The following is a 54,423-nucleotide window of genomic DNA, read 5'->3' as shown; positions in this document are numbered from 1 at the left end:
CATCTCCGGCACCGACCTGATCGTCGGCGCGCGGTCGGGCTCGGTGAACCTGCTGCTCTACTCGGTGTTCCGCATCGGCAACGCCACCAACAACATCCGCTGGGAAAGCTACGAGACGGTCACCCACAGCCCGCTGGTGAAATGGGCGATCCCGATCTCCCTGGGCGACTCCCACCGCGGCTACCGGGTGATGGGCACCGACACCGGCTACTTCGAGCACTACCGCTTCGGCCGCGGGCAGACGCTGGAGCTGGCCGAAGGCCGGCCGTTCGGCCAGGACCTGTTCGACGTGGTACTCGGCGCCGAAGTGGCCGAAGCGCTGCATTACAAGCTGGGCGACAGGATCGTCCTCGCCCACGGCGTCAGCACCATCGCCCTGGTGCAGCACGACGACAAGCCCTTCACCGTGGTCGGCATCCTCAAGCGCACCGGCACGCCGGTGGACCGCACCCTGCACATCTCCCTGCAGGGCATGGAGGCGCTGCACGTCGACTGGAAGAACGGTGTCCCGGCGCGCGGCGCGGCGCGCATCAGCGAAGACCAGGCGCGCGGCATGGACCTGCAGCCCAAGGCCATCACGGCCTTCCTGCTGGGCCTGAAGAGCAAGGTCGCCACCTTCACCCTGCAGAGGCAGATCAACGAATACGACGGCGAGCCGCTGCTGGCGATCCTCCCCGGCGTGGCGTTGCAGGAGCTCTGGGGCCTGATGGGCACGGCGGAGAAGGCGCTGTTCGTGGTCTCGCTGTTCGTCGTGCTGACCGGCCTGATCGGCATGCTCACGGCGATCCTCACCAGCCTCAACGAGCGCCGCCGCGAGATGGCCATCCTGCGCTCGGTGGGCGCGCGGCCCTGGCACATCTTCAGCCTGCTGGTGGCCGAAGCCTTCGCCCTGGCGCTGGCGGGCGTGGCGCTGGGCGTCGGGCTGCTCTACGCCGGCATCGCCGGCAGCCAGGCATATGTACAGGCGAACTACGGCATCTTCCTGCCACTGGCGCTGCCCAGCGCCTATGAATGGACCCTGCTGGGCGGCATACTCCTGGCCGCGCTGCTGATCGGCTGTGTGCCGGCGTGGCGCGCCTATCGGCAGTCGCTGGCCGATGGTCTGTCGATCCGCCTCTGAGGAAGCCCCATGCGCCGCCTGCTGTTCCCCCTGCTGCTCGCCATCAGCGCCGCCGTGTGGGCGGCGCCGCGCGAGCTGACCTGGCCCGAGCTGATCCCCGAGGGCGCGCCGCCGCCCCCGCCGCCCGTTCCGCTGCACGACCTGTCCAAGCTCTCCGATGTACTCAATTCGGAGAGCGGCCCGGCGGTGAAGCAGCAGACGCCCAACGCCCCGGTGGTACAGGCGCTGGACGGTCAGGAAGTGAAGATGCCGGGCTATATCGTGCCGCTGGAAGTGGAGGAAGACGGCCAGACGGTGCGCGACTTCCTGCTGGTGCCCTACTACGGCGCCTGCATCCACGTGCCGCCGCCGCCATCCAACCAGATCGTATATGTTCGAGGCGGCAAGGGCGTTAAGGTGGACGAGCTGTACCAGCCGTTCTGGATCACCGGGAAACTGAGCGTGAAGGCCGTGGAGAGCGACCTGGCCGAGGCCGGCTACCAGATGCAGGCGAGCCTCATCGAGCCCTACGAATACACCGGAGAATAGGGCGCGACACTTCGCCGCACCCCGATATCCTGCGAAGCCTGCGGGCTTTATTGAGCCAAATCAAATTTGCGCTTTTAGCACTCTCTACCATTATGAGCACCAACACTTATACCAAAGAGATATGGAGCTCATCATGCGTAAGTCCTGGCTCACCACCTCGCTTCTTGCACTCGCCGTCGCGGCCCCCGTCGTGGCCCAGGCTGACACCATCCGCGGCCACAAGGCGGGCGACTTCCTCGTTCGCGGCGGTATCGCCACCGTAGCCCCGGACGACAGCAGTTCCGACATCAAGCTCGACGGCGCCAAGGTCAGCGGCACCAAGGCCACCGTCGACAGCGACACCCAGCTGGGCCTGACCTTCGCCTATCTGCTCACCGACAAGATCGGCGTCGAGCTGGTCGCCGCCACTCCGTTCAAGCACCAGGTCGACGTCAAGGGCCTGAACAAGGCTACCGGCCTCTCCGGCCTGGACGGCAAGCTGGCCGACATCAAGCAGCTGCCGCCGACCGTGCTGCTGCAGTACTACCCCATGGGCGGCACCAACTCCGCCTTCCAGCCCTACGGCGGCCTGGGCGTGAACTACACCACCTTCTTCGACGAAGACCTGGCCAGCAACCGCAAGGACCAGGGCTTCAGCAACCTGAAGCTGCAGGACTCCTGGGGTCTGGCCGCCGAACTGGGCATGGACTACATGCTCAACGAGCACGCCTTCGTCAACGCCGCGGTCTGGTACATGGACATCGACACCAAGGCCAGCGTCGACGGCCCGTCCGCTCTGGGCGTGAAGAAAACCAAGGTCGATGTCGACGTCGACCCCTGGGTTTACATGGTCGGTTTCGGCTACCGTTTCTGACGGAGCAAACATGAAAAAAGGCGCCCAAGGGCGCCTTTTTCGTCTTCCGGGAATCGCCATGTACCTCGAACTCAAAGCACTGCACGTCAGCCTTGCGATCATCAGCAGCCTGCTCTTCGTCCTGCGCCTGGGCTTGAGCTGGTGGGGCAAGCGCCCCTCGGGCTGGCAACGCGGCCTGCCGCACCTGATCGATACCCTGCTGCTGCTCAGCGCCCTGGGCCTGGTGCACCTGGCGATGCCCTGGCCGTTGCCGGTGTGGCTGCAGGCCAAGATCGGCCTGCTGGTGCTCTACATCGCGCTGGCGGCATTCGCCCTGCGCAGCGCATCGAAACCGCGCAAGGCAGCGCTCAGTGTCCTGGCGCTGGGTTCGCTGGCCGGCATCTTCCTGCTGGCGATCAACAAACCCTGGTGGTGATCAGCTGGGCGAGACCTTCCGCCAGCGGCGTGGGTTCGTCCAGCTGGAAGCGTCCACGCAGACGGCGGTTGTTCGCACGGGAATGGCGGATATCGCCGGCACGCGGAGCTGCGTAGGTGACCGGAGGCAAGCCACCGGTGAGCTTGCCGATCTCGGCCAGCAGCTGGTTCAGGCTGGTGGATTGATCCAGCCCGACGTTGATCGCCGACTCCGCCACATCATCGGCCAGCAGCGCCTGCACCAGCAGCTTGACCAGGTCGCCCACGTAGATGAAATCACGGGTCTGCTCGCCATCGCCGAACACGGTGATCGGCAGGCCCTGCTCGGCGCGCTGGGCGAAAATGCTGATCACCCCCGAATAGGGCGACGACGGGTCCTGGCGCGGCCCGTAGACGTTGAAGAAGCGGAAGATCGCTGGCTCCAGGCCATGCTGGCGGCGATAGAAGTCCAGATAGTACTCGCTGGCCAGCTTGTCCGAGGCGTAGGGCGTCAGCGGCGCCTTGGCGGTGTCCTCGTCGATGGCGGCGCCTTCGCCGTTCTGCCCGTAGACCGCGGCGCTGGAGGCGAACAGCACGCGCTGGATGCCTTCCAGGCGCATGGCCTCGCAGAGGTTCAGGGTGCCGATGAAATTGCTGCGGTGGGTCGCCACCGGATCGTCCACCGATGCTTGCACCGAGGCAACGGCCGCCAGATGCGCCACGGCCCGGCATCCGCTCACCGCGCGACGAAGCTGCGCCTCGTCGGCGACGTTGCCGACCACCAGTTCGACGCGCGCATCCAGGTTCTCACGCTTGCCGGTGGACAGGTCGTCCAGCACGCGCACGGCGAAGCCCCGCGCCAGCAGCGCGTCCGCCAGGTGGGAACCGATGAACCCCGCACCGCCGGTGATGAGGATCGGCTGCGCGGAAGGGGAAAGACGTTCAGACATGGCGATAGTAACGATCCAGCAGGGCCGGCAGGCCGGCGCGCCAGGCGCGCGGCTTGATGCCGAAGGTATGAAGAATCTTCTTGCAGGCGAGCACCGCGTGCTGCGGCTCATCGCTGGCGTCCGGGCGCGCGGCGTGGGCCTGCGGGCTCGGCTCCTGGACGGCCAGGGCATGGAAGGCGCGGGCCTCGCCGAGCACCACCTGGCCCAGGGACAGGGTGGTGGTGGCCTCCAGGCCACCGTAGTGGTAGGTCCCCCAAAGCGGCGCCTGGCAATCGAGCTGCTTGAGCACCGAGAGGATCACCCGGGCGGCGTCGTCCACCGGCGTCGGGTTGCCACGGCGGTCGTCGGCGAGGAACAGCACCTGTTCCTTTTCGGCGCGCTCGAGGAAGCGACCGAGCGAACCTTCGCGGCTATCGTCGATCAGCCAGCCGAAGCGCAGCAGTACGTGGCGCGGACAGGTCGCCCGCACCCACTGCTCCATGCGCCACAGCGCCTGGCCGCGCGGGCCCAGCGGCAGCGGCTCGTCCTTCTCGCTGTAGGCGGTGGCGCGTGCGCCATCGAATACGCGGTAGCTGGACGGCTGGATCAGCAGGATTTCGTGATGCTGGCAGAGTTCGGCCAGGCGCTCCACCGCGCGCTCCTGGCTGGCCAGGCGGGCATCGCTGACGCTTTCGGCCTGGAACCAGTCGAAGTAGTAGGCAAGGTTGATCACCGCGTCGGGGCGGGTTTCATCCAGCAGGACGGTGAGGCTGGAAGCGTCCCAGCCCCCTTCGGGCGGCCGGGGGGCGAGGAAGCCGATGTCCTCCTCGGCGCCAAGGCGGATCAGCGCCTGTCCAAGGGCATTACCGCCACCCAACAGCATCAGGCGCATGCGCATATTCTGGGGGTCACTCGAATCCGTGGGTTACCGCCGGCACGCACGGGCGCCGGAGGGTGATGCCCGCATTTTTCCTGTGCCCCGGCATAGCGTCAAGCGTGGCCGACCCGCTGCGCCCCGTCAGGAGCGGCGCCGGAACAGCGGGCGCGGCTCGATGACCGAGCGCCCGTAGAGGACGCTGAGGCCGGCAAGCCCCTTCAGGGCGTCCTCCACGGACTTGTCCTCACGCACGGCGAAGGCGTCGAAACCGCACTGGCGCATGTGTGCCAACTGGTCGCGCAGTACGTCGCCCACGGCACGTAGTTCGCCGCGCCAGCCCAGCCGGCTGCGCAGCAGATAGGCCAGGCTGTAGCCACGGCCATCGCGGAAGCTGGGGAAGTCGATGGCGATCAGCGCCGGTTCCTTCAGGCGCCAGATCAGTTCCTCGGGATCGTCGTCCGGCGCCAGCCACACGCCGTATTCCTGTAGGAGCGAGCCTGCTCGCGAGCCGCCCGGCTCCGGCGCACCAGTGGAACTCTGTTCGCGAGCAAGCTCGCTCCTACCAGAGCTGAGCGCCAGCCACTCCTTCAGCGGCAGGATGAAATTGCCATCAGGCAACTTCTCGGGCATTTCCCGCAACAAGGTCCAGGGATCATTCGGTGCCAGCTCGGCAATGCCGTCGCGCAAACGAATCAGATTCTTCATGCCGGCACCTCCGCCTGGCGGTAGACCCGCGCCTTGAACGGCTCCAGGCCGATGCGCTCCACCGTCTCGACGAAGCGCTCACCGGCACCGCGCTGCTCCACGTAGGTTTGCACCAGCGCCTCGATCACGTCCGGCACCTCCGCCGCGCTGAACGACGGGCCGATCACCTTGCCCAGTGCGCTGTTCACGCCCTGCGCGCCACCGAGGGTGATCTGGTACCACTCGCTGCCGTTCTTATCGACGCCGAGGATGCCGATGTTGCCGATATGGTGGTGTCCGCAGGCGTTCATGCAGCCGGAGATGTTCAGGCTGAGGTCGCCCAGATCGTGCAGGTAGTCGAGGTCCTCGAAGCGCTGCTGGATGCCCTGGGCGATGGGGATCGACTTGGCGTTGGCCAGTGCGCAGAAGTCGCCGCCGGGGCAGGCGATGATGTCGGTGAGCAGGCCCTGGTTCGGCGTGCCCAACCCGGCGTCGCAGGCCTCGCGCCAGAGTGCGTAAAGGTCTGCCTTGCGCACGTCCGGCAGCACCAGGTTCTGTTCGTGGGCGACGCGGATTTCGCCGAAGCCGAAGTGCTCGGCCCAGTCGGCCACGCGCTCCATCTGCGAGGAGGTGACATCCCCCGGCGGCGCCTCGGCGCCCGGTTTGGTGGACAGCACCACGCTGGCATAACCCGGCACGCGATGCGGGCGCACGTTGCGCGAAACCCAGCGGGCGAATGCGGCGTCGGCGGCCAGCGCCGTGCCGTAGGCAAGTTCGTCGGCAGGAGCGTAGACCGGCGGATCGAATGCGGCCGCCACACGCTCGTATTCGTCGAGGGTGAGTTGCGCCTCGCCGTCGCGCAGGTGCTGCCACTCCTCCTCCACTTCACGGGAGAACGCCTCGATGCCCAGCGCCTTCACCAGGATCTTGATCCGCGCCTTGTACTTGTTGTCGCGCCGGCCGTGGCGGTTGTACACGCGCAGGATGGCTTCGACGTAGGACAGCAGGTGCTGCCAGGGCAGGTCGTCGCGGATCACCTGGCCGAGCATCGGCGTACGTCCCAGGCCACCGCCCACCAGCACCTTCAGACGCAGCTCGCCGTCCTCTGCGCGGCGCAGGTAGAGGCCGATGTCATGCATCATCACCGCCGCGCGGTCCTCCTCGGCGGCGCAGATCGCGATCTTGAACTTGCGCGGCAGGAAGAGGAATTCGGGGTTCACCGTGGACCACTGGCGAAGGATTTCCGCCAGCGGGCGCGGATCGAGGAACTCGTCGGCGGCAACCCCGGCAAAAGCCTCGGTGGTGATGTTGCGCACACAGTTGCCGGAGGTCTGGATGGCATGCATCTCGACATCGGCGAGGCGTTCGAGGATGTCCGGCACACGCGCCAGTTCCACCCAGTTGAACTGGATGTTCTGCCGCGTGGTGAAGTGGCCATAGCCACGGTCGTGCTCGCGGGCGATCCAGGCCAGGGTACGCATCTGCTCGCTGGACAGAGTGCCGTAGGGAATCGCCACCCGCAGCATGTAGGCATGTTTCTGCAGGTACAGGCCGTTCTGCAAGCGCAGTGGCAGGAATTCCTCTTCGCTCAGCTCATCGCTCAGGCGCCGCTGCACCTGATCGCGGAACTGCGCCACCCGTTCGCGCACCAGGGCGCGGTCGTAATCGTCGTATCGGTACATCGCCAGGCCACCTTCGGATCGTTGCGTGGCGGCCTGCTTCTGTCGTCGGACGCGCCACTTTTCGGTTGACCGAACTATGGCCGGCGCCTGTTGTGCAAAACAGCGGCAGATCGCACGGGAAAAACCGGATCAGATGGGGGCGATGCCTACCCCGACGGGCCTGCGACCAGTTGCCGCAACAGGCCCGACCAGGCGTTTTATCACGTACGGCGCCAGCCCCGCAGCGACGCGGCACAGGGCGGATTCCGCCATCTGATATGGTTTTTTCCGGCGAACCTGAATCTGTTTCGGGTGCAGAACGGTTCGTACAGTCGCGGCGCCTCTTCTGCCTGATGGGCCACGACAATGAGCGAAAGAATCCCCGCGAAGGTCATCGAGATCGACGCACCGCAACGTTTCACCCCGCCGCCCAAACCTCTGTCGGCCGTCACCCCGACGGTCTACACCAAGCGCTTCGCCGGACGCTTCCGCGACCTGCGCCGGCTGGGCGGCGCGCTGCTGTTCCTGCTGTTCTTCGGCACCCTGTGGCTGCAATGGAACGGCCGCCAGGCGGTGCTCTGGAACCTGCCCGAGCGCAAGTTCTACATCTTCGGCGCGACCTTCTGGCCGCAGGACTTCATCCTGCTCTCGGCGATCCTGATCATCGCCGCCTTCGGCCTGTTCTTCATCACGGTGTTCGCCGGCCGCGTCTGGTGCGGCTACACCTGCCCGCAGAGCGTGTGGACCTGGATCTTCATGTGGGCCGAGCAGGTCACCGAGGGCGACCGCAACCAGCGCATGAAGCTCGACAAGGGTCCGGTCAGCGCCGAGAAGGTCCTGCGCAAGGGCGCCAAGCACGGCCTCTGGTTGCTGATCAGCCTGGCCACGGCAATCACCTTCATCGGCTACTTCACGCCGGTGCGGCCGCTGGTGACGGATTTATTCACCTTCAAGCTGGACCTGGAAAGCACCTTCTGGGTCGCCTTCTTCGCTGCCGCCACCTACGCCAACGCCGGCTGGCTACGCGAGCAGGTGTGCATCCACATGTGCCCGTACTCGCGCTTCCAGAGCGTGATGTTCGACAAGGACACCCTGATCATTTCCTACGACGCGGCACGCGGTGAATCCCGTGGCGCACGCAAGAAGGACGCCGATCCCAAGGCCCTCGGCCTGGGCGACTGCATCGACTGCCAGCAGTGCGTGCAGGTCTGCCCCACCGGCATCGACATCCGCGACGGCCTGCAGATCGCCTGCATCGGCTGCGCCGCCTGCATCGACGCCTGCGACTCGGTGATGGACAAGATGGGCTACGACAGCGGCCTGGTGCGCTACACCTCCGAGCGCGCGCTGGAAGGCGGCAAGACCCACCTGCTGCGCCCGCGCCTGATCGGCTACGCAGCGGTGCTGCTGGTGATGATCGGTGCCTTCGTCTGGGCGCTGGAAGCGCGGCCGCTGATCAACCTCGACGTCGCCCGCGACCGTGGCCTGTTCCGCGAGAACGCCGCCGGCGAGATCGAGAACATCTACAACCTCAAGCTGATCAACAAGACCCAGCAGCCGCAGCACTACCAGCTGAGCCTCGCCAACGGCGTCGGCTACCGCCTGCAGGGCGTGCCGGAGCTGACGCTGCAGCCGGGCGAGATCCGCGACTTCGCCATCTCGGTGGCAAGCCTGGCGCAGAGCAGCGCCGGCGGCTCGGTGCCGCTGCACTTCCGGGTCAGCGACGGCAATGAGGTGATCGACGCCGCCAGCACCTTCGTCTCGCCGAGGCGCTGAAGATGGCGCGGGAGCTTGGCGTGACCTCGGCGCAGCGCCTAGAGTGGGCGGATTCTTCCGCCCCTCAGGCCGCCGTGCAGGACAAGATGAAGCGCTACGAGAAATTCGCCGACGAGATCGCCGGCCTTATCCGCAGCGGTGTGCTCGCCCCCGGCCAGAAGGTCCCTTCGGTGCGGCACGCCAGCCGCACCTACGGGGTCAGCGCTTCCACCGTGTTCCAGGCCTACTACCTGCTGGAGGATCGCGGCCTGATCGTCGCCCGCGCGCGCTCGGGCTACTTCGTCCGCGAGCACGTGCAGCGCGCCCTGGCCGAGCCGGAAATCGCCCGTCACGACGCGCAGACCACCGAGGTGGACGTCAGCGAACTGGTGTTCTCGGTGCTCAGCTCGATCAAGGACCCGGACACCGTGCCCTTCGGCTCGGCCTTCCCGGCGCCGGAACTGTTCCCCCTGCCGCGCCTGGCGCGCTCCATGGCCCATGCCGTGCGCGACATGGACCCGCGCTCTGTGGTCGCCGACCTCGCCCCCGGCAGCCACGCGCTGCGCCGGCAGATCGCCCTGCGCTACATGGTCGGCGGCATGCCGCTGCCAGTGGAGGAACTGGTGGTCACCAACGGCGCGCTGGAGGCGCTGAACCTGTGCCTGCAGGTGGTAACCCAGCCGGGCGATCTGGTGGCCATCGAAGCCCCCGCTTTCTACGCCAGCCTGCAAGTGCTGGAGCGGCTGAAGCTCAAAGCCGTGGAAATTCCCGTACACCCGCGCGAGGGCATCGACCTCGACGTGCTCGCCGACAGCCTGGCGCGCCTGCCGATCAAGGCCTGCTGGTTCATGAGCAACTTCCAGAACCCGCTCGGCGCCAGCATGGCCGAGGACAAGAAACGCGCCCTCGCCGCCCTGCTGACGAAGCACCAGGTGCCGCTGATCGAGGACGATGTCTACGCCGAACTGTACTTCGCCGCCCAGGCGCCCAAGCCGGTGAAGGCCTTCGACAGCGAAGGCCTGTTCATGCATTGCAGTTCCTTCTCCAAGAGCCTGGCGCCGGGCTACCGCGTGGGCTGGGTGGCCGGCGGGCGCTACGCCGAGCAGATCGAGCGGCTCAAGCTGATGACCAGCCTGTCGGCTTCGGTGCCGGCCCAGGCCGCCATCGCCGACTACCTGCAACATGGCGGCTACGACCGCCACCTGCGCAAGCTGCGCCACGCCCTGGAAAGCCAGCAGCATGCGATGCTCGCCGCGGTGGCGCGGCACTTTCCCGCCGCCACCCGCGTCACCCGCCCCAACGGCGGCTATTTCCTGTGGCTGGAGCTGCCCGAACAGATCGACGCGCTCAAGCTGTTCCAGCTCGCCCTGGCCCAGGGCATCAGCCTCGCGCCGGGGCCGATCTTTTCGGCCACCAGACGCTTCGGCCACTGCCTGCGCCTGAACTACGGCCATCCGTGGACAGCCCGTAGCGAGCAGGCCATGGAAACCCTCGGACGGATCATTCATTCGCTGCAAGGCTGAAGGCCTCTGCCGTCAGACTGATCCGCACATTCGGAAACGACCTGTATCTGTGCGGCGCTTTGTCGCAGGCCTACCCTGTCAGGCAGGAAACCCGGATGAGGGAAACTGCCATGGAATCGGAAGGCCTGATGATCCTGCTCACTGTGATCGCCGCGCTTGGCGTGCACCTGTGGGTGCGCTGGTACCTGCGGCGCGGAATGCAGCCGCGTGGAGATCAATGGCTGGCCTGAGCGGCTCTTCGTAGGAGCGAGCTTGCTCGCGAACGGCCCAGCTCTGGTGCCCCCAGGAAACTCTGTTCGCGAGCAAGCTCGCTCCTACTGGAAGCAAAAGCCCGCGTTCTAGGGCCGATACAGATGCGCATGCCCCGCGCTGTACAGCGACGAATCGGCAAAACCCTCCGCCCCCAGCACCTTGCCCACCAGGATCAGCGCCGTGCGCCTGAAACCCTTGGCCTCCGCCTTGGGCAGGATATCGCCCAGGGTGCCGGTGACCTGGTCCTGATCCGGCCAACTCGCCCGGTGGATCACCGCGATCGGGCAATCCGCGCCGTAGTGCGGCAGCAGTTCGGCCACGATGGATTCCAGCTGGCCGACGCCCAGGTGAATCGCCAGGGTTGCGCGATGCTGCGCCAGCTCGGCGAGGGATTCGCCTTCGGGCATGCGCGTCTTGCTGGCATAGCGGGTAAGGATCAGCGTCTGCGAGATATCCGGCAGAGTCAGCTCGCAGCCGAGAATCGCCGCACAGGCGGAGGTGGCGGTGACGCCGGGGATGATCTCGTAGGGAATATCCAGCTCGCGCAGCTGGCGAATCTGCTCGCCGATGGCGCCGTACAGCGACGGGTCGCCGGAGTGCACGCGCGCCACGTCCTTGCCTTCGGCGTGGGCCTGCGCCAGCAGCGCGACGATCTCTTCCAGATTCAGCTCGGCGGTGTTCACCACGCGCGCGGCGCTGTGCCCTTCCAGTACCGCCGGCGGCACCAGGGAGCCGGCGTAGAGGATCACCGGGCAACTGCGGATCAAGCGCTGGCCCTTGACCGTGATGAGTTCCGGATCGCCCGGACCGGCGCCGATGAAGTAGACCGTCATGGCTGCTCCTGGGGTTCCACAGGGACAAAGGCCAGCGCACAGGTGGCCTGCTCGCTGCGGCGCTTGTCCACCAGCAAGCGTGCCGAGGCACCGCCCTGGGCTTCGGCCTGCAGCAGTGCCGCGGCCTCGGCCACGCTGGCGCTGCCTGTCGCCGCGCGCACCGCGTCGGAGGGCTCGCCCAGGTGTTTCTCGCAAGCGGCCAGTTGTTGCGGCGTGAACAGCGCCAGCGGCAGGTCGAGCGCGGCGGCCAGGGCGGCCAGTCCTTCCTCGTCGGCCTTCAGCGTGGCGCTGGCCAGCGCGGTGAGGTTCGACTCGTCGAGCCCGGCCTCGGCCAGCGTCTCCCGCAGCAAGGCACGCAGTTCATCGAGCGGGCAGCCCCGGCGGCAACCGAGGCCGGCAACCAGCGTCATCGTCACTCTCCTCCAAATGAAAAACCCCGCAGTCGGCTGGGCCGGCTGCGGGGTCGAGCATAGCGCGTGGATCAGGTCGACGGCGCGAAGCGGCGGAACAGCCAGGCCGCAACGAGGCCGAGCGCCACCCAGAACACCGCGTTGGTGACCAGCGAGGCAATGATGAACTCATGGGCGAGGCTTTCCGGCGCGAGGCTGGAATGCACGTCCGGCTGCGGCGCGCCGATCACATGTGGTACCACCAACAGCGCGACACCGACGATCTTCAGTGCCCAGTTGCGGCCGAACACCAACAGTGCGAGGCCGGCGGCGGTGGACGCGGCGGTGCCGATCCACCAGGTCTGCCGCAGAGTCAGCTCAGCGGCGGCGGTGCCCGGAACCTCCGGCGGCAGCCCCAACGACGGCGCCAGGGTGAACACGGCGAAACCGCCCAGGCCCCAGAGCAGGCCTTCGGAGGTCTTGCCTGGTTCGCGCAGGGTGAACAGGCCGGCCAGCATCAGCGCGAAGCCCACGGCGACCACCAGGTTGCCGCCGGTGGTGGAGAGGATGCGCTGCCAGCCGTCTTCCGGCTCCCAGGCTTCCGCGTCGTGATGGTGGCCAGCGGCGGCACCGTCGGCGTGCTCATGGCTGTGTTCGGCCATCGCTACCGGCTCGGACTTTTCATAGGTCTCCGCCTTGAGGATCAGCGGGGATACCCACAGCAACTGGACGACAGTCAGCACCAGCGCCGCGATCAGACCGGCGAAACCGGCGGTCTGGGCGATACGTTTGATCATTTTTCCTTTCCTTTTCCTTCTCCGAGCTCTCGGGTCACACGAGCCAGGCAAAGCGATGCCTCGACCGTCTCGTACGAGCAGTCAGAGGCGCATTGACTCGACCGCGCCTACGCGCAGCCGACAGAGGTCAATGACAGGGGAAGCCTGCGCTGTGGCGAGTATCGTGAGCAGCGTTGTGCACCGCTTCCAGATGCGAGAAACCGGCGAAATACACCAGCAGCGCACCGAGCAGGCTGGCGCCGACGGCCAGGGCGATGCGCTTGGAAAGGGGGATGGAAGTGCTCGACGCCTGTTGCGTCAGGATACTGCTGGACATGAACGTTCCCTCTGAAAATCAAAGTAGAGAACGCAGAGGTTGAACGCATTCGAACGCGCCACAAGGTCGCGCCACGGCCTGCGCCCGCCCACCGCGGGTTTGCCAAAACGAAGGATTCCAGGCCGGTCTCCGGGCTTGCGATATCGACCGTATGGCCGGGCGAGTCAGCCTTCCCATGCGCGAGCACAGTGGCTACCGATGACTCATCAATCGCTTACCGTTGCGGGGGCAGCGCCGGCCTTGTCCTTGTGGACGCACCGGCTTCCCGTTTCACCTCGCGCGCGACGGCGCGAGACACCTGAAACCGCGCTAGCTGACCACGAAGCCCCGCGAGCGTCAACCGCGCGGCAACCGATCCCCGGCGATTGACCGCCCCGCCTGTGCTGCGTAGCCTTCCTCCCTTCGAGGTTCTCCGGCGCTGGCCGGAGCTAAGAGGGAACGTGGAAATCTTCGGATGCGCCACGGCTGCCCCCGCAACTGTGAACAGCCTGTCTCTTCACGCGCCACTGCCGATTCGGGCGGGAAGGCGAAGAGACGACAGAGGGCTGTGAGCCAGGAGACCTGCCTCGTGACTGGTTTTCGATCTGCTGCGCGTCGGCCATGCTGCGTTGGAGGATCGCCGTGGACTGCTCATTGACTACAGTCAACTCCGCGTCCCCGGCGATCCTCCGCCTTGCCTGGCTCTAGCTCGCGAGATCCAGAACTGGTTCGTTATCAACAGACAACCGGGCGGGGTGATCCGGTGGCGACCTTCGTTGCGCGGCGAACCCGCGCGCGCGCCCTTCATCCGCCTTCCAACTTCCGCTTGCGAGGCGCGCATGAAAACCCTGGCCAAACTCCCCGTCACCATCGTCACCGGCTTCCTCGGCGCCGGCAAGACCACCCTGCTCCGCCACATGCTCGACAACGCCGAAGGCCGCCGCATCGCGGTGATCGTCAACGAATTCGGCGAGCTGGGCATCGACGGCGACATCCTCAAGCAGTGCTCCATCGGTTGCAGCGAGGAAGAGGCGGTCGGCCGCGTCTTCGAGCTGGCCAACGGCTGCCTGTGCTGCACCGTGCAGGAAGAGTTCTTCCCGGTGATGCGCGAGCTGGTGGCGCGCCGCGGCGACCTCGACCAGATCCTCATCGAGACCTCCGGCCTGGCCCTGCCCAAGCCGCTGGTGCAGGCCTTCCAGTGGCCGGAAATCCGCAACGCCTGCACCGTGGACGCGGTGATCACCGTGGTCGACAGCCCGGCCGTGGCCGCCGGTACCTTCGCCGCCCACCCCGAGCAGGTCGACGAGCAGCGCAAGCAGGACCCGAACCTGGACCACGAATCGCCGCTGCACGAACTCTTCGAAGACCAGCTGGCCAGCGCCGACCTGGTGGTGCTGAACAAGGCCGACCTGCTCGATGCCGACGCCCTGGCCCGCGTGCGCGCCGAAGTCGCCGAGGAACTGCCGCCGGCAGTGAAGATCGTCGAAGCCAGCGCCGGCCAGTTGCCGCTCTCGGTGCTGCTGGGCCTGAACGCCGAGGCCGAGCTGCACATCGACAGCCGCCCGACTCACCACGACCACGAGGGCCATGAAGACCACGACCATGACGAGTTCGACTCCTTCCACGTCGACCTGCCGGAAGTGGAAGAACGCGCCCTGCTGGATGCGCTGAATACCCTGGTCGAGCGCCACGCCGTGCTTCGCATCAAGGGCTTCGTCGCCATCCCCGGCAAGCCCATGCGCCTCTTGGTACAGGGCGTCGGCAAGCGCTTCGACAAGCACTTCGACCGCGTCTGGCGCAGCGACGAAACCCGTGGTACCCGCCTGGTGGTGATCGGCCAGGAACTGGACCAGGCCACCATCGCCAACGAGCTGCGTACTGCTCTCTCCTGATCGTGTAGGAGCGAGCTTGCTCGCGAACAGCCTCGCAGCGGGGCTTGGTTCGCGAGCAAGCTCGCTCCTACATACAGCCCAAACCGAGCAATCCCATGCACCTGCTGCGCACCCAACCCGGCGGCTTCGTCCCCGACGACGGCATCGCCCATCTGGCCCAGACGCCCGCCGAACTGGTGATCCTCTGCAGCGGCGACTCGCACCTGGCGCTGCTCGCCGAGGCCGCCCGCGCGCTGCCGGAGGACTACCCGAGCCTGCGCCTGGCCAACCCCATGCAGCTGCAGAACCACGCCTCGGTGGACCTCTACGTCGACGAGGTGCTGCAGCACGCCAGGGTCATCCTGATCTCGGTGCACGGCGGCGTCGGCTACTGGCGCTACGGCATGGAGCAACTGGCGGCGCTGGCCGAACGCGGCGTCACATTGATCGCGGTGCCCGGCGACGACAAGCCCGACCCCGAACTCACTGCCCTGTGCAGCGTCCCGCCGCAGGATGCCGAGCGCCTATGGCAGTACCTGCGCCAGGGCGGCATGGACAACGCCCGGCAGTTCTTCGCCTGCCTCGCCAACCGTCATCTGCAACGTGAATACGCCTGGAGCGAACCCCGGACCCTGCCGCGCGTGGCGCTCCATCACCCGCAGCTCGGCAACTGCGACCTCGCCCGCTGGCAGGCGGACTGGAACCCCGAGTGCCCGGTCGCCGCGCTGCTGTTCTACCGCACGCACCTGCAGGCGGCGAACACCGGCTTCATCGACACTTTCTGCGAACGCCTGCGGGCCCAGGGCATCAACCCGCTGCCCATCGCCGTGGCCAGCCTCAAGGAAACCGCCTGCCTGGACGCGGTGGAAAACCTGCTCGACAGCGCCGATGCCGAGCTGATCATCAACACCACCGGCTTCGCCCAGTCCAACCCGGAAGCCCCACAGGATCGTCCTTTCCGGCGCGACGTGCCGGTGCTGCAGGCCATCTGCTCGCTGGACAACCTCGACCTCTGGCGCGCCAACCCGCAGGGCCTCGGCCCGCGCGACCTGGCCATGCACATCGCGCTGCCGGAACTGGATGGCCGCCTCATCACCCGGCCGATCAGCTTCAAGGGCCTGGCCTGGCGCAGCGAGCGCAGCCAGAGCGACGTGGTCTGCTACCTGCCGCACCTGCCGGGCATGGACTTCGTCGCCGAACTGGCGCGACGCTGGATACTGCTGGCGCGCAAGGCCAACGCCGACAAGCGCGTGGCGCTGATCCTGGCGAACTATCCGACCCGCGACGGGCGCATCGGCAACGGCGTCGGCCTGGATACGCCGGCCGCCGCGCTGAACATCCTCCGCGCACTGGAGGCGCAAGGCTATCCAGTCGCCGGCCTGCCCGACTCCGGCACCGCGCTGATCCAGCAGCTGCTCGGCGGCGTCAGCAATGACCTCGACAGCCTCGACCTGCGCCCCTGTGCGCAAAGCCTGGCGCTGGACGACTACCTCGCCTGCTTCGCGCGCCTGCCCGCAGCCAACCAGCAGGCCGTGCGCGAGCGCTGGGGCGAACCGCAGCAGGATCCGATGTTCCGCAGCGGGCGTATGATGGTCGCCGGCCTGCGCTTGGGCCTCGGCTTCGTCGGCATCCAGCCGGCGCGCGGCTACCAGCTCGACGCGGCGGCGATCTATCACGATCCGTCGCTGGTGCCACCCCACGGCTACCTCGCCTTCTACTTCTGGCTGCGCGAAGTGTTCGGCGCCGACGCGGTGGTTCATGTCGGCAAGCACGGCAACCTCGAATGGCTGCCCGGCAAGGGCGTCGGTCTCTCGGAAGAGTGCTGGCCGGACGCGATCCTCGGCCCGCTACCCAATCTCTACCCGTTCATCGTCAATGACCCCGGCGAAGGCGCCCAGGCCAAGCGCCGCGCCCAGGCGGTGATCATCGACCACCTGATGCCGCCGCTGACCCGCGCGGAAAACTACGGCCCGCTGCGCGACCTCGAACGCCTGGCCGACGAGTACTACGACGCCTCCCTGCTCGACCCACGCCGCGCCAACGAACTGCGCGGCGACATCCTCACGCTGGTGCGCGAGACCGCTCTGGACCGCGAGCTGGGATTGCAACTGAGCGACGATCCGGAAAGCTGGCTGCCGCAGCTGGATGCTTATCTCTGCGACCTCAAGGAATCGCAGATTCGCGACGGCCTGCACGTGTTCGGCGAGTCGCCCGTGGGCGAGTTGCGCCGCGATACGCTGCTGTCGCTGGTGCGCATCCCGCGCGGCGATGGACGCGGCGGCAACGCCAGCCTGCTGCGCGCGCTGAGCGAAGACCTGCAATTGGGCCGCGACCCGCTGGATGAAGCTTTCGCCGAACCCTGGGAAGGCCCGCGCCCGGACGTGCTGCTGACCGTGAGCAACGATCCCTGGCGCAGCAACGGCGACACCCGCGAGCGCCTGGAGCTGTTCGCCCTGCGGCTGATCGACGGCGTCGGCAGCGCGCCCGGCAGCGCCAGCGCGGCGGTCCTCGCGCAACTTAACCAGCAGATCGCACCGACCCTGGATGCCTGTGGCGCCAGCGAGATCGGTCACCTGCTCGCCGGCCTCGGCGGTCGCTTCGTCCCGCCCGGCCCCAGCGGCGCGCCCAGTCGCGGGCGGGTCGACGTACTGCCCACCGGGCGCAACTTCTTCACCGTGGACGTGCGCAACCTGCCCACGCCCACCGCCTTCCGTCTTGGCTTCCAGTCCGCCAGCCGCCTGCTCGAACGTCACCTGCAGGACCACGGCGACCACCTGCGCCAGCTCGGCCTGTCGGTGTGGGGCACGGCGACCATGCGCACCGGCGGCGACGACATCGCCCAGGCGCTGGCGCTGCTCGGCGTACGGCCGGTGTGGCAGGCCGGCAGCCAGCGCGTGGAAGATTTCGAGATTCTGCCGATCAGCCTGCTCGATCGCCCACGGGTGGACGTGACGCTGCGGGTTTCCGGCTTCTTCCGCGACGCCTTCGCCAACCTCATTCGCCTGTTCGATGCCGCCGTGCAGGCGGTCGCTGCGCTGGATGAACCGGACGACCTGAACCCGCTGGCCGCCCGCGTGCGCGCCGACCAGGCACGCCTGCTGAGCGAAGGACTGGAAAGCGACGAGGCCCGGCGCCAGGCTGGCTGGCGCATCTTCGGCGCCCAGCCCGGCGCCTACGGTGCCGGCGTGCAGGGCGTGATCGAATCGCGCCAGTGGGACAGCCGCGCCGACCTTGCCGAGGCCTACCTGAACTGGGGCGGCTACGCCTACGGCAGCGGCGACGACGGCACCCCGGCGCGCGAGCGCTTCGCCCAGCGTCTGTCCGGCCTGCAGGCGGTGCTGCACAACCAGGACAACCGCGAGCACGACATCCTCGATTCCAACGACTACTACCAGTTCCAGGGCGGCATGCTCGCCGCCGCCGAGGTCATCCAGGGCCAGGCGCTGGCCAGCTACCACGGCGACCACAGCCAGCCGGACAACCCGCGCATCCGTACCCTCAAGGAGGAACTCGGCCGCGTGGTGCGCGCCCGCGCGGTGAACCCGAAATGGATCGCCGGCATGAAGCGCCACGGCTACAAGGGCGCCTTCGAACTGGCCGCGACGGTGGACTACCTGTTCGCCTTCGACGCCACCAGCGAGCTGGTCGACGACCACCAGTACCGCCTGCTGGCCGACGCCTACCTGCTGGACGACGACACCCGCGAGTTCATCCGCCAGCACAACCCCGAAGCCCTGCGCGACATCGCCGAACGCCTGGTGGAAGCGCAGCAGCGCGGCTTGTGGGAGGAGCCGGGGGAGTACCGGGAGATGCTGGAGAATCTGTTGGTGGACAGCGAGGAGCAGTGAGGGGTTTCCGGCTTTCGTAGGAGCGGATTTCGTTAAAGCCTACCTCCAGCACGGTGTGGCGCATTGACGTGTAGGAGCGAGCTTGCTCGCGAACCCGCCCGGCTTCAGTGCTGCCGGGAAACTGGTTCGCGAGCAAGCTCGCTCCTACAGGAAAAGCCTCAGCCGCGACGCAGGCGCTCCGCCGCATTCAGCAACAGCGCTTCGGTACCGCTCCAGCCCAGACAGCCATCGGTGATCGACACGCCATAGCGCAGTTCGTCAGACAACGGCTGGCAACCATCGAACAGATGACTCTCCAGCATCACGCCGCGCAGCGAAGCGTCACCGGCCAGGCGCTGGTCGAGCACGCTGTCCAGTACCGCCGGTTGGCGCAGCGGGTCCTTGCCGCTGTTGGCGTGGCTGCAGTCCACCATGATGCTCGGATTGAAGCCGAGCTTCTCGAGCCCCTGGCGAATCTGCCGCACGCTGGCCGCATCGAAGTTCGGCCCGGCGTGGCCGCCGCGCAGTACCAGATGGGTATCCGGGTTGCCCTGGGTCTGCACCAGCGAAGGGCGACCCAGCGCATCGATGCCGAAGTGCTGGTGCGGGTGCGCCGCCGAACGCATGGCGTCGGTGGCGATGCCGATGCTGCCGTCGGTGCCGTTCTTGAAGCCCACCGGCAGATCGAGGCCGCTGACCATCTCGCGGTGCACCTGGGATTCGCTGGTGCGCGCGCCGATGGCGGCCCAGCCCAGCAGGTCGTCGAAGTAGCCGGCCACCAGCGGTTGCAGCAGTTCGGTGGCGATCGGCAGGCCGCGTTCGAGCATGCCCAGCATCAGTCGGCGCGACAATTCGAGGCCGCCGGCCATGTCGCCGGTGCCGTCCAGCTGCGGATCGTAGACCAGGCCTTTCCAGCCGATGGTGGTGCGCGGTTTCTCGACGTAGGCGCGCATCACCAGCAGCAGCTGGTCGCTCACCTGCGGCGCCAGTTCGGCGAGGCGGTCGGCGTATTCGAGGGCGGAAACGGGGTCGTGCAGCGAGCAGGGGCCGATGACGACGAGCAGGCGTGGGTCGCGGCCATCGAGTACGGCACGGATCGCATCGCGGCCTTCACGTACGCGGTGGGCCATGGCGGCGGAGAGCGGCAGGCGCTGGCGCAGCTCGGCGGGGCTCGGCAGCGGTTGTTCGCGGCGGCGGGCGGAGGGCAACGGCAGGTCCAGGACTTCGGCGGACTGCTGGATATCGTGGCGGATCAGGGTGGAGGTGGAAGCGTTCATCTGACTGGCATCCTTGGCCGGCGCGGTGTTCTTTCCGCGCTCGGCGCTCTATCTAAGTGTTCGTGGCAAGGCTCGTTGGGTGGCACGCAGCGCGCTGCTAAATCGCCAGTCGGAGTTGCGGTAATAGCGGTAATAAGTGGTGTTCATGTGTCGATCCTCTGTCTGAGCGTTTTCGCTCGTTTCGATGCGGTGGGCCTTGTGGGCCGGAAAAACAAAAACCCCGGTCGGGTTGCCGACCGGGGTTTCGTGAATCTGTCTGGTTGGCGACCCTGCTTGCTAGGGCGCCTGTGGGGTATCAGGCGCGCCTTTGGCTAAACCAATACCCATAGAAGAAATAGCCGACAGCCGCGGCCAGAACCTGCGCACGAGCGACCGCGGAGCCGATGGCACCGAGGCGGGCGAGGGACTGGATGGACAGGCTGGACGGCATGATGTTCTCCGTGGAATGGGGCTCAACTTACTGCATCGCGGCGCGCCGATCAATGACTTGTCTCTATGAAGGCGATGGACATGAGTCGCGCGTCGTACGCCCGGTTCGCTACCATGCACGGACGCAATCCGCAGGAAATCCCCATGACCGCCCTTCCCCATTTCCCACTGGCTGCCGTCGTCGGCGCCGATGAGCTGAAGCTGGCCCTGTGCCTGGCAGCCATCGATCCGGCCATCGGCGGTGTGCTGATCGAAGGGCCGCGCGGCATGGCCAAGTCCACCCTGGCGCGTGGCGTGGCCGACCTGCTGGACGGCGGGCGCTTCGTCACCCTGCCGCTGGGCGCCAGCGAGGAGCGCATCGTCGGCACCCTCGACCTGGATGCCGCGCTGGGTGAAGGCCGCGCACAGTTCTCCCCCGGCGTGCTGGCCCACGCCCACGGCGGCGTGCTCTATGTGGATGAAGTGAACCTGCTGCCCGACCACCTCGTCGACCTGCTGCTCGACGTGGCCGCCAGCGGCATCAACCTGATCGAGCGCGACGGCCTGTCCCACAGGCACCCGGCGCGCTTCGTGCTGATCGGCACCATGAACCCCGAGGAAGGCGAACTGCGCCCGCAACTGCTGGATCGCTTCGGCCTCAAGGTGCAACTGCAAGGCACGCCGGCCCCCACCGAGCGCGCCGAGATCGTCCGGCGCCGCCTGGCCTTCGATGCCGCCCCGCAGGCGTTCCTCGATCAGTGGCAAGCAGCGCAGCAGGCGCTGCAACAGCGCTGTGTCGATGCGCGACGACAGCTGGCGGCGATTGCGCTGGATGACGCTGCGCTGAACGAAATCGCCGAGCGCTGCCACGCCGCTGGCGTCGATGGCCTGCGCGCCGACCTCGTCTGGCTGCGCGCGGCCCGCGCCCATACGGCCTGGCGCGGCGCCAGCGCCATCGAGGCGCAGGACATCGACGCGGTCGAGCACTTCGCCCTCGCCCACCGCCGTCGCCATGCACCGCCGCAATCGAGCACGCCGCCGCAGTCCTCTTCCAGCCAGGCCCAGGCGCCGTCCAACGCCTCCAACGGCGAAGGCCAGTGGGGCGAAATGCCCGCCCAGAGCGTCGCCATGGGCGAACGCCGGCAACTGACGGGCTGGCCAAAAAAGCTCTGAGCATCCGCCCGCGCCCGGCCCCTGGCGCGGATGCCAACCCTCGACCCGGCCAGCTCGCCGGCGGCCGCAGCGGCGCCCGCCAACAGGGCGCGCTCGGCCGCATCGACTGGCCCGCCACCCTGCGCAACGGTCGCCCGCAACGCCGCGCCGACCTGGTGCTGCGCGCCCGCAGCCGCAAGCCCGGCGAACTCTGGCTGGTGATAGTCGACGCTTCCGCCAGCACCCGTCGCCACGGCGCATTGGCACAGGCCAAAGGCTTGCTCGCGGAGACCTTCGAACAGGCCTACCGCCAACGCGCCCGCCTTGCCGTGCTGCATGCCACAGGCGCGCAACCATGCTGGCTCTGGCAAGGGCAGAAGGCGTCGGCGCAATTGCAGAACTGGCTGGAACAGCTCGGTGCCGGCGGCGGCACTCCGTTGATCGAAGCACTGCAGCTGGCCCGCGATTGGCTGGAAAAGCGCCAGCGGCAGAAGCCGGATGAGCATCAGCGCCTACTGGTGCTCACCGATGGCCGCTTGCGGGATTGGCCGGCGTTGCAGCCCCTGCCCTGTCCGAGTCTGTTGGTGGATATCGAAGGTAGCGCGGTGCGGCTGGGACGCGCGCGGAAGCTGGCGGACGAGCTGGGGGCGGAGTATCGGCGCATCGACGAAGCTGCAGCGGTCCAGCGCTGAGAGCCGCCTCTCTCCAGCCCTCAAGGCTCCCCATTCCGCCCGTACAGCAGAAACCCCGTCCGCTCGCTGAGCCGCTCGTAATACGTGGCCACGGCAGGCAGGTCAGGGCGCTGCATGGGCGTCAGGTACCAACGGTTCACCGACAAACCGAGCACGATGTCGGCAAGCGTGAAGCGCTCACCGGCCACGAAGGCACCGGTGTTCTGCAACTGCTGATCGAGGATCGACATGCAGTGGTTCCACTGCGCCTCGCTCAGGGCGACGGCGGATTCGTCGGTATGGCTCGGGCTGTTGCGCACCTTGGCCATGAACACATAGCGCCAGGCGTTGTTCAGCTCGGTGGCCTGCCAACCCATCCACTGCTCCACCCGCGCCCGCTCGCGCGGCGAGGTCGGCAGCAGGTCGTTGCGCGGGTACTGGCCGGCCAGGTAGGTGCAGATGGCATTGGACTCCCAGAGCACGAAGTCGCCGTCGACGATCACCGGCACCATGGCATTGGGATTGAGGGCGAGGAACTCCGCCGAGGCGGTGGAGCGAAAACCCGAGCCCCAGTCTTCCCGCTCGTAGGGCAGGTCCAGCTCGGCGCAGGTCCAGAGTACCTTGCGCACGTTGATCGAAGAGGCGCGTCCGAGGATTCGCAGCATGATCGTCACTCCCTGTGAGAACGGAAGACAGCATAGAGCGCGACGCGGTGCGGGCGAAACCCGGTGCTAGGCGAACGGCTCCAGCGCGCCCCACAGTGCCTCGACGCTCTCGAATGTCCGATCCACCTCCGGCAACGGCGGCCGCGCCAGGATCAGCACCGGCACGCCCCGCTCGCGGGCGACCTGCAACTTCGGCTCGGTGGCCTGGCTACCGCTGTTCTTGCTGACCAGTACGTCGGTGCCCAGGCGCTCGAAGAGTTCGCGCTCGCCGTCGAGGGTGAAGGGACCGCGCGCGCCCAGCACCTCGGCACGCCCGTTGCCCGGCAGGCTTTGCAGGCAACGCACGGTCCAGTGCTGGTGCGCGGGAATCTCGTCGAGGTGCTCAAGGGGCTCGCGACCCATGGTGAACAGCGGCCGGCGGAAGCGCTCCAGGGCTTCGATCAGCGCCGGCCAGCCGGCCACCTCGTGCCAGTCGTCCTCCGCTCCCGCCTGCCAGCCCGGTCGGCGCAGCGCCCAGCAGGGCACGTCGGCCAGTCGTGCGGCGCGGGCGGCGTTGGCGCTGATCTGCGCGGCATAGGGATGGGTCGCGTCGAGCAGCAGGTCAAAGCCCTGTTCACGGATGAACGCTGCCAATCCTTCCGCGCCGCCGTAGCCGCCGACGCGCACTTCACAGGCCAGGTCGTCCGGCACCTTGCCCAGCCCGGCGAGGCTGTACAGGTGTCGGGGGCCCAGCCGACGCGCAATGGCCAGCGCCTCGCCGATGCCGCCCAGCAGCAGGACACGCTTCATCGAGCCTCCAGGGACTCGCCGACCAGGTTGCCCTGGCGATCGATGGCGAAGACTTCCAGCCGTACTTCGGCCGGCACGATACGCCGTGCGAACGCCAGTGCGCGGGCGCAAACGGCGTCCCCCAGGGCAATTCCTTCTTCGCGGCACAGCGCCAGCGCCTGCTGGCTGGTGTTGGCCTCGCGCATGCGCTGTTGCAGGTCCGCCGACGCGCCAATCTCCGCCGCCCACTCCGCCAGCTGCGGCAGGTCGATGCTGGAGTGTCGGCTGTGCAGGTCCATGTGGCCGGCCGCGAGCTTGCTGATCTTGCCGAAGCCGCCGCAGACGCTGAAGCGCTCCACGGGCGCCTTGCGCAGGTGCTTGAGGGCGGCGCCGGCGAAGTCGCCCATCTCGATCAGCGCGGTGTCGTCGAAACCATAGCGGCGGCGCATGGCGTCCTCGCTGGCGTTGCCGGTGCAGGCGGCGAGATGGCGGAAGCCGTTGGCGCGGGCGACGTCGATACCCTGCTGGATCGAGGCGATGTAGGCCGAGCAGGAGAACGGCCGGACGATCCCGGTGGTACCGAGGATGGACAGCCCACCGAGAATGCCCAGGCGCGGGTTCATGGTCTTCAGCGCCAGCTCGGCGCCGCCCTCGACGCCGATGGTGACTTCGAAGCCGCCTGTGTAGCCACATTCGGCGGCCAGGGCGGCGAGGTTGTCGTGCATCATCTGGCGCGGCACCGGGTTGATCGCCGGTTCGCCCACCGCCAGCACCAGGCCGGGTTTGGTCACGCTGCCGACGCCTTCTCCGGCATGGAAGCGCACTCCCGCTTCGGCGCTCAGAGCAACGCGGGCGAAGACCAGCGCGCCGTGGGTGACGTCCGGGTCGTCGCCAGCATCCTTCAGCGTGCCCGCCTCCGCCCCCTCGGCAGTCAGCCGGCAGAACTCCAGGCGCAGGGTGGCGATGCGCTCCTTGGGCAAGGCGATCTGCGCCGCGTCGCTGGCTGCGCCGGTCAGCAGCAGGCGCGCCGCAGCAAGGCTGGTGGCGGTGGCGCAGCTGCCAGTGGTGTAGCCGCTGCGTAGTGGGCGGGGTTCCTCGGGAGTTTCGTCACGCATGGTTCAGTCGGCCCGCGGTTTCCAGACTTCCAACAGGGTAATCGGCAACGCCGCGCGCCAGGTATCGAAGCCTCCCAGCGGTTGGGCCTGGGCCACGGCAAGGCGGGTCAGTTCGCCGCCGATGCGCTCGCGCCAGCTCACCAGCAGCGCCTCGCTCTGCAGGGTGACGGCGTTGGCGACCAGACGGCCGCCCGGCTTGAGCTGCTCCCAGCAATGTTCGAGGACGCCCGGCACGGTCACGCCGCCGCCGATGAAGATCGCGTCGGGGCGCTCCAGTCCTTGCAGGGCCTCCGGCGCAGCGCCACAGACCAGCTGCAACGCTGGTACGCCGAGGGCGTCGCGGTTGAAGCGGATGTGCGCCTGGCGCCCATCGTTCGCCTCGATGGCCAGGGCGCGGCAGCTCGGATGGGCGCGCATCCATTCGATACCGATGGAACCGCAGCCGGCGCCAACGTCCCAGAGCAGCTCGCCCGGCCCGGGCGCCAGGCGCGCCAGGGTCACGGCGCGCACATCGCGCTTGGTCAACTGGCCGTCGTGGCGGAAGGCGTCATCCGACAGGCCGGTGGTCAGCGGCAGGCGAACGGCATCGGCGCCCGCCACGCATTCCACCGCCACCAGGTTCAGGGCGGCGCTGCTGTTCAGCGACCAGTCGCTGGCCAGGCCGTCGATACGCCGCTCGGATTCGCCGCCCAGGTGCTCCAGCACGCTGATCCGGCTCGGGCCGAAACCGCGTTCGCGCAGCAACGCGGCAATGGCGGCCGGGCTGTCGCCGTCATTACTGAGGATCAGCAGCTCCGCACCCTCATGAATCTGCGCATTGAGCGCCGCCAAAGGGCGCGCCACCAGGGACAGCAAGGTGCACTCCTGTAGCGCCCAGCCCAGCCGCGCGGCGGCCAGCGAAGCGGAGGACGGCGCGGCAAGCACGAGCATTTCCTCCGCCGGAATCTGACGGGCGAGACTCGCACCAACCCCGAACCACATCGGGTCGCCGCTGGCCAGCACACAGGTCGGCTGGCCACGCCGGCGCAGCACCGGCTCCAGGCTGAACGGGCTCGGCCAGGCCTGGCGATCGGCGCGCAGGCAGTGCGGCAGCAGCTCCAGCTGGCGCGGCGCGCCGATCACCTCGCTGGCGCCGAGCAACGCTCGGCGCGCGGCCTTGCCGAGGCCGGCGTAACCGTCCTCACCGATGCCGACGATGGTCAGCCAAGGCGTCATGGGAATTCCTCTGAAGGGGTGCGGCGATCGATCCGACGGGCAGGCTTGTCCCGCCCTCGGGCAAAGCAGGCATAATACCCGCATCGTCGGTGCTCGTAGGACGCTTCGCTGCTTGAAGGCGATGCATCCGAGAGCCGAAGAGGGAACACGGTTGAACCGTGGCTGCCCCCGCAACTGTAAGCAGCGAGTCCGCGCAATCCGACCGCATGATGATCCCTTTCATGCGGTCGATCAGGCCACTGGGTAACCGGGAAGGCCGCGCAGGATGACGACCTGTCAGCCAGGAGACCTGCCGACGAGACCAGTCGCGCGTGCGGACATCGAGCGGGGTGTATCGGTGTCGTGAAGTCCCCCGTGGGGGATTCGCAGGTCACCGCGACCCAGCCCTGGTGACCTCAGTGCACGATTCCTCCGTTCTGCCCGTCCGTCCGTCAGCCTGCCCCGGCCTGCTGCGCATCGTGGCCTCCCGCGATGGCGGCATCTGCCGCATCAAGCTGCCCTGTGGACAACTCGATGCCCGCGCCGCGCGCGCCATCGCCCAGGCGGCCGAGCGCCATGCCGACGGCGTGCTGGAAGCGACCAACCGCGCCAACCTGCAGATCCGTGGCATACACGCCGGTACCGGGAACACGCTGAGCCGCGAGCTGCTGGCCGCCGGCCTCGGCCCGCGCGAGCTGGCGGCCGACGACGTGCGCAACCTGCTGGTCAGCCCGGCCCTCGGCCTGGACATGGCATTCGACGCCAGGCAACTGGCTCACCAGTTGCTCGATCTGCTGGAAGACACCCCGCGCTTCCACAGCCTGTCACCCAAGTTCGGCATCCAGCTGGACGGCGGCGAAGCGCTGGCAATGCTGGAGCATCCCAACGATATCTGGCTGTCGGCGATGTCCGACGCTGCGGCGCCGCTGTTCGCCTTCGGCCTGGCCGGTTGCCCACCACGAAACGAGACGGATCGCCCCGCCCTCGCCGCTGTCACCGCCGAGCAGGTGCCGCTGCTGGTGGAAACCCTGTTGCACCTGTTCCTCGACCTGGCCGGCGATGGCCAGACGCGCATGCGCCATCTGCGCGAAACGCTCGGCGACAAGACGCTGCTGGAGCACCTGCAGCAACGCCTGCCCTTCGCCCTGCAACTCGGCCCGCTTGTGGATAACTGGCGTCGTCTTGCGCCGACAGCCTTCGCGCACCTCGGGATTCATCCGCAGCGCCAGCCGGAGCGCGCCATGGTCGGCGCAGGATTCGTCCTCGGACGGCTCGACAGCACCCTGCTGGTCGGCCTGGCCGATCTCGCCGAGCGCTTCAGTGGCGGACAACTGCGTCTGACGCCCTGGCAAAGTCTGATCCTCCCCGATGTGGCCCAGTCCGACGCTGCCGTCGTACTCACCGCCCTGGCAAACCTCGGGCTGCTGACCGAAGCCGCACAGCCGCTGTCGCGCATCGTCGCCTGCAGCGGATCCAGCGGCTGCGCGCGCGGCCTGGCCGACACCAAGGCCGACGCCCGGCGCCTGGCCGAGCGTCTGCGCCAAGCGCCAACGGCCGGCGTGCACCTGTGCGGTTGTCCGCGCTCCTGCGCCGCCGCCCACGTCGCGCCCTATACCCTGCTGGCCGTCGACGACGGCCGCTATGACCTGTTCCGTCGCGCCGACGGCGTCGCCGGCTTCGGCCAGCCGCTGGCGCGCAACCTTTCCCTCGATGCCGCCGGCGACCTGCTCGCCGCGCCCGGAGTCCCCACCGATGCTTGATTACATCCGCGACGGCCAGGCGATCTATCGCCAATCCTTCGCCACCATCCGCGCCGAAGCCGACCTGTCCGGCATCCCCGCCGATCTGGAAAAGCTCGCCGTGCGGGTGATCCACGCCTGCGGCATGGTCGACGTGGTGCAGGACCTGCGCTTCTCCGAAGGCGCCGGCGCCATCGGCCGCGCGGCCCTGGCCAAGGGCGCGCCGATCCTCTGCGATGCGCGGATGGTTGCCGAGGGCATCACCCGCGCGCGCCTGCCGGCCCACAACGAGGTGATCTGCACGCTCAACGACCCGGACGTTCCGACGCTCGCCCGCGAGCTGGGCAACACCCGCTCGGCGGTGGCGCTGGAGCACTGGCGCGAGCACCTGGAAGGCAGCGTGGTGGTGATCGGCAACGCCCCGACCGCCCTCTTCTACCTGCTGGAAATGCTCGATGTAGGCGCGCCGAAACCGGCGCTGATCCTCGGCTTCCCGGTGGGTTTCGTCGGCGCCATGGAGTCCAAGGACGCCCTCGCCGCCGACAGCCGTGGCGTGCCCTACGTGATCGTCCGCGGGCGCCGCGGCGGCAGCGCGATGGCGGCCGCGGCGGTGAACGCCCTGGCCACGGAGGTGGAATGATGGCTGGCCGTCTCATCGGCCTGGGCGTCGGCCCGGGCGACCCGGAACTGCTGACCCTCAAGGCCCTGCGCCTGCTGCGCGCCTCCCCGGTGATCGGCTACTTCGTGGCCAAGGCCAAGCATCATGCAGGCCAGGGCGGCAACGCCTTCGCCATCATCGAGGAGCACCTGCGCGAAGATCAGCAGCGCCTGCCGCTGGTGTACCCGGTGACCACCGAGAAGCTGGAACCGCCGCTGACCTACGAAGGGGTGATCAGCGACTTCTACGACACCGCCGCCGCCCAGGTGGCTGCGCACCTGGACGCCGGCCGCGACGTGGCGGTGATCTGCGAGGGCGATCCGTTCTTCTACGGTTCCTACATGTACCTGCACGACCGTCTTTCGCAGCGCTATGACACCGAAGTCGTACCCGGCGTCTGCTCGATGCTCGGCAGTGCGGCGGTGCTCGGTGTGCCGCTGGTGTACCGCAACCAGAGCCTGTCGGTGCTGTCCGGCGTGCTGCCCGAAGACGAGCTCAAGCGTCGCCTGGCCGACGCCGATGCGGCGGTGGTGATGAAGCTCGGGCGCAACTTCGACAAGGTCCGCCGCGTACTGCGCGAGCTGGGCCGCGACAGCGGCGCCCACTACGTCGAACGGGCCACCATGCGCGAGCAGCGCATCGTCGCGCTGGATGACGTGGACCCGATGGCCTCGCCCTACTTCTCGATGATCGTCATCCCCGGCCAGCGGTGGAACGGCTGATGCGCGCCGCCATCGTCATTCTCGGCCAGGGAGCGCTGGCCACCGCACGACGCCTCCAGGGTGCTTATCCGCAGGCGCGCGTGCTGGGCCTGAAGGAGCGCGTCAAAGGCGCCGACGAGTCCTACGCAAACTTCGGCGATACCCTGCGCCAGCTGTACCGCGACGACACCCCGATCATCGCCCTGTGCGCCGCCGGCATCGTCATCCGTACCCTCGCCCCATTGCTCGTCGAGAAGGGTGCTGAGCCGCCGGTGCTGGCCGTCGCCGAAGACGGCAGCGCCGTGGTGCCGCTGCTCGGTGGGCTGGGCGGGGTGAACCGCATGGCCCGCGAGATCGCCGCCGCGCTGGATGTGGCGCCAGCGATCACTACCAGCGGCGAACTGCGCTTCGGCGCCTGCCTGCTCGACCCGCCCCAAGGCTATGCCCTGGCCGATATCGAGCAGGGCAAGCGCTTCGTCTCCGACCTGCTGGGCGGCGATACCCTGCGTATCGAAGGTGACGCGCCCTGGCTCGATGAACTGGACCTGCCGCTGGCCGAGGACGCCGCGCACACCCTGCGCATCGACGCGCACACCACTGGCATTGCACAGAACGAACTGCGCATTCATCCGCGCATCGTGCTCGCCCACGTCACGCTGGTGGATTCGCAATTACCCCGGCGCATCCGCCAGGGCCTGGCCCAAGCCGGGTTGGCCGAAGCCTCGCTGGCCGCGCTGGTGGCACCGCGCTGCCGTATGGCCGATCCCGCCCTGGCTGGCGCCGCCGCAGAGTTGGGCGTTCCACTGCGCTTTATCCACAACGATGAAGCACTGCCGCCGGACGTGCTGCACGGCGACTCCTTCCATCTGCTCCGTGCCACGACGCCCGCCGAAGCCGAGCGCATCGGCCAGCCGCGCGGGCGACTCAGCGTCATCGGCCTAGGGCCCGGCGCCAGCGACTTCATGATCCCCGCCGTGCGACGCGCGCTGGACGAAGCACAGGACCTGCTCGGCTACGAGACCTACGTGAAGATGGCCGAGCCGCTGCGCGACGACCAGGTGCGCCACTGCACCGACAACCGCGAGGAAATGCAGCGCGCCCGCCACGCCTTCGAGCTGGCCGCCAGCGGGCGGCGGGTGGTGGTGATTTCCTCCGGCGACCCCGGCGTGTTCGCCATGGCCGCTGCGGTGATGGAAGCGCTGCATGAGAGCAGCGATCCGCACTGGCACGGCGTGGAACTGGAGGTGCTGCCGGGTGTATCCGCCGCCCTGGCCGCCGCCGCCAAGGCCGGCGCGCCGCTGGGGCATGATTTCTGTCTGATCTCGCTGTCGGATAACCTCAAGCCCTGGGAGACGATCGAGAAGCGACTCGAGCATGCCGGCGCCGCCGACCTGGCCATGGCCTTCTACAACCCCATCTCCAAGGCGCGCCCGTGGCAGCTGGGGCGCGCGCTGGAGATCGTCCGCCAGCACCGCGCGCCGGAAACCCTGGTGGTGCTCGGCCGCGATATCGGCCGCCCGGCCGAGGCACTGCGGGTGGTGACGCTCGGCGAGCTGGTGCCGGAGATGGTGGATATGCGCACCCTGGTGATCGTCGGCTCGTCCCTGACCCGCCGCTTCCCCCGCGCCGGTGGCGGCGATTGGGTGTATACGCCGCGCTGGTACCGCTGAAGAGCGGCATGGCCGCTTTTCGCAGGAGCGAGCTGCTCACGAACAGATTTCCCCGGTAGCTGCGGTGCCGGGACGTTCGCGAGCAAGCTCGCTCCTGCAACAACACCGATCCGGCGAGCACGCTTGCAAATGACCAATGGCTTATTGAAAATGCGACAAATTATCATTTGCAGCATTTCGCTCGCCCATGTCATCCACTTTCGACGTCCACGCGCTCTACAGTGACCACCACGGCTGGCTGCACAACTGGCTGCGCAGCCGCCTGGGCAATGCCGCCGATGCCGCGGACCTGGCCCAGGACACCTTCGTGCGTGTGCTGCTCAAGCCCGAGCGCATCGAACTGCACACGCCGCGCGCCTTCCTGCGGGTCATCGCCCGCGGCCTGGTGATCGACCACTGGCGGCGCGAGGAACTGGAGCGCGCCTACCTCGACGCCATCGCTCATCTGCCGGAAGCGCAAGTGCCCTCGGCGGAGGCGCGGCAGAGCATCCTGCAGTTGCTGGAAAACATTGCCCGCCTGCTCGACGGCCTCAAGCCCAAGGTGCGCAGCGCCTTCCTGCTGGCCCAATGCGAGGGCCTGCCCCATGCCCGGATTGCCGAGCAGCTTGGCGTCTCCGTGCGCTCGGTGGAGCGCTACGTCGCCGAAGCGCTGTTCCACTGCTACCAGCTGCGGTACGCCGAATGAACGGCGCCAGCCTCGCGCCCGATCCACGGGTGGTGAAGCAGGCGATCCAGTGGACCCTGCGCCTGAACGGCAATGCCGATCCCGAGTTGCTCAGCGCCTGCCAGCACTGGCGCCAGGCCAACCCCGAACACGAGACCGCCTGGCTGCGGGTACAGGCGCTGAACAGCGAACTGGCGGCCGGTTACCAGGCCGTGCCGGGCGCCCGCGTGGCGCTGGAGAACGCCACCCAGCGCGTGCAGCGGCGCCAGGCGCTGAAGCTGCTTTCCACCCTCGCGATCGGCGCCTCGGCGTTGTGGCTGGCCCGCGAGGTCGCCCCCTGGCAACGCTGGATGGCCGACTACAGCACCGCCACCGGCGAGCGCAAGTGCTTCACCCTGGCCGACGGCAGCGTGCTGCAACTGAACACCGACAGCGCGGTGAATGTGCACTTCGACTCGCGCCAGCGCCTGCTGCTCCTGGAACGCGGCGAGATGCTGCTGAGCACGGCGAAGGACACCGCGCGGCCACTGCGGGTGAGCAACCGCGACGGCCTGTTCGAGGCCCTGGGCACACGCTTCGTGCTGCGCCAGGACGAGCGCTCCACGCACCTGAGCGTCGCGGACGGTTCGGTGGCCATCGCCCCACGCGTACGCGGCCAGGCCACCGCCATCGCCAAGGCCGGGCAGACCTACGAGATCAATGGCGACAGCGCCCTGCTGGCCGAGCGCAGCAACATGGACAGCGGCGCCTGGGTCGACGGCCTGATCGTCACCCGCGATATGCGTCTGGCGGACTTCCTCGCCGAGATCGGTCGCTATCGCCATGGGCATCTGCATTGCGATGCGAGCGTGGCCGACCTGCGTCTCTCCGGGGTGTTCCGCCTGGACGACACCGATCAAGTGCTTGCCCTGCTGCCGCAGACGCTTCCCGTGCGGGTGGAGAAACGTACGGACTGGTGGGTGACGGTGAGCGCGCGGGGCTGAGCCCGCGCTGGAACGTAGGGCGGATAACGTTCGACGTTATCCGCCGTTTAGCCGGGGTAGCAAAGCACGTCGAGTTCGGCCTTGGGGCCCGTGATGGATCAAGGTACGCCGCCCAATAACATTTCTTCGCAATCGAGAATTATTTTTGTCGGGTTTCGCCGCGTCGGCCGGCAAGGAGGAATAACCCGTTCATTTCCCCTCCTCTCCGGAACCCCATCCATGCGAGCCGTTCACGTCCCGATGCCGTCCCCCACCCTGCCCAGCGCCAACCGCCTGGCCCATGCCGTACGCGGCGCCCTGCTCTGCGCGAGCCTGGGTGCCAACCTGCCGCTGACTGCCTTGGCCGCCGACGCTGCCGCCATCACCAGCAGTCGCGCCTACGCCATTCCGGCCGGGCCCTTGGGCGAGGTGCTGAACAGCTTCGCCCGCGAGGCGGGGATTACCCTGTCGGCTACCCCGGAGCAGACGCGCGGGCTGAACTCGGCCGGCCTGAACGGCACCTATTCGGTGGACCAGGGCCTATCGCGCCTGCTGCTGGACTCACCGCTGGAAGCCACGGACCAGGGCAACGGCAACTACGTGCTGCGCCCCGCCGCGCCGACCGACGTGCTGGCCATGCCGTCCAGCGATGTGTTCGCCCTGGGCAACGCGCTGGGCGAGGAAGACGGCTACCTCGCGACCCACAGCCAGATCGCCACCAAGACCTCCAAGTCCCTGCTGGAAACCAGCCAGAGCGTCTCGGTGATCACCCGCGAGCAGATCGACGACACCGCCTCCAAGACCGTGCAGCAGGCCATGCGCTACACCCCCGGCATCTTCACCGGCCAGGTCGGCGCATCGAACCGCTACGACTACGTGGTGATGCGCGGCTTCGCCGACAACAGCGTGGACAACATCTACCTCGACGGCCTGAAGGCCATGGGCGACAGCGGCACCTTCAGCTCGATGCAGATCGACCCGTACTTCCTCGAACGCATCGACGTGGTCAAGGGTCCGTCCTCGGTGCTCTATGGCCGCAGCCTGCCGGGCGGGCTGGTGGCGCTGACCAGCAAGAAGCCGCTGTACGAGGACTACCACCAGATCACCGGCACGGTCGGCAACATGGGCCAGAAGGAGCTGGGTTTCGACTTCAGCGGCCCGCTGGATGAGGAGAAGCGCATCGCCTACCGCCTGGTCGGCCTGGGCAAGGGTTCGGACACCCAGTTCGACCATGTCAAGGAAGAGCGCTACGCCATCGCCCCGACCCTGGCAATCGACTTCACCGAGGACACCACCCTGACCCTGCAGGGCTACCTGCAGCACGACCCGAACGGCGGCTACCACGGCGGCGTGCCGGCGGACGGCACGCTGTTCCACCACAACGGCCAGAAGATCTCCCGCGAGTTCTTCGACGGCGAACCGAGCAAGGACGACTTCGACCGCACCCAGCGCATGTTCGGCTACCAGCTGGAACACCGCCTCGACGACGTGTGGACCGCGCGGCAGAACTTCCGCTACCTGGACTCCGATGTGGACCTCTCGCAGGTCTACGCCTACGGCTGGACCGCGCCGGACGAGAACACCCTGAACCGCTACTTCTCCGGCGCCCGCGAGCACCTGCAGGCGTACATCGTGGATAACATCGCCCAGGCCGAGTTCGACACCGGCGCCGCCCGACACACCTTGCTGATGGGCCTGGATTACCAGCGCCGCCGCACCAGCGTGGACTGGTCCTCCGGCCAGGCCGCCCCGCTGGATGCTTTCAATCCGCACTATGGCAACGACGCCATCAGCTACTACCCCGACGACAACCACACCCGTCGCCTGGAGCAGACCGGCGTCTACCTGCAGGACCTGATCGACATCGACAACTGGCGCTTCTCCCTCGGCATGCGCGAGGACTGGGTGACCGTCGAAGACAAGAACCGCAGCACCGGCAGCAAGGCCGACGACGACTGGAAGAAATTCACCGGGCGCATCGGCGCGCTTTACCTGTTCGACAACGGCGTCGCGCCCTACATCAGCTACTCCGAGTCGTTCAACCCCAACGCCTACTCCGACCAATCCGGCACGCCACTGGAGCCGACCGAGGGCAAGCAGTGGGAAGCCGGCCTGAAGTTCCAGCCCGAGGGCAGCCGCAGTCTCTATACCGCCTCGATCTTCCACATCACCCAGGAGAACGTCGCCTCCAAGGAGCCGCAGGACAACTTCTACACCTCCGTGGGCGAAGTGCGCTCCCAGGGCTTCGAGCTGGAAGCCCACACCCAGGTCACCGACAACCTCAAGGTACTCGGCAGCTACACCTACACCGACATCACCTACACGAAGTCTCTGGACGGCAACCAGGGCCACACCCCGAACCAGGCGCCCAAGCACATGGCCTCGCTGTGGGCCGACTACGGCTTCGATGCCGGCCCGCTGGACGGCCTCTCCCTTGGAGGCGGTGCCCGTTACGTCGGCGAGACCTGGGCGGACAAGGAGAACACCCTGCGCGTGCCGGACTACACCCTGGTGGATGCGCGCATCGGCTATGACCTGTCCCGCGTCGGCCTGAAGGGGCTGGACGTCAGCCTCAACGCCAACAACCTGCTGGACAAGGACTACGTGGCGTCCTGCTACAGCCTGGACTTCTGCTACTTCGGCGAAAAACGCAACGTCACCGCAACGGTGAACTACCAGTTCTGATCGCACCGTCCAGTCGTTGCAGGGGCCCGGCCCCTGCAACTTCCTCTTACAAATACCCCCCCTATACCCCCCCTTCGGGTGAGTTCTGCCGCGAGACCACCCTCCTATCCTCGACGCTCCTGACCGCTTGCGAACACAACAAGAACAATCTGGCCACGCCAGCAGGAGCAACCATGAGTCAAACGTTCGAGACGATCGCGTCGCCCACGACCAACTCGCCGGCCTCGACCCGGGCGCTTTACCGCAAGGTGATCTGGCGCCTGCTGCCCTTCCTGGTCGTCGCCTACGCGATCAACGCCATCGACCGCCTCAACATCTCCTTCGCCAAATTGCGCATGGCCGAGGATATCGCCCTGAGCGAGGCCGCCTACGGGATCGGCGCCGGCATCTTCTACCTGGGCTACATCCTCTTCGAGGTGCCCAGCAACCTGTACATGCAGCGCGTCGGCGCCCGCGCCACGCTCACGCGGATCATGGTGCTGTGGGGCATGGTCACCGTCGCCACCGCCTTCGTCACCACCGCCAACCAGCTGATCGTCGCGCGGTTCTTCCTCGGGGTCGCCGAAGCCGGGTTCTTCCCGGGCGTCATTCTCTACCTCACCTACTGGTTCCCCAGCGAACTGCGCGGCCGGATCACCGCCGTGTTCATCATGTCGGCGATGGTCGCCGGCATCACCAGCGGACCCCTGGCCGGCTGGATCATGACCCACTTCCACGGCTGGATGGGCCTGCGCGACTGGCAGGTGCTGTTCGTCCTGGAAGGCATCCCCGCCATGCTGCTGGGGGTGTTCGGCTGGTACTGGCTGGCGGATCGCCCACGCGACGCGAAATGGCTGAGCGACGAGGAGAAGGACCGCCTGGAAGCCGCACTGGCCACCGAGCCGGAAAAATCCGGCGATCACGGCCGCTTGCTCGACGTGCTGCGCGATCCGCGGGTGTACATCGCCGGGCTGGTGTTCTTCTGCGTCTACAGCGGCTCGAACACCGTGTCGTACTGGATGCCGACACTGATCCGCGGCTTCGGCGTGGAGGACTTGAGGTCCATCGGGCTGCTCGCCAGCCTGCCCTACGCGGTGGGCATCGTCGGCATGTACCTGCTCGGCCGCAGCTCGGACAAACGCCAGGAGCGCCGCTGGCACGTCGGTGCGACCATGCTGGTCAGCGCCAGCAGCTTCTTCCTGCTCGGCCTCGTCCAGGGCCACCTGCTGCTCTCGGTGATCCTGATGACCGTCGGCGCAGCGACGGCGATGTCCGCCCTCTCGCTGTTCTGGACCATCCCACCGGCGCTGCTCAGCCCGACACGGGCAGCCGGCGGCATCGCGGTGATCAGCGCCATCGGCGGCCTGGCGGGGGTGATCAGCCAGATCGTGGTCGGGGCGATCAAGACCGCCACCGGCAGCCTGTACCAGGCCTTCGACGTGATCGGCGTGGTCCTGGCAATCGGCGCGCTGATCCTGCTGCTCGGCATTCCGGCGCATCAACTGCGAAAACGCCTGCACTGATCCACCGACGGCAGAAGGCCCCGCTTTGGCGGGGCCTTCTGCTCCGGTCTGACTAGAACTCTGCCGCCTGGCGGTGGCGTGTCTCCAATTCCAGGGAGGTGCGGTAGGCGTGCGCCTCACGCTCGGTATGGAAGATGCCGACCAACTGGCCTTCCTGGTACACATCCCAGCAACGCCCGCCCAGGGCGCGGAACTCGCGGGATTTATGGTCGTCGTCACGCTCGGTCACTGTAATGCTCATGTCTTTTCTTCTCCGGTTTTGCCACACATCAAGGCAATTCCAGAATCATTTAATTAGCTAGCTAATTAAATAGTCACTTTCGAGAAAGACTGTTGCGGACCTTCGCCAAAACGAGCGTCCCAGAAACGCAAGAGCGCAGCTCGAAGGCTGCGCTCTTGGTGACTCCAACCGCTGGGTTCAGAACGGAATGTCGTCGTCGAAGCTGTCGTAGTCCGGGGCCGGCTGCGGAGCGGGCTGGGACTGCTGCTGCGGGGCCGGACGCGGCGCCTGCTGCGGACGCTGCTGAGGCTCACGCGGGGCGCGCGGAGCGTCGTCGCCACCGGCACCCGGACGGCCGCCGAGCAGCTGCATGTTGCCGTTGATGTCGACCACGATCTCGGTGGTGTAGCGGTCCTGACCGTCCTGGCCCTGCCACTTGCGAGTGCGCAGGCTGCCTTCGACGTAGATCTGCGAACCCTTGCGCACGTACTCGGCGACAATTTCCGCCAGGCGACCGAAGAACACCACGCGGTGCCACTCGGTGCGTTCCTGCTGCTGGCCGGTCTGCTTGTCCTTCCAGCTCTCGCTGGTGGCCAGGGTGACGTTGGTCACCGCGTTGCCGTTGGGCATATAACGGGTTTCCGGATCGCCACCGACGTTACCCACCAGAATGACTTTGTTAACCCCACGGGCCATGACGCTCTCCTAAAGGCTTCAGCACGTCGCCGGCTCGGCGCCAGCCAGGCGCTCGAGGGACGTGCGATCCACTTGTTGGGAATCTACTTTGACATAAGCGGCGGCCTCTTCGATGACCACCATCACATCGCTCACACCGGGCAATGCCTTGAAACGCTCGGCCAACGAGGCATCGCGCAGCGCCTCATCGGAAAGAGGCAGACGAATGCTCGTTACATACGGCGGTTCACGCATGGTAACAGCAATCGCCAGCCAGATGGCAGCAAGGACGGCGCAGCCGATGAATACCCCGTTCAGGCCACCGTGCTGGAACATCCAGCCGCCCAGGATGCCGCCCACCGCGGCGCCGAGGAACTGGCTGGTGGAGTACACGCCCATCGCCGTGCCCTTGCCGCCGGCGGGCGAAACCTTGCTCACCAGGGACGGCAGCGAGGCCTCCAGCAGGTTGAACGCGGTGAAGTAGACGATGATGCCGAACACCAGTTCCTGCAGGCTGTCGCCGAAGGCCCAGAAGTACAGCTCGCAGAGCATCAGGGTCGCCACCGCGCCGCTCAGCACGCGCTTCATCTGGCGCTTCTTCTCGGCGTAGATGATGAACGGCACCATGCCGAAGAAGCCCACCAGCAGTGCGGTCAGGTACACCCACCAGTGCTGCTCCTTGGGCAGCCCGGCGCGTTCCACCAGCGCCAGCGGCAGGGCCACGAAGCTGGCCATGAGGATGGCATGCAGGACCAGGATTCCGGCGTCCAGGCGCAGCAGTTCGCCGTTCTTCAGGGTCGGGATCAGCGACTGCTTGGCCACGCTGGATTCGCGGTGCTGCATGCGATGGTCCGGGGTCGGCACGACGAACAGGATGATCAGCATGCCCACCAGGGCCATGCCGGCGGTGAACCAGAACAGACCGTGCAGGCCGAACCAGTGGGTCAGCACCGGGCCGGCGACCATGGCCACGGCGAAGGACACGCCGATGCTCATGCCGATCATCGCCATGGCCTTGGTACGGTGCTGCTCGCGGGTCAGGTCGGAGAGCATCGCCATCACGGCGGCGGAAATCGCCCCGGCGCCCTGCAGCACCCGGCCGGCGATGATGCCCCAGATGGAGTCGGCGTTGGCCGCCAGCGCGGCGCCGGCGGCGAATACCAGCAGGCCGACGACTATGATCGGCCGGCGGCCGATGCGGTCGGACAGGGTGCCCAGGGGAATCTGCAGGATGGCCTGGGTCAGGCCGTAAGCGCCGATGGCCAGGCCGATCAGGGCCGGGGTCGCGCCAGCGAGATCCTGGCCGTAGGTCGCCAGAACCGGCAGCACCATGAACATGCCGAGCATGCGGAACGCGAAGACCAGGGACAGGCCGGCGGCCGCGCGGGTTTCGGTGCCACTCATGCGCTCAGTGTGGGAATCGTGCATAAGCCCCTCATGGGAAGACGGATGTCGGGGTTGCGCTTCAGTGCCCCCGTGACGGCGCGCCCTTCCACTCCGCGAAGGGCCGGCTGTCGCCAACGCCGAAAAATAGCCGCGCATTCTACCAGTCCTGCCGCCCGCCGGCACACTCGCGCGACTTTGCCGCACATGGACGGCCGGCCGTATACTCAACGGTTTTCGCCCGCCATGCGAGGCCGCTGTGGACAAGATCCTCATCCGTGGGGCACGTACCCACAACCTGAAGAACATCGACCTGACCCTGCCCCGCGACAAGCTGATCGTGATCACCGGCCTGTCCGGCTCCGGCAAGTCTTCCCTGGCCTTCGACACGCTCTATGCCGAGGGTCAGCGCCGCTATGTGGAATCCCTGTCGGCCTATGCCCGGCAGTTCCTCTCGATGATGGAAAAGCCCGACGTCGACACCATCGAAGGTCTGTCGCCGGCCATTTCCATCGAGCAGAAATCCACCTCGCACAACCCGCGCTCCACAGTGGGCACCATCACCGAGATCTACGACTACCTGCGCCTGCTCTACGCGCGCGTGGGTATCCCGCGCTGCCCGGACCACGACATCCCGCTGGAGGCGCAGACCGTCAGCCAGATGGTCGATCAGGTGCTGGCGCTGCCCGAAGGCCGCAAGCTGATGCTGCTGGCCCCGGTGATCCGTGAGCGCAAGGGCGAGCACCTGGCGGTGTTCGAGGAGATGCGCGCCCAGGGTTTCGTCCGCGCCCGCGTCAACGGCAAGCTCTACGAGCTGGACGAGCTGCCCAAGCTGGACAAGAAGCTCAAGCACTCCATCGACGTGGTGGTGGACCGCTTCAAGGTGCGCGGCGACCTGCAGCAGCGCCTGGCGGAATCCTTCGAGACGGCGATCAACCTGGCTGACGGCATCGCCCTGGTCGCTCCGATGGACGATGAAGAAGGCGAAGAGATGATCTTCTCCGCCCGCTTCGCCTGCCCGATCTGCGGCCACTCCATCAGCGAGCTGGAACCCAAGCTGTTCTCCTTCAACAACCCGGCCGGCGCCTGCCCGACCTGCGACGGCCTGGGCGTGAAGCAGTTCTTCGATGCGCGCCGGGTGGTCAATGGCGAGCTGACCCTGGCCGAAGGCGCGATCCGCGGCTGGGACCGGCGCAACGTCTACTACTTCCAGATGCTCGGCTCCCTGGCCGGGCACTTCGGCTTCAGCCTGGAGGAGCCCTTCCAGGACCTCGATCCGGAGCACCAGAAGTTCATCCTCAACGGCTCGGGCCGCGAGAACGTCGAATTCCGCTACCTCAACGACCGTGGCGACATCGTCAAGCGCGCGCACCCGTTCGAAGGCATCCTGCCCAACCTGGAGCGCCGCTACCGCGAGACCGAGTCGGCCACCGTGCGCGAGGAGCTGGCCAAGTTCCTCAGCACCCAGCCCTGCCCGGACTGCCACGGCACCCGCCTGCGCCGCGAGGCGCGCCACGTGTGGGTCGGCGACAAGACGTTGCCGGCGATCACCGCGATGCCGGTGGGCACCGCCTGTGAATACGCCGAGAGCCTGACCCTGACCGGCCGCCGCGGCGAGATCGCCTCGAAGATCCTCAAGGAGATCCGCGAACGCCTGCAGTTCCTGGTCAACGTCGGCCTCGACTACCTGACCCTGGATCGCAGCGCCGACACCCTGTCCGGCGGCGAGGCCCAGCGCATCCGCCTGGCCAGCCAGATCGGCGCGGGCCTGGTGGGCGTCATGTACATCCTCGACGAACCCTCCATCGGCCTGCACCAGCGCGACAACGAACGCCTGCTGGGCACCCTCACCCACCTGCGCAACCTGGGCAACACGGTGATCGTGGTCGAGCACGACGAGGACGCCATCCGCCTCGCCGACTACGTGGTGGACATCGGCCCCGGCGCCGGCGTGCACGGCGGGCAGATCGTCGCCGAGGGTACGCCGCAGGAGGTCATGGACCACCCGGATTCGGTCACCGGCAAGTACCTGTCCGGCCGCACCAAGATCGTCGTGCCGGCCGAGCGTACGCCGCGCAACAAGAAGCAGTTGCTCAAGCTCAAGGGCGCACGCGGCAACAACCTGCAGAACGTCAACCTGGAAATCCCGGTCGGCCTGTTCACCTGCGTCACCGGGGTGTCCGGCTCCGGCAAGTCGACGCTGATCAACAACACCCTGTTCCCGATCACCGCCACCGCGCTCAACGGCGCCACCAGCCTGGAGGTCGCGCCGCACGACTCCTTCGACGGCCTGCAGCACCTGGACAAGGTGGTGGACATCGACCAGAGCCCGATCGGCCGCACGCCACGCTCCAACCCCGCGACCTACACCGGCCTGTTCACGCCGATCCGCGAGCTGTTCGCTGGCGTACCGGAAGCCCGTTCGCGCGGCTACGGCCCGGGGCGCTTCTCCTTCAACGTGAAGGGCGGCCGCTGCGAGGCCTGCCAGGGCGACGGCGTGATCAAGGTGGAGATGCACTTCCTGCCGGACATCTACGTCCCCTGCGACGTCTGCAAGGGCAAGCGCTACAACCGCGAGACCCTGGAAGTCCGCTACAAGGGCAAGAGCATCACCGAGGTGCTGGACATGACCATCGAGGACGCGCGCGAGTTCTTCGACGCCGTCCCGGCCATCGCCCGCAAGCTGCAGACCCTGATGGACGTCGGCCTGTCGTACATCAAGCTGGGGCAGAGCGCGACCACCCTGTCCGGCGGTGAGGCGCAGCGGGTGAAACTGTCCCGCGAGCTGTCCAAGCGCGATACCGGCAAGACCCTGTACATCCTCGACGAGCCGACCACAGGCCTGCACTTCGCGGATATCCAGCAGTTGCTCGACGTGCTGCACCGCCTGCGCGACCACGGCAACACCGTGGTGGTGATCGAGCACAACCTGGACGTGATCAAGACTGCCGACTGGCTGGTCGACCTCGGTCCCGAAGGCGGCTCCAAGGGCGGCCAGATCATCGCCACCGGCACGCCGGAGCAGGTCGCGGAGATGGAGGCATCGCACACCGGGCGCTTCCTCAAACCGCTGCTGGAGCGCGATCGGGCCTGATCCGCGCCGGCAGGAAAAAAGCCCCTGCTGCCAATCGGCGCAGGGGCTTTTTTCTGCTCCGCGCGCAAATAAAAAAGCCCCCGGAGCCTGAGCGCCGGGGGCCTTTGTCGAACCGAAGCTGCGGATCAGATCTGCGACTGCAGGTAATTCTCCAGCCCCATCTTCTGGATCAGCCCGAGCTGCTGCTCCAGCCAGTAGGCGTGGTCTTCCTCGGTGTCGGTCAGCTGCACGCGGAGGATGTCGCGGGTAACGAAGTCCTTGTGCTTCTCGCACAGGGCGATGCCCTTGGCCAGGGCGGCGCGCACATGGCGCTCCAGTTTGAGGTCGGCTTCGAGCATCGAAGGCACGGTCTTGCCCGGATGGATGTCGTCCGGACGCATGCGCGGCGTGCCTTCGAGCAGCAGGATGCGGCGCAGCAGGGCATCGGCGTGCTGGGTTTCCTCTTCCATCTCGTGGTTGAGGCGTTCGTAGAGCTTGGTGAAGCCCCAGTCCTCGTACATCCGCGAGTGGATGAAGTACTGGTCGCGAGCGGCCAGCTCCCCGGTCAGCAGCGTGTTCAGATAGTCGATAACCTCGGCATGGCCTTGCATCAGCCTTCTCCCTGGAACGTGACGGCAAATTAAACGGCGCTATGGTCCGGCTGGGGATGACCGGGGTCAAGCCCGTAATTGGCCGGAAACAAAGCCGCCCTCCGGAGAGGGCGGCGTGTTCCGATGCCTGAGCTTAGTCCAGCTTCAGACCGAGCGCCTTGGCGACACCCTCGCCATAGGCCGGGTCGATCTTGAAGAACAGCGCGAGCTGGCGACGCTGGATGGCTTCCGGCACGCCCGCCATGTCACCGGCGATGTTGGCGTACAGCCGCTGCCGCTGAGCCTCGTCGAACAGGCGGAACAACGCGGCCGGCTGGCTGTAGTAGTCATCGTCCACGCGGTGGTTCCAGTGATCGGCGGTGCCTTCCAAGGTCAGCGGCGGCTCGGAGTAGTCCGGCTGCTCCTGCCACTGGTTGAAGCTGTTCGGCTCGTAGGTGACGGTCATGTCGCCATTGTTGCCGTCCACCCGCATGGCGCCGTCGCGGTGGTAGATGCGCGGATTGTTGCGCGCGGCGTTAACCGGGATCTGGTGGTGGTTCACGCCCAGGCGGTAGCGGTGCGCATCGCCGTAGGAGAACAGGCGCCCCTGGAGCATCCTGTCCGGCGAGAAGCCGATCCCGGGGACGATATTCGCCGGGCTGAACGCGGACTGCTCGACCTCGGCAAAGTAGTTCGCCGGGTTGCGATTCAGCTCGAAGTAGCCCACCTCGATCAGCGGATAATCGCCGTGCGGCCAGACCTTGGTCAGGTCGAACGGGTTGTAGCGGTAGGTGGCCGCTTCCTTCTCCGGCATCACCTGCACGTACATGGTCCAGCGCGGGAAGTCGCCGCGTTCGATGGCGTCGTACAGGTCACGCTGCGAGCTCTCGCGGTCGGCCCCGACCAGCTTCGCCGCTTCCTCGTTGCTCAGGTTCTCGATGCCCTGCTGGGTCTTGAAGTGGAACTTCACCCAGAAGCGCTCGTTGCTGGCGTTGATGAAGCTGAAGGTGTGGCTGCCGAAGCCATGGACGTGGCGGTAGCTGCGCGGCAGGCCGCGGTCGCTGAAGTCGATGGTCAGTTGGTGCAGTGCTTCAGGCAGGTGCGAGAAGAAGTCCCACTTCAGGGTGGCGTTGCGCAGGTTGGTGCGCGGGTCGCGTTTCACCACGTGGTTCAGGTCGGGGAATTTCAGCGGGTCGCGGAAGTAGAAGACCGGGGTGTTGTTGCCCACCAGGTCCCAGTTGCCTTCCTCGGTGTAGAACTTCAGGGCGAAGCCGCGGATATCGCGTTCGGCATCCGCCGCGCCGCGCTCGCCTGCCACGGTGGAGAAGCGCAGGAACAACGGAGTCTGCTTGCCGATCTGGGAGAACAGCTTGGCGCGGCTGTAGCGGGTGATGTCGTGGGTGACGGTGAAGGTGCCATAGGCGGCGGAGCCTTTGGCATGCATGCGGCGCTCAGGAATCACTTCACGATCGAAGTGCGCCAGTTTCTCCAGGAACCAGACGTCCTGCAGCAGCATCGGCCCCCGCGGGCCGGCGGTCTGGACGTTCTGGTTATCGGCGACCGGCGCTCCGGCAGCGGTCGTCAGGCGGGTGTTGTCGCTCATCGTTACTCTCCTCAACGGCGGGAGCGGTATCCGCTGCTCACGGAAGCGGTGAGCGCGGCCCGACATCCCGATCGGACAATTAAGCGCCTCCACCGGCGTTGCGGCTGTTGGCCCCCTCGGCGAGCAGTGGAAGTCGGCGACGTCAGGATCGTCGAGGAGACGGGTAATGAGCCAATTTATTGATTCGAGCTCATCGATAGAGAAATACTTTTCGATAGGCGATAAAAAACCGGGCGCAAGGCCCGGTTTCTTATAAGCAAGGCGTAAACCTTACTCTGCAGCTTCTACTGCTTGGCCGCCAACAGCGCGGTCAATCAGTTCGACGTATGCCATGGGGGCATTGTCGCCGGCGCGGAAGCCGCACTTCAGGATGCGCAGGTAGCCGCCCGGACGGTTGGCGTAGCGCTTGCCCAGCTCGTTGAACAGCTTGCCTACGGCTTCTTTCGAACGGGTACGGTCGAAAGCGAGACGACGGTTGGCAACGCTATCCACTTTAGCCAGGGTGATCAGCGGCTCGGCAACGCGACGCAGTTCCTTGGCCTTGGGCAGGGTGGTTTTGATCAGTTCGTGTTCGAAGAGCGACACAGCCATGTTCTGGAACATAGCCTTGCGGTGCGCGCTGGTGCGGCTCAGGTGACGACCACTTTTACGATGGCGCATGGTTCAATTCCTTTCCAAACTTTACGTTCGGTAGCTACGACGATCAGGCAGTAGCCTTGTCGTCTTTCTTGAGACTTGCCGGCGGCCAGTTGTCGAGGCGCATACCGAGGGACAGACCGCGAGAGGCCAGAACGTCCTTGATTTCGGTCAGGGACTTCTTACCCAGGTTCGGCGTTTTGAGCAGCTCTACTTCGGTGCGCTGAATCAGGTCACCGATGTAGTAGATGTTCTCTGCCTTCAGGCAGTTGGCCGAACGGACGGTCAGCTCCAGGTCATCGACCGGACGCAGCAGGATCGGATCGATCTCGTCTTCCTGCTCTTCAACGACGGGCTCACTGTCACCCTTGAGGTCCACGAACGCTGCCAGCTGCTGTTGCAGGATGGTAGCGGCGCGACGGATAGCCTCTTCGGGGTCCAGGGTGCCGTTGGTTTCCAGATCGAGGACCAGCTTGTCCAGGTTGGTACGCTGTTCGACACGGGCGTTCTCGACCACGTAGGCAACACGACGTACGGGGCTGAACGAGGCGTCGAGCTGCAGACGGCCGATGCTACGGCTTTCGTCTTCATCGCTCGAACGGGCATCAGCCGGCTCGTAGCCACGGCCACGAGCGACTTTCAGCTTCATGTTCAGCGCGCCGTTATCGGCCAGGTGGGCGATAACATGGTCACCGTTGACGATCTCGACATCATGATCCAGCTGAATATCGGCAGCGGTCACCACACCCGAGCCCTTTTTCGCCAGGGTCAGCGTCACTTCGTCACGGCCGTGCAGCTTGATGGCCAGGCCTTTCAGGTTGAGCAGGATCTCGATGACATCTTCCTGCACACCTTCGATGGCGGAGTACTCATGGAGTACGCCGTCGATCTCGGCCTCGACCACTGCACAGCCAGGCATGGAGGACAACAGGATGCGACGCAGCGCGTTGCCCAGGGTATGGCCGAAACCACGCTCGAGGGGCTCGAGGGTGATCTTGGCGCGGGTTTGGCTGACCACCTGCACATCGATGTGGCGGGGGGTCAGGAACTCATTTACCGAACTCTGCATGGATGCACCTATTTTCTAGCCCTTACTTGGAGTAGAGCTCGACAATCAGGTTTTCGTTGATGTCGGCGGACAGATCGGCACGAGCCGGGACACTCTTGAAGGTGCCGGACTTCTTGTCGCTATCCACTTCGACCCACTCAACGCGACCGCGCTGGGCGCACAGTTCCAGGGCTTGGGCGATACGCAGCTGGTTCTTCGACTTCTCGCGAACAGCAACGACGTCACCAGCCTTGACCTGGTAGGACGGGATGTTAACGGTCTGACCGTTCACGCTGATGGTCTTGTGGGACACCAGCTGACGGGATTCGGAACGAGTGGAACCGAAGCCCATACGGTAGACGACGTTGTCCAGACGGCACTCGAGCAGCTGCAGCAGGTTCTCACCAGTGGAGCCCTTGCGGCGGGACGCTTCCTGATAGTAGCCACGGAATTGACGTTCCAGAACGCCGTAGATGCGGCGGACTTTCTGCTTCTCGCGCAGCTGCAGACCGTAGTCGGACAGACGACCACGACGCTGACCATGCTGGCCAGGAACGTTTTCTGCCTTGCACTTCGAGTCGAGGGCACGAACGCCGCTCTTCAGGAACAGATCAGTGCCTTCGCGGCGAGACAGTTTGCACTTGGGACCAATGTAACGAGCCATTTCTCACTGTCTCCTATTACACGCGACGCTTTTTCGGCGGACGGCAGCCGTTGTGCGGGATCGGGGTTACGTCGGTGATGCTGGCGATCTTGTAACCGCAGGCATTCAGCGCACGTACAGCCGACTCGCGGCCCGGGCCCGGGCCCTTGACGTTGACGTCGAGGTTCTTCAGACCGTATTCCAGAGCAGCCTGGCCGGCACGCTCGGCCGCTACCTGGGCAGCGAACGGAGTGCTCTTACGCGAGCCGCGGAAGCCCGAACCACCGGAGGTAGCCCAGGACAGGGCGTTGCCCTGACGGTCGGTGATGGTAACGATGGTGTTGTTGAAGGACGCGTGGATATGCGCGATCCCGTCAACCACCGTCTTTTTGACTTTCTTACGAGGACGAGCAGCAGGTTTTGCCATGACTAAATTCCTAAGCGATTACTTGCGGATCGGCTTACGCGGGCCCTTACGGGTACGCGCGTTGGTCTTGGTACGCTGACCGCGAACCGGCAGACCGCGACGATGACGCAGACCGCGGTAGCAACCGAGGTCCATCAGACGCTTGATGTTCATGTTGATTTCGCGACGCAGGTCACCTTCGGTGGTCAGCTTGGCCACCTCGGTACGCAGCGAATCAATCTGCTCTTCGCTCAGGTCCTTGATCTTTGCAGCCGGGCTGATGCCGGTGGCTGCACAGATGCTCTGTGCGGTAGTGCGACCGACACCATAGATGTAGGTCAGCGAGATAACAGTGTGCTTGTTATCCGGAATGTTTACGCCTGCAATACGGGCCATTCAGAAAAACTCCAATTGACAGCTACCCGGCGCCCAGGAAGCCAAGAAAGGGCGCGGATATTAGCGCTGTAAAAACAAATAATCAACCCGGCAGCACACTAGCTGCCGGGTTATAACGCGTGGTTCACACTCAGCCTTGGCGCTGCTTGTGACGCGGCTCCGCGCTGCAGATCACACGAACGACGCCTTCGCGACGGATGATCTTGCAGTTACGGCACAGCTTCTTTACCGATGCACGAACTTTCATCAGTGACTCCTCGAACCTTACGGGTCAGCGCAGCAGGCCGCTGCCATAGCCCTTCAGGTTGGCTTTCTTCATGAGGGATTCGTACTGGTGAGAAACGAGGTGCGATTGTACTTGGGCCATAAAGTCCATCACAACCACGACCACGATCAGCAACGAGGTCCCGCCAAGGTAGAACGGTACGTGGGCAGCTACGACCAGGAACTGGGGCAGCAGGCACACAGCCGTCATGTACAGGGCACCGAACATGGTCAAACGAGTCAGCACGCCATCGATGTAGCGAGCCGATTGTTCGCCCGGACGAATACCCGGAATAAATGCACCGGACTTCTTGAGGTTTTCCGCCACGTCCTTCGGGTTGAACATCAGCGCTGTGTAGAAGAAGCAGAAGAAGACGATCCCTGCACTAAACAGCAGAATGTTCAGCGGCTGACCAGGCGCGATCGCTTGCGCGACGTCCTGCAGCCAACCCAGGCCTTCCGACTGGCCGAACCAGGCACCCAGGGATGCCGGGAACAGCAGGATGCTGCTGGCGAAGATCGCGGGGATTACACCCGCCATGTTCACTTTCAGCGGCAGATGGCTGGTCTGGGCGGCAAACACCTTGCGGCCTTGTTGGCGCTTGGCGTAATGCACGGCGATACGGCGCTGACCACGCTCGATGAATACAACGAACGCGATGATGGCCACGGCCAGCAGGCCGATGGCGATCAGGGCGAAGATGTTGATATCACCTTGACGCGCGGACTCGAAGGACTGACCGATTGCTCGGGGCAGGCCTGCGACGATACCGGAGAAGATCAACATGGAGATGCCGTTGCCGACACCCCGCTCGGTGATCTGCTCACCCAGCCACATCATGAACAGCGCACCCGCCACGAAGGTGGTGACCGACACGAAGTAGAAGCCGAAGTCGTTGGAGAAGGCCACACCCTGGCTGCCCAGACCAACGGACATGCCGATGGCCTGGACGAGTGCCAGAGCGAGAGTTGCGTAGCGGGTGTACTGGCTGATCTTGCGACGCCCAGACTCACCCTCTTTCTTCAACTGCTCCAGCTGCGGGCTGATAGCGGTCATGAGCTGCATGATGATCGATGCCGAGATGTACGGCATGATCCCCAGTGCAAAGATACTCATGCGCTCCAGCGCGCCGCCGGAAAACATGTTGAAGAGGCTAAGAATGGTCCCCTCGTTCTGCCGGAACAGTGCCGCCAAGCGATCGGGGTTGATGCCCGGAACTGGGATGTGCGCGCCGATCCGATAGACGATGATCGCCAGGAACAGGAAACGCAGACGTGCCCAGAGCTCGGACAAACCACCACCGTTGCTCAGCGCAGAGAGAGCACCTTGCTTAGCCATTTAGTCCTCGATTTTGCCGCCAGCTGCTTCGATAGCCGCACGAGCGCCTTTGGTGGCGCCGATGCCTTTCAGGGTGACTGCGCGAGTAACGTCGCCGGACAGCATGACTTTCACACGCTGTACGTTCTGGTTAATCACGTTGGCATCCTTCAGGGCCTGCACGGTTACGACATCACCCTCGACCTTGGCCAGCTCGGAGGTACGCACTTCTGCGCGATCCAGGGCCTTCAGCGAGTTGAAGCCGAACTTCGGCAGACGACGGTGCAGCGGCTGCTGACCACCCTCGAAGCCCGGAGCGATGGAGCCACCGGAGCGGGAGGTCTGACCTTTGTGACCACGGCCACCGGTCTTGCCCAGACCGCTACCGATGCCACGGCCCGGACGGTGCTTTTCGCGACGGGCACCCGGCGCGGAACGCAGATCGTTCAGTTGCATGGATTAACCCTCCACACGCAGCAGGTAGTAGGCCTTGTTGATCATGCCGCGATTTTCAGGAGTGTCCTGAACTTCAACGGTGTGACCAATGCGACGCAGGCCCAGGCCTTTGACGCAAGCCTTGTGATTGGCCAGACGGCCGTTCACGCTCTTGATCAGGGTAACTTTGACAGTTGCCATGGTTAGAGAATCTCCTCGACGCTCTTGCCACGCTTGGCCGCTACCGACTCAGGGGACTGCATGTTCTTCAGGCCCTTGAAGGTTGCGTAGACCACGTTCACCGGGTTGGTGGAGCCGTAGCACTTCGCCAGAACGTTCTGCACACCGGCCACTTCCAGGACGGCACGCATGGCGCCGCCGGCGATGATACCGGTACCTTCGGAAGCCGGCTGCATGTACACCTTGGAGGCGCCATGGGCGGACTTGGTCGGGTACTGCAGGGTGGTGCCGTTCAGATCAACCTGGATCATGTTGCGGCGAGCAGCTTCCATGGCCTTCTGGATGGCAGCCGGCACTTCACGCGCCTTGCCACGACCGAAGCCAACACGGCCCTTGCCATCGCCAACCACGGTCAGCGCGGTGAAGGCGAAGATACGGCCACCTTTAACGGTTTTGGCGACGCGGTTAACTTGAACCAGCTTCTCGATGTAGCCTTCGTCGCGCTTTTGATCGTTGTTTGCCATAACTTAGAACTCCAGACCGCCTTCGCGAGCGGCATCAGCCAGGGCCTTGATACGGCCGTGGTACTTGAAGCCAGAACGGTCGAACGCCACCTGAGTGACGCCGGCAGCCTTGGCGCGTTCGGCGACCAGTTGACCAACTTTCTTGGCTGCGTCGATGTTGCCGGTGGCACCTTCGCGCAGTTCCTTGTCCAGGGTCGAGGCGCTGGCCAGGACCTTGCCGCCATCGGCCGCAATGACCTGGGCGTAGATGTGCTGGGAGGAGCGGTACACGCAGAGGCGTACGGCTTCCAGTTCGCGCATCTTCAGGCGTGCCTTGCGAGCGCGGCGCAGACGGGTTTCTTTCTTGACGCTCATTTGCTATGCCCTACTTCTTCTTGGCTTCTTTACGAAGGACGACTTCGTCGGCGTAACGCACGCCCTTGCCTTTGTACGGCTCCGGCGGACGGAAGTCGCGGATTTCCGCGGCAACCTGGCCAACCAGCTGCTTGTCGATGCCCTTGATCAGGATATCGGTCTGGCTGGGGGTTTCCGCGACGATGCCGGCAGGCAGTTCGTAATCAACCGGGTGGGAGAAGCCGAGAGCCAGGGACAGCACTTGGCCTTTGGCCTGCGCCTTGTAACCAACGCCGACCAGCTGGAGCTTGCGCTCGAAGCCCTGGCTGACGCCGATTACCATGTTGTTGACCAGAGCACGGGTAGTACCGGCCATGGCACGGGTCTGCTGGTCGCCGTTACGCGCAGCGAAACGCAGCTCACCGTTGTCCTGAATGACTTCGACGGACGGGTGGACTTTCAGCTCGAGAGCGCCTTTGGCACCCTTGACCGAGAGGTCCTGACCAGCCAGCTTGATTTCAACGCCGGCGGGCAGTTTGACGGGGTTCTTAGCAACGCGAGACATGCTGATTCCCCTTAGAACACAGTGCAGAGCACTTCGCCACCAACACCAGCGGCACGGGCAGCACGATCAGTCATCACACCCTTGTTGGTGGAGACGATCGACACACCCAGGCCACCGCGTACTTTCGGCAGCTGGTCTACGGATTTGTACTGGCGCAGGCCAGGACGGCTGATTCGCTTCACTTCCTCGATGACAGGCTTGCCTTCGAAGTACTTCAGCTCGATCGACAGCAGAGGCTTGGCCTCGGCGCTGACTTGGAAATCCGCAATGTAACCTTCGTCCTTGAGGACTTTGGCGACTGCCGCTTTCAGCTTGGAAGACGGCATGCTCACGACGGTCTTCTCAGCCATCTGGGCATTACGGATGCGAGTTAGCATGTCTGCTAACGGGTCCTGCATACTCATGGGCTTAATGCTCCTGATACAAAAGATAAGCCTTCAACTTCATAACTCGCCCTTAAAACGCCAGGCGAACTAAAACCCAGGCTCAGGGGAGCCGGGTATTCTAGAGATCGCTCAAAAACGAATCAAGCCCCACGAGGGGGCTTGGTTCGTTAAGCGATCAACGGAGCCGTTGCCGGCTCCGCCAACGACTTACCAGCTGGCTTTCACCAGGCCCGGTACGTCGCCGCGCATTGCAGCTTCGCGCAGCTTGTTACGGCTCAGACCGAACTTGCGGTAGAAGCCGTGCGGACGACCGGTCAGGCGGCAGCGGTTACGCAGGCGGCTGGCGCTCGCGTCACGAGGCTGCTTCTGCAGGGCGACCTGGGCGTTCCAACGCTCTTCCGCAGAGGAGTTCGGATTAGCGATGATCGCTTTCAGCTCGGCACGCTTTTTGGCGTACTTGGCTACCGTTTGCTGACGCTTCAGCTCACGGTTCTTCATGCTCTCTTTAGCCATGGTCCTACTCCAATCAGTTGCGGAACGGGAAGTTGAAGGCGCGCAGCAGGGCACGACCTTCATCATCCGAACGAGCGGTGGTGGTCAGAGTGATATCCATACCGCGGAGGGCATCGATCTTGTCGTAATCGATTTCCGGGAAGATGATCTGCTCTTTGACGCCCATGCTGTAGTTGCCACGACCGTCGAAGGACTTGGCGTTCAGACCGCGGAAGTCACGCACGCGCGGCAGGGAGATCGACAGCAGACGGTCCAGGAACTCGTACATGCGATCGCCACGCAGGGTGACTTTCACGCCAATCGGCCAGCCTTCACGGATCTTGAAACCGGCGATGGACTTACGGGCGTAAGTCACAACCGGCTTCTGACCCGCGATCTTTTCCAGATCGGCTACGGCGCTCTCGATGACTTTCTTGTCACCAACAGCCTCGCCAAGACCCATGTTCAGGGTGATTTTGGTAACGCGCGGAACTTCCATCACGTTCGCCAGCTGAAGCTCTTGCTTCAGCTTGGGAGCGATTTCCTTCCGATAAATTTCTTTCAATCGTGCCATGGTGATCTACCTAGCTCCCTCAAGCCTGAACCGGTTTCTGGGTCGACTTGAAGACACGAATCTTCTTACCGTCTTCGACCTTGAAGCCAACGCGATCAGCCTTGTTGGTTTCAGCGTTGAAGATGGCGACGTTGGAGACGTGCAGAGGCGCCTCCTTCTCGACGATCCCGCCTTGCTGGTTGAGCATGGGGTTGGGCTTGGTGTGGCGCTTGATCAGGTTCACGCCACCAACGACCAGACGGTCGTCAGCGAGAACTTTCAGCACCTTGCCACGCTTGCCCTTGTCCTTGCCGGCAATGACGATGACTTCGTCGTCACGACGAATTTTTTGCATGACGGCTACTCCTTACAGCACTTCAGGGGCAAGGGAGACGATCTTCATGAACTTCTCGGTACGAAGTTCACGAGTCACCGGCCCGAAGATACGGGTGCCGATCGGCTCCTGCTTGTTGTTCAGCAGGACGGCGGCGTTGCCGTCGAAGCGAATGATGGAACCGTCGGTACGACGTACGCCGTGCTTGGTGCGAACGACCACGGCAGTCATTACCTGGCCCTTCTTCACCTTGCCACGAGGAATCGCTTCCTTGACGGTGACCTTGATGATGTCGCCAATGCCGGCGTAACGGCGGTGGGAACCGCCGAGTACCTTGATGCACATTACGCGACGCGCGCCGCTGTTGTCAGCGACATCGAGCATGGATTGAGTCTGAATCATCTTCTATCTCCGACCCTTAGACTTCAACCGCGCGCTCGACGATATCAACCAGGGTCCAGGCCTTGGTCTTGGCCAGCGGACGGGTCTCGCGGATGGTGACCAGGTCACCAACGCGGCACTGATTGGTTTCGTCGTGGGCGTGCAGTTTGGTCGAACGCTTCACGTATTTGCCGTAGATCGGGTGCTTGACGCGACGCTCGATCAGAACGGTAACGGTCTTGTCCATCTTGTCGCTGACGACGCGGCCGGTCAGCGTACGGACGGTGTTCTGAGCTTCAGCCATGATTACTTACCTGCTTGCTGGTTGAGCACAGTTTTAACGCGAGCGATGTCGCGCTTCACTTGCGAGAGCAGGTGAGACTGCCCCAACTGGCCAGTTGCCTTCTGCATGCGCAGATTGAACTGGTCGCGCAGCAGGCCGAGCAGTTGCTCGTTCAGCTGCTCAACGGATTTTTCACGAAGTTCATTCGCTTTCATCACATCACCGTCCGCTTAACAAAGGAGGTGGCGAGCGGCAGCTTTGCAGCAGCCAGGGCGAATGCCTCACGCGCCAGCTCTTCGGATACACCCTCGATCTCGTACAGGACCTTGCCCGGTTGAATCTGGGCTACCCAGTACTCGACGCCGCCCTTACCTTTACCCATACGTACTTCCAGGGGCTTCTTGGTAACAGGCTTGTCGGGGAATACGCGAATCCAGATCTTGCCGCCACGCTTAACGTGACGGGTCAGCGCACGACGTGCGGACTCGATCTGACGCGCGGTGAGACGGCCACGACTGGTTGCCTTGAGGGCGAACTCGCCGAAGCTGACTTTGGAACCGCGATGAGCCAGGCCACGGTTGTGACCGGTCATTTGCTTGCGGAACTTCGTACGCTTAGGTTGCAGCATTTGCGTACTCCTTACTTAGCAGCTTTTTTACGAGGAGCGGGCGCTACAGGCTTCAGCTCTTCCTGGCGGCCACCGATGACCTCGCCTTTGAAGATCCAAACCTTCACACCGATCACACCGTAGGTGGTGTGCGCTTCGTAGGTTGCGTAGTCGATGTCGGCACGCAGGGTGTGCAGGGGCACACGACCTTCGCGATACCACTCGGTACGAGCGATTTCAGCGCCGCCCAGACGACCGCTTACCTGGATCTTGATGCCTTTGGCACCAATGCGCATGGCGTTCTGTACGGCGCGCTTCATGGCGCGACGGAACATGACGCGACGCTCCAGCTGCTGAGCTACGCTTTGCGCAACCAGCATACCGTCGAGTTCCGGCTTGCGGATCTCTTCGATGTTGATGTGCACAGGCACACCCATTTGCTTGGTCAGGTCCTGACGCAGCTTCTCAACATCTTCACCTTTCTTGCCGATCACGATGCCGGGACGAGCGGTGTGGATGGTGATGCGTGCAGTTTGAGCCGGACGATGGATATCGATACGGCTTACGGACGCGCTTTTTAGTTTGTCTTGGAGATACTCACGTACCTTCAGGTCGGCGAACAGATAATCGGCGTAAGTGCGCTTATCTGCGTACCAAACGGAGGTGTGCTCCTTGAC

At 65.7% G+C, this 54,423-nt stretch carries 59 protein-coding genes and 3 riboswitches (2 of these 62 only partly in view); of the genes, 19 read left to right on the top strand and 40 right to left on the bottom strand.

Annotated features, from left to right (window positions below; genetic code table 11):
* The 4 genes from ACAW63_RS08330 to ACAW63_RS08315 form a co-directional block, all read left to right on the top strand.
* Positions 1-1,120: the 3' portion of an ABC transporter permease gene (locus tag ACAW63_RS08330; protein WP_371232959.1), read on the top strand. Its footprint begins 146 nt before the window's first position; the window shows 1,120 of its 1,266 coding nt (coding positions 147-1,266); its start codon lies beyond the left edge, outside the window; the stop codon is at positions 1,118-1,120.
* A gap of 9 nt (positions 1,121-1,129) precedes the next feature.
* Complete coding sequence (locus ACAW63_RS08325; protein WP_371232958.1) at positions 1,130-1,648, top strand: DUF3299 domain-containing protein; 519 nt, start codon at positions 1,130-1,132, stop codon at positions 1,646-1,648.
* A gap of 133 nt (positions 1,649-1,781) precedes the next feature.
* Positions 1,782-2,501, top strand: coding sequence for an OmpW family protein (locus tag ACAW63_RS08320; protein ID WP_275610021.1), 720 nt, complete (start codon positions 1,782-1,784; stop codon positions 2,499-2,501).
* 58 nt (positions 2,502-2,559) lie between these two features.
* Positions 2,560-2,916 (top strand): SirB2 family protein, encoded by a 357-nt coding sequence (locus tag ACAW63_RS08315; protein WP_371232956.1) that lies wholly within the window; start codon positions 2,560-2,562, stop codon positions 2,914-2,916.
* Here the strand turns inward: ACAW63_RS08315 and ACAW63_RS08310 are convergent.
* The 4 genes from ACAW63_RS08310 to ACAW63_RS08295 all read right to left on the bottom strand — a co-directional run bounded on the left by ACAW63_RS08310 (position 2,897) and on the right by ACAW63_RS08295 (position 7,066).
* Positions 2,897-3,844 (bottom strand): NAD-dependent epimerase/dehydratase family protein, encoded by a 948-nt coding sequence (locus tag ACAW63_RS08310; RefSeq protein WP_371232954.1) that lies wholly within the window; start codon positions 3,842-3,844, stop codon positions 2,897-2,899. The two genes, ACAW63_RS08315 and ACAW63_RS08310, sit on opposite strands and share 20 nt — an antisense overlap.
* Positions 3,837-4,721: a sugar nucleotide-binding protein gene (locus tag ACAW63_RS08305; protein ID WP_275610018.1), complete on the bottom strand. Its 885-nt coding sequence runs from the start codon at positions 4,719-4,721 to the stop codon at positions 3,837-3,839. Before ACAW63_RS08305 ends, ACAW63_RS08310 begins: the two co-directional genes overlap by 8 nt.
* A gap of 120 nt (positions 4,722-4,841) precedes the next feature.
* Positions 4,842-5,405, bottom strand: coding sequence for a DUF934 domain-containing protein (locus tag ACAW63_RS08300; protein ID WP_371232951.1), 564 nt, complete (start codon positions 5,403-5,405; stop codon positions 4,842-4,844).
* Positions 5,402-7,066 (bottom strand): nitrite/sulfite reductase, encoded by a 1,665-nt coding sequence (locus ACAW63_RS08295; RefSeq protein ID WP_371232949.1) that lies wholly within the window; start codon positions 7,064-7,066, stop codon positions 5,402-5,404. Before ACAW63_RS08295 ends, ACAW63_RS08300 begins: the two co-directional genes overlap by 4 nt.
* 345 nt (positions 7,067-7,411) lie before the next feature.
* Here ACAW63_RS08295 and ccoG point away from each other — a divergent pair, with 345 nt between their 5' ends.
* Both ccoG and mapR read left to right on the top strand, forming a co-directional pair.
* Positions 7,412-8,821, top strand: a complete 1,410-nt coding sequence (gene ccoG, locus ACAW63_RS08290; RefSeq protein ID WP_371232947.1) for a cytochrome c oxidase accessory protein CcoG — start codon at positions 7,412-7,414, stop codon at positions 8,819-8,821.
* An 86-nt stretch (positions 8,822-8,907) separates the two neighbouring features.
* The gene (mapR, locus tag ACAW63_RS08285; protein WP_371234607.1) at positions 8,908-10,323 is read left to right on the top strand and encodes a GntR family transcriptional regulator MpaR; all 1,416 of its coding nucleotides are present in this window, start codon (positions 8,908-8,910) and stop codon (positions 10,321-10,323) included.
* A gap of 338 nt (positions 10,324-10,661) precedes the next feature.
* Here mapR and cobM read toward each other — a convergent pair whose 3' ends face one another.
* The 4 genes from cobM to ACAW63_RS08265 all read right to left on the bottom strand — a co-directional run bounded on the left by cobM (position 10,662) and on the right by ACAW63_RS08265 (position 12,910).
* Positions 10,662-11,408, bottom strand: coding sequence for a precorrin-4 C(11)-methyltransferase (cobM, locus tag ACAW63_RS08280; RefSeq protein WP_371232945.1), 747 nt, complete (start codon positions 11,406-11,408; stop codon positions 10,662-10,664).
* Entirely contained in the window at positions 11,405-11,818 is a 414-nt protein-coding gene (locus ACAW63_RS08275; protein WP_371232943.1) for a cobalamin biosynthesis protein, read from the bottom strand. Before ACAW63_RS08275 ends, cobM begins: the two co-directional genes overlap by 4 nt.
* 71 nt (positions 11,819-11,889) lie before the next feature.
* The gene (locus tag ACAW63_RS08270; RefSeq protein ID WP_371232941.1) at positions 11,890-12,594 is read right to left on the bottom strand and encodes a CbtA family protein; all 705 of its coding nucleotides are present in this window, start codon (positions 12,592-12,594) and stop codon (positions 11,890-11,892) included.
* A 127-nt stretch (positions 12,595-12,721) separates the two neighbouring features.
* On the bottom strand, positions 12,722-12,910 hold the full coding sequence (locus tag ACAW63_RS08265) for a CbtB-domain containing protein (RefSeq protein WP_275610010.1): 189 nt from the start codon (positions 12,908-12,910) through the stop codon (positions 12,722-12,724).
* Positions 12,911-13,012: 102 nt separating this feature from the next.
* A riboswitch (cobalamin riboswitch) is annotated at positions 13,013-13,227 on the bottom strand.
* Between the two features lie 71 nt (positions 13,228-13,298).
* A riboswitch (cobalamin riboswitch) is annotated at positions 13,299-13,494 on the top strand.
* A 234-nt stretch (positions 13,495-13,728) separates the two neighbouring features.
* Between ACAW63_RS08265 and cobW the strand changes: the two genes are divergently transcribed.
* A complete protein-coding gene (cobW, locus tag ACAW63_RS08260; protein WP_371232939.1) occupies positions 13,729-14,781 on the top strand; it encodes a cobalamin biosynthesis protein CobW in 1,053 nt (350 codons plus the stop codon).
* A 95-nt stretch (positions 14,782-14,876) separates the two neighbouring features.
* Entirely contained in the window at positions 14,877-18,608 is a 3,732-nt protein-coding gene (cobN, locus tag ACAW63_RS08255; protein WP_371232937.1) for a cobaltochelatase subunit CobN, read from the top strand.
* A 158-nt stretch (positions 18,609-18,766) separates the two neighbouring features.
* On the opposite strand, the gene ACAW63_RS08250 is transcribed toward cobN, so the two are convergent.
* Together ACAW63_RS08250 and ACAW63_RS08245 are read right to left on the bottom strand one after the other, a co-directional pair.
* Positions 18,767-19,864: a 3-deoxy-7-phosphoheptulonate synthase gene (locus tag ACAW63_RS08250; RefSeq protein WP_371232935.1), complete on the bottom strand. Its 1,098-nt coding sequence runs from the start codon at positions 19,862-19,864 to the stop codon at positions 18,767-18,769.
* 295 nt (positions 19,865-20,159) lie between these two features.
* Positions 20,160-20,294: a hypothetical protein gene (locus ACAW63_RS08245; protein ID WP_371232934.1), complete on the bottom strand. Its 135-nt coding sequence runs from the start codon at positions 20,292-20,294 to the stop codon at positions 20,160-20,162.
* A gap of 143 nt (positions 20,295-20,437) precedes the next feature.
* Here ACAW63_RS08245 and ACAW63_RS08240 point away from each other — a divergent pair, with 143 nt between their 5' ends.
* Entirely contained in the window at positions 20,438-21,445 is a 1,008-nt protein-coding gene (locus ACAW63_RS08240) for an ATP-binding protein (protein WP_371232932.1), read from the top strand.
* Positions 21,427-22,116: a VWA domain-containing protein gene (locus tag ACAW63_RS08235; protein ID WP_371234605.1), complete on the top strand. Its 690-nt coding sequence runs from the start codon at positions 21,427-21,429 to the stop codon at positions 22,114-22,116. Before ACAW63_RS08240 ends, ACAW63_RS08235 begins: the two co-directional genes overlap by 19 nt.
* Before the next feature lie 20 nt (positions 22,117-22,136).
* Here the strand turns inward: ACAW63_RS08235 and ACAW63_RS08230 are convergent, their stop codons facing one another.
* From ACAW63_RS08230 to cbiE, 4 genes are all read right to left on the bottom strand, one after another.
* A complete protein-coding gene (locus ACAW63_RS08230; RefSeq protein WP_371232930.1) occupies positions 22,137-22,760 on the bottom strand; it encodes a glutathione S-transferase family protein in 624 nt (207 codons plus the stop codon).
* Between the two features lie 66 nt (positions 22,761-22,826).
* Complete coding sequence (locus ACAW63_RS08225; protein WP_371232928.1) at positions 22,827-23,549, bottom strand: cobalt-precorrin-6A reductase; 723 nt, start codon at positions 23,547-23,549, stop codon at positions 22,827-22,829.
* A complete protein-coding gene (locus tag ACAW63_RS08220; RefSeq protein ID WP_371232926.1) occupies positions 23,546-24,643 on the bottom strand; it encodes a cobalt-precorrin-5B (C(1))-methyltransferase in 1,098 nt (365 codons plus the stop codon). The genes ACAW63_RS08225 and ACAW63_RS08220 overlap by 4 nt, the downstream gene beginning before the upstream one ends.
* 3 nt (positions 24,644-24,646) lie before the next feature.
* Positions 24,647-25,858, bottom strand: a complete 1,212-nt coding sequence (cbiE, locus tag ACAW63_RS08215; RefSeq protein WP_371232924.1) for a precorrin-6y C5,15-methyltransferase (decarboxylating) subunit CbiE — start codon at positions 25,856-25,858, stop codon at positions 24,647-24,649.
* Between the two features lie 70 nt (positions 25,859-25,928).
* Positions 25,929-26,170: riboswitch (cobalamin riboswitch) on the top strand.
* 86 nt (positions 26,171-26,256) lie between these two features.
* Here cbiE and cobG point away from each other — a divergent pair.
* From cobG to ACAW63_RS08175, 8 genes are all read left to right on the top strand, one after another.
* A complete protein-coding gene (cobG, locus tag ACAW63_RS08210; protein WP_371232923.1) occupies positions 26,257-27,597 on the top strand; it encodes a precorrin-3B synthase in 1,341 nt (446 codons plus the stop codon).
* The gene (locus ACAW63_RS08205; protein WP_371232922.1) at positions 27,590-28,216 is read left to right on the top strand and encodes a precorrin-8X methylmutase; all 627 of its coding nucleotides are present in this window, start codon (positions 27,590-27,592) and stop codon (positions 28,214-28,216) included. The genes cobG and ACAW63_RS08205 overlap by 8 nt, the downstream gene beginning before the upstream one ends.
* Entirely contained in the window at positions 28,213-28,956 is a 744-nt protein-coding gene (locus tag ACAW63_RS08200) for a precorrin-2 C(20)-methyltransferase (protein WP_371232921.1), read from the top strand. The genes ACAW63_RS08205 and ACAW63_RS08200 overlap by 4 nt, the downstream gene beginning before the upstream one ends.
* Positions 28,956-30,605, top strand: a complete 1,650-nt coding sequence (cobJ, locus tag ACAW63_RS08195; protein WP_371232919.1) for a precorrin-3B C(17)-methyltransferase — start codon at positions 28,956-28,958, stop codon at positions 30,603-30,605. Before ACAW63_RS08200 ends, cobJ begins: the two co-directional genes overlap by 1 nt.
* A 187-nt stretch (positions 30,606-30,792) precedes the next feature.
* Positions 30,793-31,290, top strand: a complete 498-nt coding sequence (locus ACAW63_RS08190) for a sigma-70 family RNA polymerase sigma factor (protein WP_371232917.1) — start codon at positions 30,793-30,795, stop codon at positions 31,288-31,290.
* The gene (locus tag ACAW63_RS08185) at positions 31,287-32,252 is read left to right on the top strand and encodes a FecR domain-containing protein (RefSeq protein ID WP_371232915.1); all 966 of its coding nucleotides are present in this window, start codon (positions 31,287-31,289) and stop codon (positions 32,250-32,252) included. Before ACAW63_RS08190 ends, ACAW63_RS08185 begins: the two co-directional genes overlap by 4 nt.
* 219 nt (positions 32,253-32,471) lie before the next feature.
* Positions 32,472-34,916 carry a TonB-dependent siderophore receptor gene (locus tag ACAW63_RS08180; RefSeq protein ID WP_371232914.1) on the top strand — a complete coding sequence of 815 codons (2,445 nt, stop codon included), beginning with the start codon at positions 32,472-32,474 and terminating at the stop codon, positions 34,914-34,916.
* A gap of 173 nt (positions 34,917-35,089) precedes the next feature.
* Positions 35,090-36,418, top strand: a complete 1,329-nt coding sequence (locus tag ACAW63_RS08175; protein ID WP_371232912.1) for an MFS transporter — start codon at positions 35,090-35,092, stop codon at positions 36,416-36,418.
* A gap of 52 nt (positions 36,419-36,470) precedes the next feature.
* On the opposite strand, the gene ACAW63_RS08170 is transcribed toward ACAW63_RS08175, so the two are convergent.
* From ACAW63_RS08170 to ACAW63_RS08160, 3 genes are all read right to left on the bottom strand, one after another.
* Entirely contained in the window at positions 36,471-36,659 is a 189-nt protein-coding gene (locus ACAW63_RS08170; protein WP_275609992.1) for a hypothetical protein, read from the bottom strand.
* A 177-nt stretch (positions 36,660-36,836) separates the two neighbouring features.
* The gene (ssb, locus tag ACAW63_RS08165; protein ID WP_207884728.1) at positions 36,837-37,334 is read right to left on the bottom strand and encodes a single-stranded DNA-binding protein; all 498 of its coding nucleotides are present in this window, start codon (positions 37,332-37,334) and stop codon (positions 36,837-36,839) included.
* Positions 37,335-37,352: 18 nt separating this feature from the next.
* A complete protein-coding gene (locus ACAW63_RS08160) occupies positions 37,353-38,741 on the bottom strand; it encodes an MFS transporter (protein ID WP_343575479.1) in 1,389 nt (462 codons plus the stop codon).
* A gap of 214 nt (positions 38,742-38,955) precedes the next feature.
* Here ACAW63_RS08160 and uvrA point away from each other — a divergent pair, with 214 nt between their 5' ends.
* A complete protein-coding gene (gene uvrA / locus ACAW63_RS08155; RefSeq protein ID WP_371232910.1) occupies positions 38,956-41,790 on the top strand; it encodes an excinuclease ABC subunit UvrA in 2,835 nt (944 codons plus the stop codon).
* A gap of 125 nt (positions 41,791-41,915) precedes the next feature.
* Here uvrA and bfr read toward each other — a convergent pair whose 3' ends face one another.
* The 23 genes from bfr to rpsC all read right to left on the bottom strand — a co-directional run.
* The gene (gene bfr, locus ACAW63_RS08150; RefSeq protein WP_371232908.1) at positions 41,916-42,380 is read right to left on the bottom strand and encodes a bacterioferritin; all 465 of its coding nucleotides are present in this window, start codon (positions 42,378-42,380) and stop codon (positions 41,916-41,918) included.
* 133 nt (positions 42,381-42,513) lie between these two features.
* On the bottom strand, positions 42,514-43,962 hold the full coding sequence (gene katA / locus ACAW63_RS08145) for a catalase KatA (RefSeq protein WP_371232906.1): 1,449 nt from the start codon (positions 43,960-43,962) through the stop codon (positions 42,514-42,516).
* A gap of 270 nt (positions 43,963-44,232) precedes the next feature.
* Positions 44,233-44,622, bottom strand: coding sequence for a 50S ribosomal protein L17 (gene rplQ / locus ACAW63_RS08140; protein WP_015475338.1), 390 nt, complete (start codon positions 44,620-44,622; stop codon positions 44,233-44,235).
* A gap of 43 nt (positions 44,623-44,665) precedes the next feature.
* Positions 44,666-45,667 carry a DNA-directed RNA polymerase subunit alpha gene (gene rpoA, locus ACAW63_RS08135; RefSeq protein ID WP_009617182.1) on the bottom strand — a complete coding sequence of 334 codons (1,002 nt, stop codon included), beginning with the start codon at positions 45,665-45,667 and terminating at the stop codon, positions 44,666-44,668.
* A gap of 22 nt (positions 45,668-45,689) precedes the next feature.
* Complete coding sequence (gene rpsD, locus ACAW63_RS08130) at positions 45,690-46,310, bottom strand: 30S ribosomal protein S4 (RefSeq protein WP_275609988.1); 621 nt, start codon at positions 46,308-46,310, stop codon at positions 45,690-45,692.
* Between the two features lie 16 nt (positions 46,311-46,326).
* Positions 46,327-46,716, bottom strand: coding sequence for a 30S ribosomal protein S11 (gene rpsK, locus ACAW63_RS08125; protein WP_003093689.1), 390 nt, complete (start codon positions 46,714-46,716; stop codon positions 46,327-46,329).
* Between the two features lie 18 nt (positions 46,717-46,734).
* Positions 46,735-47,091, bottom strand: a complete 357-nt coding sequence (gene rpsM, locus ACAW63_RS08120) for a 30S ribosomal protein S13 (protein WP_017521894.1) — start codon at positions 47,089-47,091, stop codon at positions 46,735-46,737.
* Positions 47,092-47,221: 130 nt separating this feature from the next.
* Positions 47,222-47,338, bottom strand: coding sequence for a 50S ribosomal protein L36 (gene rpmJ, locus ACAW63_RS08115; RefSeq protein WP_002555468.1), 117 nt, complete (start codon positions 47,336-47,338; stop codon positions 47,222-47,224).
* 24 nt (positions 47,339-47,362) lie between these two features.
* The gene (gene secY, locus ACAW63_RS08110; protein WP_207884734.1) at positions 47,363-48,694 is read right to left on the bottom strand and encodes a preprotein translocase subunit SecY; all 1,332 of its coding nucleotides are present in this window, start codon (positions 48,692-48,694) and stop codon (positions 47,363-47,365) included.
* Positions 48,695-49,129, bottom strand: a complete 435-nt coding sequence (gene rplO, locus ACAW63_RS08105; protein ID WP_015475334.1) for a 50S ribosomal protein L15 — start codon at positions 49,127-49,129, stop codon at positions 48,695-48,697.
* Positions 49,130-49,132: 3 nt separating this feature from the next.
* Positions 49,133-49,309 (bottom strand): 50S ribosomal protein L30, encoded by a 177-nt coding sequence (gene rpmD / locus ACAW63_RS08100; protein WP_016490545.1) that lies wholly within the window; start codon positions 49,307-49,309, stop codon positions 49,133-49,135.
* 2 nt (positions 49,310-49,311) lie between these two features.
* Complete coding sequence (gene rpsE / locus ACAW63_RS08095; protein WP_009617173.1) at positions 49,312-49,812, bottom strand: 30S ribosomal protein S5; 501 nt, start codon at positions 49,810-49,812, stop codon at positions 49,312-49,314.
* A 3-nt stretch (positions 49,813-49,815) separates the two neighbouring features.
* A complete protein-coding gene (gene rplR, locus ACAW63_RS08090; protein ID WP_371232903.1) occupies positions 49,816-50,166 on the bottom strand; it encodes a 50S ribosomal protein L18 in 351 nt (116 codons plus the stop codon).
* A 10-nt stretch (positions 50,167-50,176) separates the two neighbouring features.
* On the bottom strand, positions 50,177-50,710 hold the full coding sequence (gene rplF, locus ACAW63_RS08085) for a 50S ribosomal protein L6 (RefSeq protein ID WP_371232901.1): 534 nt from the start codon (positions 50,708-50,710) through the stop codon (positions 50,177-50,179).
* A gap of 11 nt (positions 50,711-50,721) precedes the next feature.
* The gene (gene rpsH, locus ACAW63_RS08080) at positions 50,722-51,114 is read right to left on the bottom strand and encodes a 30S ribosomal protein S8 (RefSeq protein ID WP_084313379.1); all 393 of its coding nucleotides are present in this window, start codon (positions 51,112-51,114) and stop codon (positions 50,722-50,724) included.
* Between the two features lie 189 nt (positions 51,115-51,303).
* Entirely contained in the window at positions 51,304-51,609 is a 306-nt protein-coding gene (gene rpsN, locus ACAW63_RS08075) for a 30S ribosomal protein S14 (protein WP_152219911.1), read from the bottom strand.
* Positions 51,610-51,622: 13 nt separating this feature from the next.
* Entirely contained in the window at positions 51,623-52,162 is a 540-nt protein-coding gene (gene rplE, locus ACAW63_RS08070) for a 50S ribosomal protein L5 (protein ID WP_043248941.1), read from the bottom strand.
* A 19-nt stretch (positions 52,163-52,181) separates the two neighbouring features.
* Positions 52,182-52,496, bottom strand: coding sequence for a 50S ribosomal protein L24 (gene rplX / locus ACAW63_RS08065; RefSeq protein ID WP_015475328.1), 315 nt, complete (start codon positions 52,494-52,496; stop codon positions 52,182-52,184).
* A 12-nt stretch (positions 52,497-52,508) separates the two neighbouring features.
* A complete protein-coding gene (rplN, locus tag ACAW63_RS08060; protein ID WP_003093714.1) occupies positions 52,509-52,877 on the bottom strand; it encodes a 50S ribosomal protein L14 in 369 nt (122 codons plus the stop codon).
* A gap of 16 nt (positions 52,878-52,893) precedes the next feature.
* Positions 52,894-53,160 (bottom strand): 30S ribosomal protein S17, encoded by a 267-nt coding sequence (rpsQ, locus tag ACAW63_RS08055; protein ID WP_152219907.1) that lies wholly within the window; start codon positions 53,158-53,160, stop codon positions 52,894-52,896.
* Positions 53,161-53,162: 2 nt separating this feature from the next.
* Positions 53,163-53,354: a 50S ribosomal protein L29 gene (gene rpmC, locus ACAW63_RS08050; protein ID WP_003093720.1), complete on the bottom strand. Its 192-nt coding sequence runs from the start codon at positions 53,352-53,354 to the stop codon at positions 53,163-53,165.
* On the bottom strand, positions 53,354-53,767 hold the full coding sequence (gene rplP / locus ACAW63_RS08045) for a 50S ribosomal protein L16 (RefSeq protein ID WP_009617163.1): 414 nt from the start codon (positions 53,765-53,767) through the stop codon (positions 53,354-53,356). The genes rpmC and rplP overlap by 1 nt, the downstream gene beginning before the upstream one ends.
* 11 nt (positions 53,768-53,778) lie before the next feature.
* On the bottom strand, positions 53,779-54,423 hold the 3' portion of the coding sequence (rpsC, locus tag ACAW63_RS08040; protein ID WP_015475326.1) for a 30S ribosomal protein S3. It continues 42 nt past the right edge of the window; the window shows 645 of its 687 coding nt (coding positions 43-687); its start codon lies beyond the right edge, outside the window; it ends in the stop codon at positions 53,779-53,781.

Source organism: Pseudomonas sp. QE6, from assembly GCF_041379005.1.
GTDB lineage: Bacteria > Pseudomonadota > Gammaproteobacteria > Pseudomonadales > Pseudomonadaceae > Pseudomonas.
The sequence above is the reverse complement of the archived record's forward strand: the minus strand, read 5'-3'. Positions and strand labels throughout refer to the sequence as shown.

Bases quoted from the DNA above. Each gene is read 5' to 3' on its own strand.
- ACAW63_RS08325 (WP_371232958.1), top strand. From the start codon at position 1,130: ATGCGCCGCCTGCTGTTCCCCCTGCTGCTCGCCATCAGCGCCGCCGTG.
- ACAW63_RS08320 (WP_275610021.1), top strand. From the start codon at position 1,782: ATGCGTAAGTCCTGGCTCACCACCTCGCTTCTTGCACTCGCCGTCGCG.
- ACAW63_RS08315 (WP_371232956.1), top strand. From the start codon at position 2,560: ATGTACCTCGAACTCAAAGCACTGCACGTCAGCCTTGCGATCATCAGC.
- ACAW63_RS08310 (WP_371232954.1), bottom strand. From the start codon at position 3,844: ATGTCTGAACGTCTTTCCCCTTCCGCGCAGCCGATCCTCATCACCGGC.
- ACAW63_RS08305 (WP_275610018.1), bottom strand. From the start codon at position 4,721: ATGCGCATGCGCCTGATGCTGTTGGGTGGCGGTAATGCCCTTGGACAG.
- ACAW63_RS08300 (WP_371232951.1), bottom strand. From the start codon at position 5,405: ATGAAGAATCTGATTCGTTTGCGCGACGGCATTGCCGAGCTGGCACCG.
- ACAW63_RS08295 (WP_371232949.1), bottom strand. From the start codon at position 7,066: ATGTACCGATACGACGATTACGACCGCGCCCTGGTGCGCGAACGGGTG.
- ccoG (WP_371232947.1), top strand. From the start codon at position 7,412: ATGAGCGAAAGAATCCCCGCGAAGGTCATCGAGATCGACGCACCGCAA.
- mapR (WP_371234607.1), top strand. From the start codon at position 8,908: ATGAAGCGCTACGAGAAATTCGCCGACGAGATCGCCGGCCTTATCCGC.
- cobM (WP_371232945.1), bottom strand. From the start codon at position 11,408: ATGACGGTCTACTTCATCGGCGCCGGTCCGGGCGATCCGGAACTCATC.
- ACAW63_RS08275 (WP_371232943.1), bottom strand. From the start codon at position 11,818: ATGACGCTGGTTGCCGGCCTCGGTTGCCGCCGGGGCTGCCCGCTCGAT.
- ACAW63_RS08270 (WP_371232941.1), bottom strand. From the start codon at position 12,594: ATGATCAAACGTATCGCCCAGACCGCCGGTTTCGCCGGTCTGATCGCG.
- ACAW63_RS08265 (WP_275610010.1), bottom strand. From the start codon at position 12,910: ATGTCCAGCAGTATCCTGACGCAACAGGCGTCGAGCACTTCCATCCCC.
- cobW (WP_371232939.1), top strand. From the start codon at position 13,729: ATGAAAACCCTGGCCAAACTCCCCGTCACCATCGTCACCGGCTTCCTC.
- cobN (WP_371232937.1), top strand. From the start codon at position 14,877: ATGCACCTGCTGCGCACCCAACCCGGCGGCTTCGTCCCCGACGACGGC.
- ACAW63_RS08250 (WP_371232935.1), bottom strand. From the start codon at position 19,864: ATGAACGCTTCCACCTCCACCCTGATCCGCCACGATATCCAGCAGTCC.
- ACAW63_RS08245 (WP_371232934.1), bottom strand. From the start codon at position 20,294: ATGCCGTCCAGCCTGTCCATCCAGTCCCTCGCCCGCCTCGGTGCCATC.
- ACAW63_RS08240 (WP_371232932.1), top strand. From the start codon at position 20,438: ATGACCGCCCTTCCCCATTTCCCACTGGCTGCCGTCGTCGGCGCCGAT.
- ACAW63_RS08230 (WP_371232930.1), bottom strand. From the start codon at position 22,760: ATGCTGCGAATCCTCGGACGCGCCTCTTCGATCAACGTGCGCAAGGTA.
- ACAW63_RS08225 (WP_371232928.1), bottom strand. From the start codon at position 23,549: ATGAAGCGTGTCCTGCTGCTGGGCGGCATCGGCGAGGCGCTGGCCATT.
- ACAW63_RS08220 (WP_371232926.1), bottom strand. From the start codon at position 24,643: ATGCGTGACGAAACTCCCGAGGAACCCCGCCCACTACGCAGCGGCTAC.
- cbiE (WP_371232924.1), bottom strand. From the start codon at position 25,858: ATGACGCCTTGGCTGACCATCGTCGGCATCGGTGAGGACGGTTACGCC.
- ACAW63_RS08205 (WP_371232922.1), top strand. From the start codon at position 27,590: ATGCTTGATTACATCCGCGACGGCCAGGCGATCTATCGCCAATCCTTC.
- ACAW63_RS08200 (WP_371232921.1), top strand. From the start codon at position 28,213: ATGATGGCTGGCCGTCTCATCGGCCTGGGCGTCGGCCCGGGCGACCCG.
- cobJ (WP_371232919.1), top strand. From the start codon at position 28,956: ATGCGCGCCGCCATCGTCATTCTCGGCCAGGGAGCGCTGGCCACCGCA.
- ACAW63_RS08190 (WP_371232917.1), top strand. From the start codon at position 30,793: ATGTCATCCACTTTCGACGTCCACGCGCTCTACAGTGACCACCACGGC.
- ACAW63_RS08185 (WP_371232915.1), top strand. From the start codon at position 31,287: ATGAACGGCGCCAGCCTCGCGCCCGATCCACGGGTGGTGAAGCAGGCG.
- ACAW63_RS08180 (WP_371232914.1), top strand. From the start codon at position 32,472: ATGCGAGCCGTTCACGTCCCGATGCCGTCCCCCACCCTGCCCAGCGCC.
- ACAW63_RS08175 (WP_371232912.1), top strand. From the start codon at position 35,090: ATGAGTCAAACGTTCGAGACGATCGCGTCGCCCACGACCAACTCGCCG.
- ACAW63_RS08170 (WP_275609992.1), bottom strand. From the start codon at position 36,659: ATGAGCATTACAGTGACCGAGCGTGACGACGACCATAAATCCCGCGAG.
- ssb (WP_207884728.1), bottom strand. From the start codon at position 37,334: ATGGCCCGTGGGGTTAACAAAGTCATTCTGGTGGGTAACGTCGGTGGC.
- ACAW63_RS08160 (WP_343575479.1), bottom strand. From the start codon at position 38,741: ATGCACGATTCCCACACTGAGCGCATGAGTGGCACCGAAACCCGCGCG.
- bfr (WP_371232908.1), bottom strand. From the start codon at position 42,380: ATGCAAGGCCATGCCGAGGTTATCGACTATCTGAACACGCTGCTGACC.
- katA (WP_371232906.1), bottom strand. From the start codon at position 43,962: ATGAGCGACAACACCCGCCTGACGACCGCTGCCGGAGCGCCGGTCGCC.
- rplQ (WP_015475338.1), bottom strand. From the start codon at position 44,622: ATGCGCCATCGTAAAAGTGGTCGTCACCTGAGCCGCACCAGCGCGCAC.
- rpoA (WP_009617182.1), bottom strand. From the start codon at position 45,667: ATGCAGAGTTCGGTAAATGAGTTCCTGACCCCCCGCCACATCGATGTG.
- rpsD (WP_275609988.1), bottom strand. From the start codon at position 46,310: ATGGCTCGTTACATTGGTCCCAAGTGCAAACTGTCTCGCCGCGAAGGC.
- rpsK (WP_003093689.1), bottom strand. From the start codon at position 46,716: ATGGCAAAACCTGCTGCTCGTCCTCGTAAGAAAGTCAAAAAGACGGTG.
- rpsM (WP_017521894.1), bottom strand. From the start codon at position 47,091: ATGGCCCGTATTGCAGGCGTAAACATTCCGGATAACAAGCACACTGTT.
- rpmJ (WP_002555468.1), bottom strand. From the start codon at position 47,338: ATGAAAGTTCGTGCATCGGTAAAGAAGCTGTGCCGTAACTGCAAGATC.
- secY (WP_207884734.1), bottom strand. From the start codon at position 48,694: ATGGCTAAGCAAGGTGCTCTCTCTGCGCTGAGCAACGGTGGTGGTTTG.
- rplO (WP_015475334.1), bottom strand. From the start codon at position 49,129: ATGCAACTGAACGATCTGCGTTCCGCGCCGGGTGCCCGTCGCGAAAAG.
- rpmD (WP_016490545.1), bottom strand. From the start codon at position 49,309: ATGGCAACTGTCAAAGTTACCCTGATCAAGAGCGTGAACGGCCGTCTG.
- rpsE (WP_009617173.1), bottom strand. From the start codon at position 49,812: ATGGCAAACAACGATCAAAAGCGCGACGAAGGCTACATCGAGAAGCTG.
- rplR (WP_371232903.1), bottom strand. From the start codon at position 50,166: ATGAGCGTCAAGAAAGAAACCCGTCTGCGCCGCGCTCGCAAGGCACGC.
- rplF (WP_371232901.1), bottom strand. From the start codon at position 50,710: ATGTCTCGCGTTGCTAAGAACCCCGTCAAACTGCCCGCCGGCGTTGAA.
- rpsH (WP_084313379.1), bottom strand. From the start codon at position 51,114: ATGAGTATGCAGGACCCGTTAGCAGACATGCTAACTCGCATCCGTAAT.
- rpsN (WP_152219911.1), bottom strand. From the start codon at position 51,609: ATGGCTAAAGAGAGCATGAAGAACCGTGAGCTGAAGCGTCAGCAAACG.
- rplE (WP_043248941.1), bottom strand. From the start codon at position 52,162: ATGGCACGATTGAAAGAAATTTATCGGAAGGAAATCGCTCCCAAGCTG.
- rplX (WP_015475328.1), bottom strand. From the start codon at position 52,496: ATGCAAAAAATTCGTCGTGACGACGAAGTCATCGTCATTGCCGGCAAG.
- rplN (WP_003093714.1), bottom strand. From the start codon at position 52,877: ATGATTCAGACTCAATCCATGCTCGATGTCGCTGACAACAGCGGCGCG.
- rpsQ (WP_152219907.1), bottom strand. From the start codon at position 53,160: ATGGCTGAAGCTCAGAACACCGTCCGTACGCTGACCGGCCGCGTCGTC.
- rpmC (WP_003093720.1), bottom strand. From the start codon at position 53,354: ATGAAAGCGAATGAACTTCGTGAAAAATCCGTTGAGCAGCTGAACGAG.
- rplP (WP_009617163.1), bottom strand. From the start codon at position 53,767: ATGCTGCAACCTAAGCGTACGAAGTTCCGCAAGCAAATGACCGGTCAC.